Below are 57,671 nucleotides of genomic sequence, written 5' to 3'. Positions count from 1 at the left end.
TAATGACGGAGCGGCGGGTGTCCTCCGCGTTGGTGGTAAGTGCCTCGGAAAAGCTGGTGGGGATCGTCACAGACCGGGATATTCGCAGCCGTCTGGTTGCCGAGGGCGGCAGCAGTGATCAGTCTGTGCAGAGCATCATGACGCCCGCACCGCTCACCCTGACACCGGAACACACCCTGTTTGATGCAACCCTGTTGATGAGTCAGCGCGGCATTCATCACTTGCCCATTGCGCATCAGGGCAAGGCGCTGGGCATGATTACCGCCTCGGATGTGTTTCTGGCCCGGGAGGAAGACCCGGTGTTCTTTGTTCAGCATTTGGGGCGGCAACAAGATGTCTCGGGCTTGCGGCAAATGCTTGGCGGCTTACCTCGCTTGTTTGTTCATTGGGTCCGGGGCGGGCTGCCCGCCGAGCACATTGGCCGGTTGAGCAATATGGTCAGCGAGGCCACAACCCGGCGCTTGATCGAATTGGGTATAGAGCGCCTTGGGCCGCCTCCCGGCGCGTTTTGCTGGCTGAGTTTTGGCTCCCAGGCCAGGGGTGAGCAGCTGCTCGGTGGCGACCAGGATAACGGTCTGGTGATAGATGATGCAGTGGCCGAGACAGATCTGCCCTGGTTCGCTTCGCTGGCCCAGTGGGTCTGCGAGGGGCTAGACGCCTGCGGTTATGTGTTTTGCCCCGGCGAGGTGATGGCGAGCAATCCCCAATGGTGTCAGCGCTTGAGCCAATGGCAGGCAACGGTGGACCAGTGGATGACCACACCTACACCGGCGGCGGTGATGCGGGTGAGTATTTTCTTTGACCTGCGCGGCATTTGGGGTGACACCTCCCTCAGCCGTGCGGTCCAGCACCATATGCTGACCCATGCCAAATCCAACAGTATTTTTCAGGCGGCACTGGCGCGCAACGTACTGGAAAGCTCACCGCCGCTGGGATTGCTGCGACGGTTTGTGGTTGAGCGCAATGGCGAGCATCGTGATCAGTTCAACCTGAAAAAACGCGGTGTCCTCCCGTTTGTCGAAGTGGTTCGCCTGCGGGCGCTGAGCGCCGGGTTGACCGCTCTGGGTACGCTGGATCGCTTGGCCGCACTTAAAGCGTTCGGGCATATGCACCCCGCTGATGCCGACGGTCTGGCGGAGGCCTACCGGGTAATTTCCCGCCTGCGCATTGAGCTGCAGGCCGACCAGGTGAGCGGCGGCGAAAACGTCCACAATTATTGTGACCCCAGCAGGCTTTCGCGATTATCGCGCCACAACCTGCGTGGCGCGTTTGGGGTAATCCACGATGCCCAGGCCTCGGTGCGGCTCCATTATTTGCAAGGGCTGGCATGAATTTGGACGCCATGGCCCAGCGCGCAGGGATTGCCTTTGCGCGCTGGCGCTATGCCGGTCGAGCCGATAGCGCTCTGCGGATGCTGTGGCAGGCTTCACCGCTCAGCGGGAAAAGGAGCCGTGACTTTTTGGCCGTGGATCTGGAGACCACAGGCTTACGCCCGGCTGACGACGAGGTTCTCAGTATCGCCTGGGTACCGGTGAGGGCTGGGGCGGCCTATCCGGGTGAAGGCCGACATCTACTGGTTAAGCCCCGGCAAAGCGTGGGTGATAGCGCGGCTTTTCATGCGCTGCGTGACTGTGACTTGGTGGGGGCAATCAACCTGGAGGCCGCATTGGCTGCGTTTTTCGAGGTGGCGGCGGGGCGGGTGCTGGTATTTCACGGCGGGCAGCTGGATTTGGCCTTTTTGAATGCCGGTTGCCGGCGCCAATTCGGTGCGCCGTTGTTAATGCCTCATATAGATACGCTGGTTTGGCAGCGCCGCCGCTTGAACCGCCGCCAGCAGCCGATTGCACCGGGGGAGCTGCGGCTGGGCGCCTGCCGCCGCGCCTTCCATCTACCTGACTATCCACCTCACAACGCTGCCGTTGATGCGCTGGCTACCGCTGAGTTATTGCTGGCACTGCTCGCCTCCCAGGCCTGATTGTATCTCGTTATACTGAACTCTCATCTCCATCGGGGCTATTGAAACTCTGATCAATGTGATTAACTGGGGCTTGGTTATATAACGATACAAATAATATTAAATGGGACATCCGCCATCGCGCCGGGTCCCCGGAGAGTTCTCATGACGCAACGGGTTACCTACACCAACTGCAATATCTGTATTTCTGGCTGCGGCCTGAAAGTCACCAGTGAAGATAATCAGGTCATCAAAATTGAGCCCGACAAGGAGTCGCCAGCCTGGCGGGACTTTTGTGTGAAGGGCGGCCAGGCCTACAAGGCACTGACCCATCCGGCGCGAATCACCCAGCCAATGAAGCGGGTGGGTGATCGCTATGTGCCGGTGCCTTACAAACAGGCGGTCAAGGAAATTGCCGCCCAGTTGAATGACATTATTGATCGCCACGGTGCCAACGCGGTGGGCTCCTACACCGGCAATCCGGGGGCGAGTAACTTTGGCGGCTTTGTCTTTTTGAGTTTATTGCTCGATGCCATCGGCACTGACAGCCGTTATTTTGTCGGCTCGCTGGATGAAAATGCCCTCCACTATGTGTGTGAGGAGATGTACAACCTGCCCTGGACGATTCTGCAGGCCGATATTGAAAACACCGATTGTCTGCTGTTGGTGGGCGCAAATCCGGCGATTAGCGAATTTGCCTGGCTGTTCTCGGTCACCGAGGGCTGGAAAAAGGCTGAGGCCATGCGCGCCCGGGGCGGCAAAATCTTTGTGGTAGACCCCCGCCGCACCGAATCGGCCAGCAAAGCCGATCAGCATATTGCTCCGCTGCCCAATACCGACTGGGCGCTGCTATTGGCAGTGCTGCATGTCATTGCCAAAAACCGCTGGTATGACCCGGCCGCCGCGGCAGACTGTGACCGCTTTGATGAGCTTATAGCTTTATTGGCCGGTCAGGATTTGATCGAGCTGGGGCGGCGCTGTGATGTGCCGGTGAGCGCGATTGAAAAACTCGCACGGGAGTTCAGTAAAGGCAGTGGTATTTGCCTGGCCCACACTGGTGTGGGCCAGAGCAGCACCGGGTCGGTGGGAGTTTGGTTGTCCCATTTGCTGAATCTGATCACCGGCAATCTCCGTCGTCGCGGCGGCCTGTATCATATTCGCGGCGCTCTGGACCTGGTGGCCAATGGCAGCGAATTTTTCCCCAAGGCTCATCGGGTGAGCCGGGTAAACAAGGCGCCTTCGGTGGCAGGCTTCCTGCCGGTAACGGAGTTGCAAACGGAGCTGACCACGCCGGGCGAAGGTCAACTGAAAGCGTTCATCATTCAAGGCGGCAACCCGGTAATCAGCGGTCCCGAGGGCGACAAGCTCGATCAGGCGTTGGCCGGGCTTGAGTGCCTGATTGCCGTCGACAGCTTTCAGCGGGAGAGCCACCGCCATGCCCATTGGCTGATGCCGGTGCCCAGCTTCCTGGAGCTCAACGAGGTGTCAGCCCTTATTCAGGAGCTGAGTGCCTCAACGCGAGTACAGATGCAGCGACCGGTAGTTGATAAACCCGCCGGGGTGCCCTACGAATGGGAGTTCTTCCGGGACTTGGCCCTGGCAATGAACAAGCCTTTCCTGATGGGCAAGCCCATACTGAACTGGTTGGTGAAGGGGCTTTCTTTGAAAGCGAAAATCACCGGCAACCCCTATGATGGCTTTAGCCCGAAGACCGTCGTGCAGACCATGTACAAGAAGGCGGGGCGGGTGGCTTACCGGGATATCGAAAGAAGCCCCCACGGTCTTGCCCTGAATGAGCAGCCGGATTACGACTACTTTCTGGATAACCTCGATACCGAGTCCGGCAAGGTGCAGGTCATGCCCGACGCGCTGATGGGGCATTTGCAATCACTGTTGGCCAGCCCTGTGGAGCGGGCTGATCGGGCGGTCTACCCACTGCAAATGATCAGTCGCCGGCGCAAACAGATGATGAATTCTTGGATGGTGCAGGGCTCGGTACAGTCGATGAAGAACCCGGAAGGCGATGTGATTGAGGTATGTGACGAGGATGCCCGTGAGCTTGGCTTAAACGATGGCGAGTGGGTCACTGTCAGTTCGGCGGTAAACGCCTTACGGGCGCGCCTGAAAGTGAGTGACCGCTTGCGACCCGGTGTGGCGGTGATGGTTCATGGCTGGGGCGGTAATACCTATAACCCGCGTCAGGCCAACAGCGAAGCGGTGGGCGGCGTGAACCGCAACCTGCTGGTGTCCAACAAGGATTATGACCCCCTGACCCGGGTCCCCAAACTCAATGGCACCGGCATTCGCATCGAACGTTTGGAGGCCCAGGGCGCCGCCTGACCGCAAACGTTATTTTTCGAACACGGTGGCCAGTTGGCGGCTGATGAGCGCCAGTTGGCCATCCGGTGCCCACACCAGGGCGTGATTGTGAAAGTAGCCATGACTGGCGCTTTGGCAGCGATAATCTACCAGCCACCAGTCGTCCCTTTGCTGCGCGGGTAAGGCACTGGGACACTCCAGGTACCAGCTTAACGAGCTGCCATTCGACGGTTTGGCCAGCCGGTTTAAACCCGGTATGGGCGGCACATCGGCAATGGCGATCAGACTGAACAGATCAATGGCGCCCGGTTCGCGGAATCGAATCCACATGGCGTAGTCGCTAGTAGCGGCGTTGGCAAAGGGCCAGCCCCCACTGGCGAGGCGCATCTCAAAGTGCTGAGTGAAGTTGGGGGTGATGCCCTCGATCCAGGGAAGGGCAGGGCAATCTTGCACAGCTGCTACTGAGGGCCGGGTGGGGCTCGGTTCGGAAATCGTGCTTGGCCGGTCCTTGCAAAAGGCGGCGGTGGCATTTGCGGTGACGCTATCGCCATCGCGAATTTCGCCGTAACGGTGGCTAACTGACCCACCATCGCGCAGGGGGCGGGAGGCAATATCAAGCCCGCTGGCCGGGGTCGGGCCGACAAAATTGACTGACAATGAGCGCAAACGACGGTCCATTGGCAGGCCTTCGCTCAGTGCTTTAGTTAGCAAGGCTGCGCTCAGACCGCCAAACACCGTGCGGCCCTGCAACCAGCTGGCATCGACCGCACAGTCAAACAGGGTCTCATCGGCGCTGGTTTGCTCGCGCGGTTTAACGCTGGCAATGATCTGTTCAAATCCCATCATGGACATGACTCTCTTAGGCTCACTTCGATAATCGTCCAGCAGCTTATCGGTATATGTGTTCGCTGTAAACAATAGCTCGCCTGGCTCGTTTACGTAGATAGTTCGTCATCGCCGCGATCGGGTTCGCACCGGGAATGATGCCTGGGGTAATATGGGCGCCGCAAAGCAGAGAGGTTATTTCATGGCTGTGAATTTGGATGAATTACTCCGCTTCAATCAAGTGATGACCAGCACCAACGAGGGTGATCATTTCTTGACGGTGGGGATCAAAATTGACGATCTCGCCGACAAGTACGTGCGTGGGAGCATGGACTACAGCCCGGCGATTATCGGCGATCCGGAAACGGGGATTATTCACGGCGGGCCGATCACGAGTCTGCTTGATACTACTGCCGGATTTGCCGCCGGAACCCAGCTCGAGAGTTTGGGCTTTACCCCCACCATTGATCTGCGCATCGACTACATGCGTCCCGCCACGCCGGGAGAGCAGGTGATTGCCGAGGCGGAAGTGTACCGATCGACCGAATTTGTCTTTTTTACCCGGGCTGTGGCCCACCACGGCGACCCGGAACGTCCCATTGCCCACGCCACCGGAAATTTCTTCAATCTTGGACCTGGCGCTTTCAACGGGGTGAGAGAGGTTTTTGAGCTGGCGGAGAGCGGCAAGCGCCCGCGCCCGGCTTATCTGGATACCGTCGCCGAGTTTGACCCGAACACAGTGGACTTGTGTAAGGACCAAGTCTTGATGGACTTTGTTCAGCGGATACCTTATGTCAATACCCTCGGCATGTTGGTATTGGCCGAACCCGGCTGTTATCAGTTGCCGCCCAAGCAGTCCAATATCGGTAATCCCAGCTTTCCTGCCCTGCATGGCGGCGCCATTGCCGGTTTTATGGAGATGTCGGCCATCGTGTCGGTGCTGCGTCGTACCGGTACATCACGTGTGCCCAGGGTGATTGATATCAGCGTGGATTACCTGCGGGCCGGTGGTTTCAAAAATACCTACGTTCGCTGTAAGGTCAACTACCTCGGCCAGCGGATGGTTAATGTCAGCGTGACTGCCTGGCAGGACCGAGAGGAAAAACCCATTGCCAATGCCCGCGCCCAGTTTCTGCTGAAAGACTAATGTCCGCCGCGACAAACGATACCACCGTTAAGCGCGCCATCGTTATTGGCGGCGGCCCGGCCGGGCTGATGGCAGCGGAGCAATTGCTCGCCGCCGGAATCGAAGTGACGCTTTATGAGGCGATGCCGTCGGTGGGGCGCAAATTGCTCCGCGCTGGGATCGGCGGTCTCAATATTAGTCATGCGGAACCGATGGCTGCCTTTCGCGGGCGTTTCGGCGCCGCCAGTACGGCGACAGAGAGGTGGTTAGACACCTTCGGCCGCGATCACCTTCTCGATTGGTGCGCTGCGCTGGGAGTAGAAACCTTTGTCGGCAGTTCGGGCCGAATTTTCCCCACAGAGAAAAAGGCCGCGCCTTTGCTGCGCCGCTGGTTGCAGCGGCTGCGCGCTCAGGGCCTTACCATTCTGACCCGCCATCGCTGGGGGGGCTGGACCAGTGCGGGCGAGCTGTTGTTGGCGGGACCCGAGGGCCAGTTTAGTGACCGGGCCGATGCGGTAATTCTGGCCTGTGGTGGCGGCAGCTGGGCGAAGCTGGGGTCAGATGGTAAGTGGTTACCGACGCTGGCTGAAAAGGGGGTTGAATGCACGCCATTGCAAGCGGCGAATTGCGGATTCAACTATTCCTGGCCGGCACTCATGGCCGACTATTTTGGTCGGCCTTTGAAGAATATTAGCCTGAGCATGTCGCTTGCCGATGGGCGAACATGGCAGCGCCGGGGCGATGCGCTGGTTTCCCACTACGGCCTGGAGGGCAGTCTGATGTACGCGGCATCGGCGGGCATTCGCGACATCATCAACCAGAATGGTGCCTGCACAATCCACTGGGATTTATTTCCTGATCGCAGTTCTGAGGAGTTACGCCAGGCCCTGCTCAAGCGCGCAAGCCGGGACTCCATCGGCAATGTGCTGCGCAAACAGTGGCGACTGAGCGGCGCCAAATTGGGTCTACTAAAGGCGCTGACCGACAAAGCGCAGATGGCCGATTTGGCCAGCCTGTCTGAGCGCGTTAAAGCCTTGCCACAAACCTTGAATAGCCCTAGACCGATCGATGAGGCGATTAGCACTGGTGGCGGGGTGCGCTTGGATGCCGTCGATGCCAGGCTGATGTTGAAGGCCTTACCCGGCGTATTTTGCGCGGGCGAGATGCTGGATTGGGAGGCCCCCACCGGCGGATATTTGCTCACGGCCTGCTTTGCCAGCGGTGTAGTAGCGGGGCGGGGTGCCGCGGCATTTGTATCACAGAGCTAAACCCGGGGTGGCAAGAGAGTAAAGCCAACTAGCGGTACCTGCTTTTATTCGCTCGGGTGCGGAGTCCGGCCTGTGCGAGCGATTACCCCCGAACACCACCTGCCGACTTCACCTTCATGCGCTCGGAAGGCTTGGGCGAGTTCCCTTCAAGCAACTGCTGCAGCTCCCGCTTTGCTTGGTTGATATAACTAGGCTCGGCCGGCTGCAGTGGCTCGCAGGCGAGTTTGGCGAAGTCGTCCTGGTAGAGCACTTGGCGGCTGAGCGTTCCGCTAACACCGTTGGAGGATTTCCAGCGATAGTAGCCCTTGCCTTGCTGATGGTAGGTCAGTGTAAGGCTGCGACTTTCGCCATTGGCACAGGGGAAGAAGTAAATAATCTCGCTGGCCACTGATGCCAGCCCTGTTGCTTCGCTGGTGGTTTCGTCCAGCAGTTCTGCCGCACCACCCTGCTGCATGCAGACGATTTGGGTTGAGCCGACCCGTCGGAGAGGCATTTCAGCGGGGAGCTCGGCCGCCAAGGAAAATTCGGCAGTTTGCATTTCGCCGTTATTGCAGCGGACTTGAAACGACATATCCTGAAGCGTTACCCGCTGTTTGCTGGGGTTGGCGACCCACAGCTCAACGCTGCTGAGACCGTCTATCGGTGCGAGCTTGGCCTGAATCTGCAGGCCCTCCGGCATGGCAGCATCGACTGGTACCGGGCCGCGCTGACAATGTTGGTACGTGGATTGACATTGGGCTGGGTTACCTGTCTGTTGGACGCATTTTACGAATTGGTCCCGGCAGGCATCGGCGTGACTGGAGAGAGCAAAGGCAAACAGCAGAGTGGCAAGCAGAAGTGGCATCGCGGCGTTCTTATTTTGTGGATGATGCCAGTGATTTTGCTGGCTCGGTGGTCTGAGGTCAAACGCCGACGCCCTGACGGCTTTTAAGGATGGTTTGCTTACGGATACAAGCCCGATTTTGTAGATCACAAACCGGCAAGCTTAAAGAAAATGAGGTTTATCAGAAGTGATTCCGATAGAACATATTCTTTGTTTTTGAAAGAGATGCATACCTCGTTAATTTTTTGTACCTCGCCTAATGGGTGGGAAAGAGTTTTCATAACGCGGTTTTTGCGTGATTTGCTGTAAAGACTTTTAAAGATTTCATCGCTTTTTATCAGTAGGTAGTTTTCGTTTTCGAAAAAATCTGGTGAGTAAGCAGAGATTTTACTGCTTTTGAATTCGCGAGCCGATTTATCATCTGCTATAGCATTTGCCATCTGAAGCATTGATGCCGGTAAATTCAAGGAAAAGAAAATTTCAGGTTTTCCACAGCGCCGCAATTCTCTGCTCATTCCTAAGTATCTAGCCTGGGCTAAAAAATGTTTACGCTCTGTTTGGTCGGTTGGAATGATGGTTTGCGTGCTATTGCACAGAAACGGCAACTCTTCTTGGAGTTCTTTCTCTAACCAGGCCCGTGGACTGTAAATGCCCTCACTTTCGGAATAACAGGTCCCAATGTTTCCTGCACCAGAGACACTAGGCGAAAGCTGACCCTGGAATACATTGTTAAATTTGCTTCGAATGGGTATGAGGAGGTAATGGTCGGACGTAACGAATAGGCAGCTAAGTCCTAGATGGTTTTCAGGAATTGCGACCTTGAGCGAGTTTAATTTTGGGCCCGGTTCCAAAACTTCTCGGTAAGTAAGTCCATCTGATATTGGAACTTCAGGTAGCATGTTGGTGGCAAGATACGAGTAGTAGCTTGAGCGCCTGAACGTGAGCCTAGGAGCGCTTTTTTCTATGCAAATACGTTGTAGCGACAGTGTTAAGCCATTGTAATCAAATTTCTCTGAAGCGTTGAACCGCTTTAAAATTCTGTCGAGGCCGTTTTCTGTTATATACCAAGGAAGCTGGTATGTGTCTTCAGTCAACTCGAATTCTACATCGCAAATTCCGGGTAGGTCTTTGAGGTCAGGTAAGTGCTCCAGAACACTTTGAGAAAGAATTAGATCTTTCCGGTCCTCGATGTCTAATTGACTTCGCTTCGGGATATGTAGGTGCTTGGTTAGATTAATTGTAGGCACATAGGTGGTAGTGCCCCGCGATGTAAGAAAAAGCCATCTCGGAAGTTCTTCGGAGTATGTTCGCAAGAAAAATGCAGTGTCATGAGAATAACGTGATGTTTCGGTGCGCAGCGATGACGAGAACAAAAAAAGTAGTGCTAGTTGAATAATTAAGAACTGAGTGACGTTGACCATTAGAGACAGGCTTAATACACCGCCGTTACTATGCACTTCGCTGTGAAAGCCGTAGGTGCCTACTAGAAAATGTAGCGCCACAATGACTAATAGTAAGATTCTCCTGCTTGGTCTGGAGAAGTAGATGGCGAGATACTGTGTTACAGGCATGCGCGGACCCGTTGAATAAATTCAGTTATAAATTAATTGATTTGACTTTGAAAGGCGCGCTACAGCGCCGCCTTTACACAAGCTAGCACACCGTAGTCATACTCGCCGTCGAGAAATTCATATACCGGTTTGAGTCGGCCGTCTTCGCTGTGCTCAAAGGCAAAGCGAATCTCTTTGAGCGCGGCGTCATTCAGCTCGACCACATCGTCCAGTTCAAGCTCACCCTCGGCTATCGCATTGGCGAGGTGGCGGTATACCGTGCTGATGGTCAGGTCCCGGCGGTGGGCAATCTCCAATGGTGTTAACCCTTGGCAGAGCAGGGCAATGCTGTCTGCGGCGGAATCAGTGGGACCTGCGGGCGCACTGCCCTGGTGGGCGCGGATGACGTCCAGGAAGGCATCGCCGTAGGCGTCGAGCTTGCGTTGCCCCACGCCGGATACCCGACTGAATTGCTCCAGGGTTTGAGGCTCCCGTTCGAGCATATCCATCAGGGTGGCATCGTGGAAAATCACATAGGCGGGCACACCCTGCTCGTCGGCCAGCTCTTTGCGCTTTTGGCGCAGAGCCTCCCACAAGGGGGCATTGCTGACATTGCTGCTAAAGGTGGCGCGGCGGCTCTGACGGGTTTTGCTGACCTTGGCCATTTTGCGCAAGGTCAAGGTGGTCTCGCCCTTCAGCACGGGCCGGGCCTGCTCGGTGAGACGCACACTGCCGTGCCCCTCCACATCGACTTGCAGCAGGCCTTGGGCGATCAGTTGGCGGTACAGGGTGCGCCACTCACTGTTACCCAGCTCTTTGCCGATGCCGTAGGTGGAAAGTTGCTGGTGGCCAAATTGGCTGATGCGATCATCGTCTTTGCCCAGTAGGACATCGACCAGGTAATTGACGCCGAAGCGCTGGCCGGTGCGGTAAACACAAGACAGGGCTTTTTGGGCTGCCACGGTGGCATCCCATGTCTCAGGGGGTGTCAGGCAGTTGTCGCAATTCCCGCAGGGACCATTGCCGGGGGCATCAAAATAGGCGAGCAGGGCCTGGCGGCGGCAGTCGTGGAGTTCACATAGGCCGAGCATGGCGTCGAGTTTGTGGCGTTCAACCCGCTTGTAGGCCTCGTTTGCCTCCGAGTTTTCCTGCATCTGCTTGAGCGTAATGACGTCCTGCAGGCCGTAGAGCATCCAGGCGTCGGCGGGCAGACCGTCGCGCCCCGCGCGGCCAGTTTCCTGGTAGTAGGCCTCAATGCTTTTGGGCAGATTCAGGTGGGCGACAAAGCGCACGTCGGGTTTGTCGATCCCCATACCAAAGGCGATGGTGGCAACAATAATGATGCCGTCTTCCCGTAAAAAGCGGGCCTGATTTTGTTGGCGCTGGGCCTGGCTGAGCCCGGCATGGTAGGGCAGGGCGGCCAGGCCCTTATCGCTGAGCCAGGCGGCGGTGTCGTCCACCCGCTTGCGCGACAGGCAGTAGACAATCCCCGCTTCGCCTTCATGTTCATTGCGGATAAAGCGCAGCAGTTGCTCCCGGGCGTTCCCCTGATTCTCGGCAATGCGGTAGCGGATATTGGGCCGGTCAAAGCCGCTGTTGAACACCTCGGCCTCTTCCAGGGCCAGGCGTTGGATGATCTCGACCTGGGTGCGACGGTCGGCGGTGGCGGTGAGGGCGATCCGGGGGATGTCCGGGAAGCGCTCGTGCAGGATGGAAAGTTGGATGTACTCCGGGCGAAAGTCGTGGCCCCATTGGGATACGCAGTGGGCCTCATCGATGGCGAACAGAGCCAGGGTACTGCGCGCGAGCAGGTCCAGCATTCTCGGCATCATCAGCCGCTCCGGGGCGACATAGAGCAAGTCCAGCTGCCCGTCGGCCAGCGCCCGTTCGACCGCAAAGGCCTCGCTGCCGCTAAGGCTGGAATTCAGGCAGGCGGCGCGAATGCCGTTCTGGCGCAGGGCATCCACCTGGTCTTGCATCAGGGCGATCAGGGGGGAAACCACCACCGCACAGCCCTCGCGCAGCAGCGCGGGAATCTGAAAGCACAAAGATTTGCCGCCGCCGGTCGGCATGAGCACCAGGGCGTCGCCGCCGCTGGCGACCTGGCGAATGATCTGCTGTTGGTGGCCGCGAAATTCGCTGTAGCCGTAGCTTTGCTGCAGAATTTCCAGCGCGGCCTGATCGATTTCCGAGGGGCTGTTTTGGACGGGCATTACCACATTAAATCGTCGGGAATCTGGTAGTCGGCGTAGGGGTCGTCTTCGTCCACCTGGTTGGCCTGGGGGGCATTGAGCACCAGTACGGCGTCGGGGTCGCGCTGCTGGATTTTTTCCGCCACCCGGGCGGGGACCAATTCATACTGCTCGGCGAGTTTGACGATGGCCAGCACGCCATTGGTGAGCTGCTTTTGCTGCAAGGCGTCGACGTAGAGCTTTTTGATCTTCTTGCCATCGGTGAAGTTGTAGGCCACCTCGCCCTGGTTTCGCGCTACCCGGTTAGTTTGGATGAGCTGCACAATCTGAGCCTGAATGGCTTTCTTTTCGGCTTCCAGGTTGCGCTGCCGGGCCAGCGCCCGATCTCGCTCGGCCTTTTCTGCCATGGCCTTTTGGGCGGCCAGTTTGCCTTCATCAACTTTGGGCTTGCCCTTGTTCTGTTTTGCGGCCTTGCGCTGTTCTTGCTTGAGCTTTTTGGCCTTTTTCTCATCGACGATACCGGCTTTGAGCAGCTGGTCTTGTAGGGATGCCATGATTGTTGTCCGGGACAGGGTGATTGCGATGTGGTGGGGGAGCATTTTAGGGGATAGTCCGTCCCGCTTGAAGTGCTGAGGGCGATCTCGCGCCGGCCCAAGGCACTTACCGGAAATTCTGTGATCTGAGTGAGGAGCGGTAAATCAGTATCCAGCCACTCAGGACGTCGTCGCGCATTACATGGATTGGCCAAACAGAACACATTGCCAGGTCGGCACAGTTATCGGCGGGTTGATCCTGGTGCTGCTGACGGGTTGTGCGTCAGTGATAGAGCCAGACTCGCTTGAGGAGCCACCTTTTCCTGCCTTGTCGGTGTCCTTCTCCCCTAGCGATCCGGCCTTGCTGAAGGATTGCCTGAACTATAGCGACCGCCATGCAGTGGACCACTGCAGTTTGAATATGCTGGATTTGAGTCATTTTTGGCGGGGGCTCAATGCGACGGGGCAGTTCAAATCGGTGTTGTATGACGCCCAAGACGCCGACTACCAGCTATCGGTGACTACCGCCTACTATTCCCAAGAGGGATTTCGCGATATTGCGATGTCCTATCTCGCGGGTCTGACCTTCACTCTTTACCCGCTGAGCACCCATCACGATGTCAAAGCCGTTATGACCCTCTCCTGGCGCGACAAAGTGTTGCGTCGTTACGAGTACGATATGGCGTTTGATCGCAAGGTGCGGCTCTACTATCCCGGCGATGACACCCAGGATTTTGTCGACGATTTACTGGCCCGCTTTATGAACGACGCCGAGCGCGACGGCATTTTTTCGCAGTCTTATTTATATCGGGTAATGAACGCGAGTAACTACCAGTCGTTGATCGCAGAAGGTAAGCAACTCGGTCCCTGGGCGCTGATTGATAAAGTCCAGGCAACCAGCCCCTATCGGGGTCTCACGCTGCGCTACGAGTACCGAGACAATCCTGCTGATCAGTACGAGGTGCGAATATATCCGGTGGCCAGAACTGACTGGAATGATCTGGAGCAGGCTCTGCTTGAAGAGGAGCAGCGAATTCGCCATCAGCAGGCCGATGAGGTGCTGAGCCAGTTATTGGGCTCGATAGATTACGGCAATTCGATTTTTCTGTTGTTTGAGCCCCTTGCGTCACCAGAGGCGGCCGCGCCGCTGATGAAGGGCTTGTTGTTTCGCGGTGAGATCACCACCGGTCTGGGGCAGCGGCTGTCGCGAGACACCTACCTGTTTCTGAAACAGGACAAAATCATGCAAATTAAGGTGACCTGCGCAGAACCGGATTGTGCGGCTCGGGGCAGGCAGTTTGCCCGCACGGCAGTGCGCCAACTGGCCGTGCCCGCCGAGTCCGACTTTATGGCAGAAGTGCGCCGGCAACACCGGCGCATTCCGATCAAGCCCTGAGGCGGGCCGGCGCGGATAAGCGCGCTGCCGGATTACTGGATACGGTCCCGGCGATACACGCGGCCTTTGTTTCGGGGGACGTTCTGGGGGACGTGTTTTACTTCTTCAAAGGCGGCAATTTCGGTGTCGGCCTGGAGGGTGTTACCGAGGTAAGGCCGGTACTTATCCAGGCGGCGTTCGCCCTCCTGTTGACTCAGCTGAACGGCCGGGCGGCTGAGCACCTCTTTCTCATAGGACAGCGCGGTGAGAAAGGGCGGCTTGGCATGGGCTTGGGTAGCCATGAGGACACCGGTGGCAATAAGGCCGAGATTCTTTAGCTGTTTCATAACCGATCCTATAGTCAGCGTTGCTGAGGTCGTTGCTTAGTTGGTGTGCGCACTGAAATGGTGCGATATCTCAATGTTGATGCGTTAGTTTAGTGCGATTTTTCCGAAAAATCGCTCAAGTTGGTAATAGATTTTACTTATCACCCCTGGCGTCAAATTTGCAGTATTCACTGGGTAATTCAGCTGTTAGGCCCGCCAATGGCGGGAGAGAGGCGAAATGTGACCAGTGTGAATCGGCGGTTGGGTGGTCTGGGACGACAAAACTTTGGCACGCCTGTGGTGCTTTGCTTGTGGGTGCTGTGCTGTTTGAGTGCGCTGACGGCGACTGCGGTTGAGATTCCCCTCCACGAAAAAGACACGGATGTGCTCTATCTACATGCCGGGCTTGGCGGCGATGCACCCACTGAGTTTCTGTTTGATACGGGCTCGGGCTATCTGGTGATCACCGAGGGGCAGATGGATACGCTGCTGCGCCAAGGCCAAGCCGAATACCAGCGTCAAATTCACGCCAAATTGGCCTCCGGCCAGCTGCGCCGGGTGGCAATTTATTCGATCGCTAGCCTGGACCTGGGGGCTGGCTGCGTATTGCACAACGTAGAAGCGGCAGTGCTGCCGGGTGCGCGGCGCAACATCCTGGGCATGAATGTGTTGAAAATGGTGGATAGCTTCAGTGTGTCCTTCAACCCGTCGCGTTTGGTGCTGAGCGGTTGCCAGCGGCAAACGATCGAAAAAGTCGCCAGTCTTTAGCCTTCACCCGCCAGCGATGAACTTTTGGCTGGTTTTGGCTGTGAGCACGTCCGGCAAACCTGCCGGGCCTGGGCGCTACAACCTGGCTTGCTGCTGGTGTGTCGCCGTAATAACACTACTGCGTGGTGGGGTTTCGGTGTTAGCGCACACAGCAACGCAGTAATACGTATTGGCAGTCCTGTAGAGATTGTCCATTCTCCCTGAGAATATAACTATTTTACTATGCTGCGACGTGTGCGGCATGATTACTCAGGGGTTAATCGATATTATGGCCAGCGCATCTCCCTCTCGAGAGCAGTTGCTTCAAACTCTCTCAGCCATCGGCCAGTCTCAGGCTGTGATTGAATTCGACCCGTCTGGAAATATCCTCTCCGCCAATGCGAACTTTCTGGCCGTGACCGGCTACCGGGCTGAGGCTCTGATTGGCAAGCATCATCGCCTGTTTGTTGACCCGGAATACGCGGCCTCGACTGAGTATCAGGCGTTTTGGGCGAGCCTCGCCCGGGGGCAGGAACAGTCTGGCGAGTTTCGCAGGGTGAACTGTCAAGGCGAGACATTTTGGATTCAGGCGTCTTATTGTCCGGTCAAGAACAAGGCAGGGCAGGTAACGCGAATTATCAAGGTGGCATCAGATATCACCGCGCAAAAGCGTCAGAACCTGGATTTTCTCGGCCAGATCGAAGGAATCAACGCGAGTCAGGCGGTCATTCAGTTTGATCCACAAGGACAAATTCTCTCCGCCAATGATAATTTTCTCGATGCCATGGGGTATCGGATAGAGGAAATCAAAGGCCAGCATCACTCCATGTTTGTTGACCCGGATGAGCGCTATTCCCAGGAGTATGTGCAGTTCTGGAATTTGCTGGCCAGTGGCCGGGCTCAGGTGGGGGAGTTTCGCCGTCGCAACAAAGCGGGCGAGGATGTATGGATACAGGCGTCTTACACTCCCATTAAAGGACTGAACGGCGAGGTGGTGAAGGTGGTGAAGTACGCCAGCGACATCACTGAACAGAAGCGAATCTATGCTGACTTTAAGGGCCAAATCGACGGCATTAACCAATCTCAGGCGGTGATTCAGTTTAACGTAGACGGCACGATTCTGTCGGCCAATGATAATTTCCTCGCCGCCCTCGGCTATGAGCGCGAGGAGGTGGTTGGTCGACACCACCGCATGTTTGTTGAAGAGGCCTACGGGCGCTCAGCAGCGTACAAGCAGTTTTGGCAATCCCTGGCCCGGGGCGAGGCGCAAGTGGGCGAGTTCAAACGGGTGAATAAGTCGGGCGGTGAGGTCTGGATTCGGGCCTCCTATACACCGGTCAAGGATCATAGCGGCAAGGTTTTCAAGATTGTTAAGTATGCCTCGGATATCACCCAGCAGAAGCTGACCAATGCCGATTACAAAGGCCAGATTGAAGGGATCAGCGCCAGTCAGGCAGTCATTCAGTTTGAGGTTGACGGCACCATTCTCCAGGCCAATGACAACTTCCTCTCAGCCATGGGCTATCGAGCCGACGAAGTGATTGGTCAACACCATGCGATGTTTGTTGACCCCGCCTACGGCCAGTCCCAGGCGTATCGGCAATTCTGGTTGGATTTGGCTGAGGGTATTCCCCAGCTGGGTGAATTCAAGCGTTTCGCCAAGGGCGGCGCCGAGGTGTGGATTCAAGCCTCGTATACGCCGATCAAGGACATGTCGGGCCGGGTGTTTAAAATTGTTAAGTACGCGACAGATGTGACCGAGCAAAAGCTGCGCAATGCCGATTATCAGGGCCAAATAGAGGGCATCAGTGCCAGTCAGGCGGTCATCCAATTCGAAGTTGATGGCACCATTTTAAGCGCCAATGATAACTTCCTCGGCGCGATGGGCTACAACGCCTCCGAGGTGCTTGGCCGTCATCACCGGGTGTTTGTCGATAAGGCCTACGGTCAGTCAGAGGAGTATCGCGATTTTTGGGCGGCACTGGCTCGGGGTGAGGCTCAAATCGGAGAATTCAAACGTTTCGGCAAAGGGGGGCGGGAGATTTGGATTCAGGCTTCCTACACCCCCATCAAAGACCTGAGTGGTCGGGTATTCAAGGTGGTGAAATACGCCAGTGATATTACCCAACGCAAGCAGGCGGTGGTTCAGGTGTCGCGCCTTATTGAGGCGGCTCAGGACGGCTTTCTTGATGACCGTGCCCGGGTGGATGGCTTTGATGGTGACAACAAAGCGCTGCTCGACAATATCAATGCCATGCTCGATGCGATCACCGGGCCGATCAATGAGGTTGCCGATGTGATGCAGGCGGTGGCGGAGAATGTAATGCACCGTCAGGTGAGGGGCGCCTACAACGGCCGCTTTGGCGAGCTGAAGAGTTATGTGAATTCGGCGGTCTCCCAATTGCGGGAGTCGCTGAGCCAGGTCAATGTGGCTTCCGAGCAGGTGTCATCGGCAGCGGGCATGATCGCTGCCACCAGCCACTCGGTGGCGCTGGGCGCGTCGGAGCAGGCGGCATCACTGGAGCAAACCGGCAGAGCCCTGGTGCATTTGTCGGAGCAGACCAGGGCCAATGTGGAAAGCACTCGGGCCGCTCGGGAGCTGGTCAGCAACACCCGTGACGTGGCCCATGCCGGCAGCGACACCATGGGCAAAATGCTGGAGGCCATGGATCGCATCAAAGTAGCGGCCAAAGATACTCAGGATATTATCAACGACATTAACGAGATTGCCTTCCAGACCAATCTGCTGGCGCTTAATGCCGCGGTGGAAGCGGCGCGAGCCGGGGAGGCCGGGCGCAGTTTTGCCGTGGTTGCCGAAGAGGTGCGCAACTTGGCGCTGCGGGCCAAAAACGCCGCCAACAAAACCCAGACCTTAATCGCCCAGAGCGCCGAGTCGGCTGAGGACGGCGGCGCGCTGTCCAGTGAGGTGAGTCGGCGTCTGGAGGATATTATGACGGCGATTACCAAGGTTACCGGCATCGTCACCGAGATCAACACCGCCAGTGAGTCCCAGGCCAAGGGGATCGATGAGATTAATATGGCGGTGCGCAACATGGATAAAGTGGTACAGCGGGCGGCGGCGGATTCTGAGGAATCGTCCAGCGCCTCTGAAGAGTTAGCGGCCCAGGCCAAGGAGCTGAATGCGTTGGTGGCCTGTTTTGATCTTGGGGATGACGACCCCCAGGCAGTGGTGGCAAATAGCGGTATGGCGGCTGTTAAAGACACCCTCAGATCAATGGCGCGATAGTGTTGCGATAGCAGGACCTGGTTGGGGTGTGTTCTGCCGTAACGGGCCTCCTCAGGAGGCCTTAAAAAGGGCGCCTTCGGGCGCCCTTTTTTCTGTTATGTGCTCTGGCTAAATAGCGTGTTACCGAAGAGATCGGCTAAGGCGCTGAGTCGGCAGCCATCTAAATGGCAGCGCTGCCCTGCAAAAAGGCAGACTCGATCACGTCACCCAAATTCCCCCGAGCCACCCGGCCCCGGCGTTCGGCGTCTATCATGCCCAAAATAATGGTGACCAGCAGCTCGGTAAGGGCGGGGGCGGGCAGATCGATCCGGAAAACCCCTTCTTTTTGTCCTCGCAGAAAAAACGCATCCATTGCGGCATTCCACACCTGGACCGGGGCGGCCTCGTTTTCCAGGTCCGGTTCCCAGTAATGAATCAGAAAGCTGGTGAACTCTCGGTGGTGCAGATGGTTGTCGATCAGGTTGCGCAGGGCGGTGCGAATTGGCGCGGATTCGAGATTGGCACCACAGATAACCCGGTCTACTGCCCGGGTGCTGGCCTCTTCCAAGCGCTCTTGCAACTGTTCCCGTGTTCGGCAAAAACGATAAAGGGTGGCCTTGCTCACCCCCACCGCATTGGCTAGTTCCTGCAGATTGGCGCGGGGTTTCTCGACAAATGCAGCGGCAAGCTGGCGGACAAAGGCTTCATCGGCGCAGACCGGTTCAGCGGTCATAGATTTCTCTCCTCCTATATGAATCCTTAGTCACACTTTTGGATCGGTTTGGATTCATGATGTTGTTATAGGGCCAGTATACCTGAAGTATGAAATTAACAAAATTTAAATGAATCTAAATTGATTCATTTAAATTTATATGGAATTATATGGAGTGTAAAGGAATTGAAAGAAGGTGGATTGAGCCATGAAAACCCGTTTTCCCGTTGTAATGCTTGCCGTTTCGCTATCGCTGGTGGCGGCGTTAAGTGCTTGTGGTAACGACCAAGTGGCTGCGCAGGGGGCAACGCCGCCGACGCCGGTGGATACCATGACGGTTCACCCCCGCAGTCTGGCCCTGTCCAGAGACCTACCCGGCCGTATTGAGCCCGTCAGAGTTGCCGAGGTCCGCGCCCGGGTGGCGGGGATTGTGCTGAGCAGAGCATTCCGTGAAGGGGCGATGGTGGAGGCTGGTCAGGTTCTGTTTCGGATTGACCCGGCTCCCTTTGAGGCGGCGGTGCAGCGCTATCAGGCGGAACTTGCCCAGGCCGAGGCGGCGCTGTTCGACGCCGAATCGGTTGTGCGCCGCTACCAGCCATTGGTGGAGATCGAGGCCGTTAGCCAGCAAGATTTCGATACCGCCCAGACCACCTTGAAACGCGCCAAGGCAGCGAAGCTGGCGGCTCAGGCCAACCTGAAAACCGCTGAGTTGGACCTGGAGCATGCCACGGTTACTGCGCCCATCTCCGGGCGTATTGGTGCTGCATTGGTGACTGAGGGCGCCCTGGTGGGGCTGGATCAGGCGACGCCGCTGGCCGTGATTCAGCAGATGGACCCGATTTACGCCGATATCAAACAATCCGCTGCAGTCGCGACCAAGCTGCGTGCGCAACTGGCCAATCAGGGCCTCAACGGCGAAGGGGCACCCATGTCGCTCAAGTTGGATGGCAGTGATGAAACCCGAGAGGGCAGGTTACTGTTCTCGGATGTGACGGTGGATCGCAGCACGGGCGAACTGACCCTGCGCGGCGAATTCCCCAATCCAGATGGTTTGTTACTGCCTGGCATGTATGTTCGGGTGCAGGTGGTCCAGGGCGAGGATCCTGCCGCCATTCTTATTCCCCAGCGGGCGGTTCAGCGGTCCAGTGACGGCAAGCCCTATGTATTGGTTGTCGACGAGAATCAGGTAGCCACCTCCCGTGAGGTCACCACGGGGGATATGTATGGCGCTGAATGGCACATTACCGGCGGTCTGGAAGACGGCGACCAAATCGTTGTCGACGGCGGTAGCAAGGTGCGCGCGGGTGACAAGGTCGCGGTGAACCCGGTTCAAACGGTCACGGTAGCGACCAGCGCCGGGCGTTGAGTGTCGAGCCTGCCCCCTGAGTTAATGCCCGCGAGTTAGAGGTTACGCGCATGTCCCGTTTTTTCATTCAGCGACCGAATTTTGCTCTGGTCGTTGCCATATTTATTTCCCTGGCGGGCCTGCTCGCGATCCCCTCGCTGCCGATGTCCCAGTTTCCGGTAGTGGCGCCGCCCCAGGTGTCGATTTCTGCCACCTATCCCGGCGCGTCGGCGACCACGGTGATGGAGTCGGTTACCAACGTCATTGAGGAAGAGCTGAACGGCACCAAGGGCCTGCTGTACTACGAGTCGTCCAGTAACTCGACGGGTAGCAGCGAAATTACAGTGACCTTTGAGCCAGGCACTGATCCGGATTTGGCCCAGGTCGATGTGCAAAACCGCATCAAGAAGGCGGAGGCGCGTCTGCCCTCGGAGGTGATGCAGCAGGGCCTACAGGTAGAACAGGCCAATTCCAACTTCTTGTTGATCTACGCCCTGAATTACAAGGGTGACGATACCGGCAAGTCGTTGGTCCGGCTGGCTGAATATGCGGTGCGTAACGTTAACAATGAAATTCGGCGCTTGCCCGGTGTGGGTAAATTGCAGTTCTTTAGCGCCGAAGCGGCGATGCGGGTGTGGATAGACCCGCAGAAGTTGCTCGGCTACGGGTTGTCGATCTCGGATGTGAATGCCGCCATTGCTGCGCAGAATGTTCAGGTCCCGGCGGGAAGTTTTGGTAGCCGCCCAGGAGACAGCAATCAGGAGTTGACAGCAACCATTGCTGTTAAAGGCACGCTGGATACCCCGGAGGAGTTTGGACGGATTGTCTTGCGTGCAAATGCCGATGGTTCCCGCGTTACCCTGGCCGATGTTGCCCGTTTGGAGATTGGCCGCCAGTCCTATAATTTTGAAACACGCCGAAATAGCAAACAGTCAGTATCAGGCGCGATTCAGCTAAGTTCAGATGCCAACGCGCTGGAGACTGCCAAGGCGGTTAGGCAGCGCCTGCAAGAACTCTCCAAGACCTTTCCGGAAGATATCGAATACTCCATCCCATATGACACCTCATTGTTTGTTGATGTGGCGATTTCCAAGGTGATTCACACCCTGGTCGAAGCGGTGGTGCTCGTCTTCCTGGTGATGTTTTTATTCCTGCAGAATTTCCGCTACACCCTGGTGCCCACCATCGTGGTGCCGGTGTGTTTGCTGGGGACGTTTGCGGTGATGTACGCGTTGGGATTCTCGGTCAATATGATGACCATGTTCGGCATGGTGTTGGCCATCGGGATTCTGGTGGACGACGCCATTGTGGTGGTAGAGAACGTCGAGCGGATCATGGCGGAAGAAGGGCTGTCACCTCGCGATGCGACCGTTAAGGCAATGGGTGAAGTCTCGGGGGCTATTGTCGGAATTACCCTGGTACTGACGGCGGTGTTTTTGCCGCTGGCCTTTATGGCAGGCTCAGTAGGGGTCATTTACCAACAGTTCTCGCTGTCGCTGGCGGTGTCCATTTTGTTCTCCGGCTTCCTTGCCTTGTCGCTGACGCCGGCATTGTGCACGCTGCTGCTCAAGCCCATTGCCAAGGGCGAGGAGCATCATCGCGGCGGCTTTTTTGGCTGGTTTAATCGCCACTTCGATAAGTTGACCGCTAATTTCACCCGTTTGAACTCGCGGTTGGTGAAGCGGACCGGCCGGGCGATGTTGATCTACGTTGGCCTGATTGGTTTGCTGGCCTTTGCTTATCTACGGGTTCCTGAGTCCTTTGTGCCCACCGAAGACCGTGGCTTCTTTATGATCAACGTGCAGCTGCCAGCCGGGGCCAGCTTCAACCGCACGGAACAGTTGGCTGCGCAAATCGAAGACCACTTGCTCAAGAATGAGAATGTCGATCAGATCGCCTTCATTATGGGGTTCAGCTTTTCCGGTACAGGCCAGAATGCCGCACTCAGCTACGTCACCCTGAAAGACTGGGACGAGCGCGATGCCTCCGGCTCGGCGGCGGCGCTGGTGGCGGATGTTAATCAAACCTTTGGTGCAACCACCAAAGGGTCGGTGATGGCGGTGGAGCCGCCGGCGATCAATGGCTTGGGCAACTCTGGCGGCTTCTCCCTGCGCTTGCAGGATCGCGGCGGCCTTGGTCGGGAGGCCTTTACCGCGGCTAAAAACCAACTATTAATGGCGGCGAATCAGTCGCCGGTCATCGCCTACGCCATGATGGAAGGGCTCAATGACGCACCTCAGCTGCGCTTGAATATTGATCGACAAAAGGCCGAAGCCCTGGGGGTTGGCTTTGGGTCGATCAGTACCGCGGTGTCCAGCGCATTCGGTTCTGCGACGGTGGGTGACTTTGCCAATGATGGCCGCTTGCAAAGAGTGGTGGTTCAGGCCGACGGTCGCTTTCGGGCCACACCTGAAGAGATTCTTGCGTTAACTATTCCCAACGTCAGTGGTAATCAGGTACCGATGAGTAGCTTTGCGAGCCTGGAATGGGAGGCGGGTCCCGTGCAGATTTCCCGCTATAACGGCTACTCCGCTTTCAAAATTTCCGGTGCATCAGCCCCCGGTTATACCTCGGGGCAGGCGATGGCCGAAATCGAAAAGCTGGTGGCAGAGCTGCCCGCCGGCATTGGTTATGAATGGACGGGGCTGTCTTATCAAGAAAGGGTTGCCGGCAACCAGGCGCCGTTTCTGTTTTCGCTGGCGATATTGGTGGTCTTCCTCCTGTTGGTCGCCCTGTACGAGAGCTGGAGTATTCCCACGGCGGTCATGCTGGTGGTCCCCATCGGTGCCCTGGGTGCTGTATTGGCGGTGACGGTGTTGGGCCTGGCGAACGATGTGTATTTTAAAGTCGGGCTGATCACCATTATTGGTCTGGCCGCCAAGAACGCCATCCTGATCGTTGAATTCGCAAAAAGCTTGCGTGAGCAGGGTATGTCGACGGTTGCTGCGGCGGTTGAGGCGGCGCGGCTGCGTTTTCGGCCCATCATCATGACCTCGTTGGCCTTCATTCTCGGGGTGCTGCCCCTGGCAACGGCAACCGGTGCCGGTGCGGCGAGCCAGCGGGCGATCGGTACCGGTGTGGTGGGTGGGATGCTCAGTGCCACCGTGCTGGGGGTGATTTTTGTACCCATCTTCTTTGTCTGGGTGATCAAGCACTTTTCCCGGGCCGAACCTCAAGTGAACGGGGCGAGCGAAAACAAGGAGGCGCAAGCATGAGCTTCACCTTTGTGACCTTTGACCGGGTTGCGCGTCGCCGATTGATGCCGGTTATTGCTTTGCTCACGGCCGGCGTTTTGACCGGGTGTTCATTGGCGCCTGAATACCAGCAGCCGGCCGCGCCGGTGCCGGCCGCGTGGACCCAGGTTGCCGACCAGCCGTTTACGGATGCCCCATTGCTTGCCTGGCAGGGTTTTGTGACGGACCCCGCGCTGAAAGAATTGATTGCGCTGGGTTTGGCCAATAGCCGTGATTTTCGTCAAACCTTGCTGAATGTGCAGGCGGTGAAGGCCCAGTACGGTATTAGCCGGGCCGACCGTTTCCCGAATATTGCATTGCAGGGCAGCGGTAGCCGTCAGCGAGTGCCGGCGGATTTGAATCAGACCGGCGAGTCGGTGGTGAGCAGCACCTACCAGGCGGGAGTCGGGCTGACCAGCTTTGAGCTGGACCTGTTTGACCGGGTGGGCAGCTTGTCTGAGACCGCGCTACAGGATTACCTGGCCACGGAAACGGCAGCGCAAAGCACGCGGATTGCTCTGATCGCAGAGATTATCCAAACCTACCTCAGCCGTGATAGCGCCCTGCGGCGTTACGCGCTAACTCAGAAAACCCTGGAATCCCGGGAAATTTCCCTGGCGCTCATCAACCGTCAGCGCGAGGCAGGCACCACCACGGCCCTGGATTGGCAGGAGGCTGTTGGGCTGGTTGAGCAAGCCCGGGCTGACGCAGAATTGTTGGATCGGGAAGTTCGCCAGACCAATAATGCTCTGGCCTTGCTGGTGGGCGTGTCGGGCCTGGCCTTGCCTGAGGTTCCCTCATCCACTGTCGCGTTGACCGTGCAATCTCTGCAGCCGGGGCTGCCCTCATCGCTGTTGACCCGGCGCCCGGATATTCGCGCAGCGGAGCATACCTTGCTGGCCAAAAACGCGAATATTGGCGCCGCTCGAGCGGCGTTTTTTCCCTCAATTTCGCTAACGGGTTTTTACGGCAGCAGCAGTGCGGACCTTTCAGATCTGTTTACTGGCGGTCAGCGCAGCTGGTCATTTGCGCCTCAGATTTCCTTGCCGATTTTCAGCGGTGGGCGCAATAAGGCAAACCTGGCGCTGGCGGAATTGCGTCGGGACATCGCGGTGGCCCAGTACGAGCTGGCGATTCAAAAGGCCTTTGCCGAAGTCTCTGATGCGCTGGTCGCGGTTGAGACCCTGGCGCGAGAAGAAACGGCCCGCCGTAATCTGTCGGATAGCAGCCAGCAGGCAGTGAAACTGTCTGAAGCCCGTTACCGGGCGGGTGTGGACAACCACCTGCGGTTTCTGGATGCCCAGCGCCGGGCGTTCACCAACGAGATTTCCTTGATCGAAACCAGCACTCAGCGCCAGCAAGCGCTGGTGAATCTTTTCAAAGCCCTCGGTGGCGGCTGGGGAGGGGTAGAGAGTTAGTCGCCCAGTTCTTCAAGGTCCCCGGCCTTGGTGGCCAGGTCGCCCAGCTGGCGGATCTGAATCGCCTCAACCCCATGCTGGGACAGGGCGTCGGAGATCACCACGACCTTGTCCTGGGCGTTGAACTCATCCCGCTGCATCATAATCCGCGCGGCGGTACCCAGGGTCTTTTCGGGGTCTGAGCTGAAGTTGATGCGATAGCTGAGCACATTGCGGTTCATCACCAGCAAGCGCCGGGTGCGGCTGTCATTGGTGAATGCGCAAATGATCGGTCCCTGTGGGTGACAGTTGGTCACCAGGTTCGCCATTAATCCGCGCCTCGTCGGCACAACAATGGCTTTCGCACTGATGGATTCTGCCAACTTGACGGCGGCGGCTGCGATCTCTTGTTTGTCATTGTCCATCACCAGGTCGTCGCTAAAGCGCAAACCCCGGGTGCGTTCGATAGCGCGCGCGATGCGGTCGAGCACCTCAACGCATTTGATGGGATATTTGCCGACGGTAGTCTCGCCGGACAGCATGATGCAGTCGGCTTCCTCGTACACGGCATTGGCAACGTCGGTGACCTCTGCCCGGGTGGGGGTGGGATTTTCAATCATCGATTCCAGCATGTGGGTGGCGACAATTGCCCGGCGACCATATTTGGCGCAGGTGGCGATAATGCGTCGCTGCACTATCGGCAATTCCTCCAGCGGGATTTCGACCCCGAGATCGCCCCGGGCAACCATGACCCCGTGAGCCTCTTTGACGATTTCCTCGAGGTTTCTGACGCCTTCCTGGTCTTCTATCTTGGCGATAATTTTGATTTTGTCGGCCTTGTCGCCGAGCAGTTCTTTCAGTTCGCGAATGTCATCGGGGCTGCGCACAAAGGATAGGGCGATAAAGTCCACCGCCTGTTCGATCGCAAAGGCTATATCCCGGCGGTCCTTTTCGGTAATGGCGGGCAGGTTGACCCGGATGCCGGGCAGGTTTACGTGGCGCTTGCTTTTGAGCACGCCGCCGTCAATCACCCGGCACTGCATGGTGCGCTCTTCCTTGCTTAGCACCTCCAGATTGATCAAGCCGTTGTCGACGGTGATTTTGTCGCCGATGGTGACGTCGTTGATCAGGTCTTCGTAATTGATATGAATCGAGCTGGACTCCACGTCCGCTTCACCCCGGGCCACGACCGAAATGATGTCACCTGGGCGCAGATTCAGCTCGTTTTTCAGGTCGCCGGTGCGAATTTCCGGACCCTGGGTGTCGATCAGAACGGCAACCGGGTGGTGCAGTTTCTTATTGAGGGTACGGATGGATTTGATGATCTGAGCGCAGCGGTCATGTTGGCCGTGGGACATATTCAAACGCACCACATTCATTCCGGCCAGGGCGAGCTTGTGCAGCATCTCGTAGTTGTCGCTGACCGGGCCGATGGTGCAAATGATTTTTGTCTTGCGCATAGCTGAAACCGCTTTCTCAAAGAGTGTGGTGCAAGCATATACCCCTGGCGCGTGAATTCCATCCGGTGTGTTTTAGTGCTGCCGGTGATTTTGATTTTTATCACGGCTGGTGAAACAAAAAGGGCGCCTAGTGGCGCCCTTTTTGTGATCGTAATCCGGAGTGGATTAAACGATTTTCTTCATCGCAGTCATGTAGCTGCGCAGTTTACGGCCAACCACTTCAACCGGGTGGTTGCGGATTTCAGCGTTCACCGCGATCAGCTCGGCGTTATCCACGCCATTGTCCTTCACGTTGATGCCTTTGCCGATGACGTCGGTGGAGACTTTGCTCATGAAGTCTTTCAGCAGTGGCCGGCAAGCGTGGTCAAACAGGTAGCAACCGTACTCGGCCGTGTCGGAGATGACCACGTTCATTTCGTACAGCTTGCGGCGGGCGATGGTGTTGGCGATCAGCGGCGTCTCGTGCAGTGACTCGTAGTAGGCTGACTCGGGCTTCATACCTGCAGCAACCATGCACTCAAAGGCCAGCTCAACCCCGGCTTTAACCATGGCGACCAGCAGAATGCCGTGGTCGTAGTACTCTTGCTCAGGGATGTCCGCATCGGTAGACGGCGTCTTTTCAAAGGCTGTCTCAGCAGTCGCCGCGCGCCAACCCAGCAGGTTTTTGTCGTCGTTGGCCCAGTCTTCCATCATGGTCTTGGAGAAGTGACCGCTGATGATGTCGTCCTGGTGCTTCTCGTACAGCGGACGCATGATGTCTTTCAGCTCATCGGCCAGGTCGAAGGCGCGAATTTTAGCGGGGTTGCTCAGGCGATCCATCATGTTGGTGATGCCGCCGTATTTCAGACCTTCAGTCACGGTTTCCCAACCGTACTGGATCAGCTTGGAGGCGTAGCCGGGCTCGATGCCTTCTTCGACCATTTTGTCGAAGCACAGGATGGCGCCAGTTTGCAGCATGCCACACAGGATGGTCTGCTCGCCCATCAGGTCAGATTTTACTTCGGCGATGGGAGACGACTCGAGTACACCGGCGCGATCGCCGCCAGTGCCGGAGGCCAATGCCTTGGCAATGGCCAGGCCTTCGCCTTTGGGGTCGTTTTCACGGTGAACGGCGATCAGTGTGGGTACACCGAAGCCGCGCTTGTATTCCTCGCGCACTTCAGTCCCGGGACATTTGGGGCACATCATCACCACGGTGATGTCCTTGCGGATTTGCATGCCTTCTTCAACCAGGTTGAAGCCGTGGGCGTAATCCAGGCAGGCGCCGTCTTTCATCAGCGGCATAACGGCGTTAACCACGGAGGTGTGCTGCTTGTCTGGTGTCAGGTTCATGACCACGTCGGCGGTGGGAATCAGCTCCTCGTAAGTGCCTACGGTGAAGCCGTTTTCAGAGGCATTCTTAAAGCTTTGGCGTTTCTGCTCGATGGCCTCAGCGCGCAGGGCGTAGGCGACGTCGAGGCCAGAGTCACGCAGGTTGAGACCCTGGTTCAAGCCCTGAGAGCCACAGCCGATGATGACGATCTTTTTGCCTTTCAAGTATTCACAGCCGTCGGCGAATTCGCTGCGATCCATAAAGCGGCATTTGCCCAGCTCTTCCAGCTGCAGGCGCAGCGGCAGGCTGTTGAAGTAATTCTGTCCCATGGTGGACTCCTATTTCAGTAAAGAGGAAAAACAAAGCTGGCGGGGAGAAGGTTTCCCACAGTGGCGCGCACTTTAACAGTCTAGCGATGTTGCGTAAAATGAAATATAAGTGATGCAGTGTTGCGTCTACTGGGATGCTGGGTGCTGGACGGGAGGGGGCCTGCCCCACGAGTGCAGCGGGTGCTTTGGGTGCGGGAGACGCAACACAGCGATCGGGATTTTAAACCTTAATGAATCTTGTGCGTCGCTCACATGATCAAAGTGAGCTGGCAGGCACAATGTGGAAGTCCTCTTTGCGTCTCCCGTTAAGCGTCTCCCGCCCGAGTCCTGGTTTAGGCTACTGCGAGTCCTGGTTTAGGCTACTGATTGTATGAACATCAAAGAACTCGAAATTTTCATCCATCTTGCCCAATCCCTGCACTTTGGTCGCACGGGTGAGGCCATGCACCTCAGTGCCTCGGCGGTCAGTCGCGCTTTGCAGCGCCTCGAGCAGGAGGTTGGTACCTCGCTGTTTGAACGGGACAATCGGGCAGTTCAGCTCAATGCGGCGGGCCGGGAGTTTTTGCGCTACGCCGAGCAGGCGGTGATTAATTGGCAGACGGTAGTGGGGCGCTTGGGCTTTCAGGGGGAGGCTCTGAAGGGCGAGATCAGCGTCTTCTGCTCAGTAACGGCGTCCTATGGCGTATTGAACAATGTGCTGGAAGTTTTCCGGCAACGTTACCCGTCAATAGAGCTGAAGCTGCACACCGGCGATCAGGCCGATGCGATAGACCGCATTGCGGAGGGCGGAGAAGATATCGGTATTACCGCTAAGCCCCGGCAACTGTCGACAAGGCTCAGCTATCAGGGGCTGACGCGCTCAAGCCTGCGCTTGTTGGTTCCCAACGTCCCCTGTGCGGTGAATGAGCAGATCAGTCGCGCCAATGAGCAGTTAAGCCCCGAACTCCTGTCATCTTTGCCCTTTATTCTGCCTGAGCGGGGTGTGGCCCGGAATTTGGTGGACCAATGGTTTCGGCAGCAACAAATCAAGCCCAGTGTGTACGCGCAGGTCAGTGGCCACGAGGCCATTGTCAGTACGGTGGGTCTGGGTTTGGGGGTTGGTGTGGTGCCCGAGCTGGTGTTGGCGACCAGCTTTTTGCGTGAGAGGGTTCGCGTCATGCCAGTTGAGCCGGCGCTTCCATTGATGGAAGTGGGGGTGGTGGTACTGCAACAGCGCCTCACAAACCCTTTGGTGAAAGCGTTTTGGGATTGTGCGCGGTCATCGTACAGCCCGACAATTTAATTTATGATGTGGTTTTAGCCGTCTTGGACGTTCAGGGAAAATTATGACAGATCCGCAAAAGCCGTCCGGCGAAAATAGTGGGCCCAAGGGCGAAAGGCCGTCCGAGGCCAGCAAGCTCTCTCGCATTCAGTTTGATAAGGAGGCCCTGGCGCTGATCGATGATCACGAGGAAGAGATCTCGGTTAATGGCAAGACTGAGCGCAAGAGTGGTGTTTATCTGCTGCCCAATCTGTTTACCACTGCGGCATTGTTTTCCGGCTTCTTTGCCATTATTTCTGCGATGCACGGCAATTTCGAAAATGCGGCCATGGCGATTTTTGCTGCCATGGTGTTCGACGGACTTGATGGCCGTGTTGCCCGTCTCATGAACGCCCAGAGTAAGTTTGGCGCGGAATTCGACAGTCTGGCCGATATGGTGTCCTTCGGTGTGGCGCCGGCGCTGGTGGTGTTTAGTTGGGCCTTGGGGGATCTGGGTAAGTTTGGTTGGGCCGTGTCCTTCATTTATGTGTCCTGTGCTGCCCTGCGGTTGGCGCGTTTTAATACCCAGATAGATACAGCAGACAAGAATTACTTTACTGGTCTGGCGAGCCCGTCAGCGGCGGCAGTCATGGCCGGAGTAGTTTGGGTGTGCGCTGAGGAGGGCTTGGTCGAGTACGATCTGCCCAGCGAGCTGGCAGTGATCTCGGGCTTGCTGATGGCCTTTGTCGGTATGCTGATGATTGTGAATATTCGCTACAACAGTTTCAAAGGGATCGACCTTCGTGGCCGCGTACCCTTTGTGGTGATGATCGTCATCGTGCTGGTGTTCGGCTTGGTTTCCCTCGATCCCGCCAGGGTCTTGTTGTGCGCTGCACTGATCTATGCCTTGTCCGGACCCGTAATGGCGGGATATCGGCGCTTTGTTAAGCAGCGGGCCTCGGAGCTCAAGGAAAAATAAAAACTCGTTGTAACATGGCAGCGCCCCAGTCATCCAAGAAGTAGCCGGTCAGGAGCCGGCAACGTCCAGCGGAGAGGGTCGACATGTTAATAAAGCAAGCACCGGATATTCCCAGCAGTGAGATAACCCCGGAGGCGGTCTACTTGCGGCGCCGCGAATTTATGCTTGGCGCCGGTGTCGCGATGGCGGCCGCGGGCTTGGGGCTGGGAGCCTCTTCTCCCGTCTCGGCCAGTGCGGCAGAGAACCTGGATTACACGCCGGTTAACCCTCTTCCCGATAACCCTTTTTATACCAACGAAGTGCAGCCGAGCTTTGCCGAGGCCGCCTCGTACAATAATTTTTACGAGTTCGGCATGGATAAGTCGGACCCGGCCAAATATGCCAAGGCGATGATCGTGGACCCTTGGTCGATCGAGGTGACCGGAGAGGCAGAAAACACCGGGGTCTTTCCGCTGGAAGATATTCTCAAGCAGGTCAGCATTGAGGAGCGGATTTACCGACTGCGCTGCGTGGAGGCCTGGTCGATGGTGATCCCGTGGTTGGGCTTTCCGTTGGCGGATTTGCTCAAGTGGTTCAAACCGACTTCAGGCGCGCGCTATGTCAAGTTCACCACCTTACTGCGCAGGGAAGAGATGCGTGGTCAGCGCAGCTCACTGAGTGTGATTGATTGGCCCTATGTAGAGGGGCTGCGGATGGATGAGGCTATGCATCCGCTGACATTCATGAGTGTTGGTATGTACGGCAAAACGCTGCCCAACCAGAATGGCGCGCCGATCCGGCTGGTGGTGCCCTGGAAGTATGGCTTTAAGAGTATCAAATCGATAGTCAGTATCCACTTCACCAGTGTTCGTCCTAAAACCAGCTGGGAGCAAATCGCGCCGGATGAATATGGCTTCTATGCCAATGTGAACCCTGGTGTCAGTCATCCGCGCTGGAGTCAGCGTTACGAGCGGCGACTGCCCGGGAGTTTGCTGAAGCCTAATCGCATCAAGACCCAATTGTTTAACGGCTATGGTGAGCAGGTGGCGAGCCTTTATGAAGGCATGAATCTTCGTAAGTACTATTGATGGGGGGTGTTAGCCTGTTTCAGCGCAAGGCGGCGCTGTTTATTGCCTGTCTGTTACCGCTGGCGTGGTTGGCTTATCTCATCTTCGATGACCGGCTCGGTGTTGATCCGGTGAAGGTGCTGGTGCATTTCACCGGGGATTGGTCCATTTACCTCTTGATGCTGACTTTTAGCCTCAGTCCATTGCGCCAATGGTGTGGCATGCCGACCCTGCTGCGGTACCGGCGGATGCTAGGTTTGTACGCCTGGTTTTACACTTCGTTGCATTTTTTGCTGGTGCTGACCTACATCTTTGGTTGGGACTGGTCGGTCACCAAGGAAGAGCTCTCCGAGCGGCCCTATGTGATAGTCGGCTTTCTCGCCTGGCTGCTGATGGTGCCGATGGCGGCGACTTCCAATCATTTTTCGGTACGCCGCCTACGGGCAAACTGGCGCCGGCTCCACCGGTTGATGTATCCCGTGATGGTGCTTGGCTGGTTGCATATTGCCTGGCAAGTCCGCTCCAGTTACCGGGATACGCTCCTCTATGGCGTCATCATTCTGATCCTTTTTTTGCCCCGCCTGAAAATTCTTTTAAAAACCCGTTGACTCTGAGTTGGTCGTCTCTATAATGCGCCTCCTCAACTGCTGAGGCAGACGCGCTAGGGCGAAGGTTCTAGGGCAAATTGCTAAGGTGGTTGAGCTAGCAAAAAAGTTTAAAAATACTTGTTGCTAGGCGGGACGAAGTCTGTATAATACGCGTCCTCGCTTCGGGAGAAACCTGAAGCAAATCAAAACCCTGGCGGTTTTGAGTTGTTTAAAAAGAAGAGATTAGATAATTCGTGTGGGCGCTTGTTGATGGGTATTTGCGACATAAATATTCAGAAGCAAGTGACTCGTAAATTCATGAATTTGAATACGATTCTGAGCTTCTGAGCCGAGATTTTGGATAGTAAAGCAGGTTTTGCGTAACTATCCCATCATGCGAAAGCTGATGTAAAAGATTGAACTGAAGAGTTTGATCATGGCTCAGATTGAACGCTGGCGGCAGGCCTAACACATGCAAGTCGAACGCGAAAGGTCTTCGGACTGAGTAGAGTGGCGGACGGGTGAGTAACGCGTGGGAATCTACCTGGTAGCGGGGGATAACTCGGGGAAACTCGAGCTAATACCGCATACGCCCTACGGGGGAAAGGAGGGGATCTTCGGACCTTCCACTATCAGATGAGCCCGCGTCAGATTAGCTTGTTGGTGAGGTAAAGGCTCACCAAGGCGACGATCTGTAGCTGGTCTGAGAGGATGATCAGCCACACTGGGACTGAGACACGGCCCAGACTCCTACGGGAGGCAGCAGTGGGGAATATTGCGCAATGGGGGAAACCCTGACGCAGCCATGCCGCGTGTGTGAAGAAGGCCTTCGGGTTGTAAAGCACTTTAAGCAAGGAGGAAAGGTTGTCGGTTAATACCCGGCAGCTGTGACGTTACTTGCAGAATAAGCACCGGCTAACTCCGTGCCAGCAGCCGCGGTAATACGGAGGGTGCAAGCGTTAATCGGAATTACTGGGCGTAAAGCGCGCGTAGGCGGCTTCGTCAGTCAGATGTGAAAGCCCCGGGCTCAACCTGGGAACTGCATTTGATACTGCGGAGCTAGAGTATGGTAGAGGTGAGTGGAATTTCCTGTGTAGCGGTGAAATGCGTAGATATAGGAAGGAACATCAGTGGCGAAGGCGACTCACTGGACCAATACTGACGCTGAGGTGCGAAAGCGTGGGGAGCAAACAGGATTAGATACCCTGGTAGTCCACGCCGTAAACGATGTCAACTAGCCGTTGGGGAACTTGATTCTTTAGTGGCGCAGCTAACGCACTAAGTTGACCGCCTGGGGAGTACGGCCGCAAGGTTAAAACTCAAATGAATTGACGGGGGCCCGCACAAGCGGTGGAGCATGTGGTTTAATTCGATGCAACGCGAAGAACCTTACCAGGTCTTGACATCCTAGGAACTTGGCAGAGATGCCTTGGTGCCTTCGGGAGCCTAGAGACAGGTGCTGCATGGCTGTCGTCAGCTCGTGTCGTGAGATGTTGGGTTAAGTCCCGTAACGAGCGCAACCCTTGTCCTTAGTTGCCAGCACATTATGGTGGGAACTCTAAGGAGACTGCCGGTGACAAACCGGAGGAAGGTGGGGACGACGTCAAGTCATCATGGCCCTTACGACCTGGGCTACACACGTGCTACAATGGGCAGTACAGAGGGCTGCAATATCGCGAGATGGAGCCAATCCCTTAAAACTGTTCGTAGTCCGGATTGGAGTCTGCAACTCGACTCCATGAAGTCGGAATCGCTAGTAATCGCGAATCAGAATGTCGCGGTGAATACGTTCCCGGGCCTTGTACACACCGCCCGTCACACCATGGGAGTGGATTGCACCAGAAGTGGATAGTCTAACCGCAAGGGGGACGTTCACCACGGTGTGGTTCATGACTGGGGTGAAGTCGTAACAAGGTAGCCCTAGGGGAACCTGGGGCTGGATCACCTCCTTAACTTGAGCGCAACGAAGTTGGCAAGTGCTCACACGAATTGTCTAATCTCCATTGGTTGAAAGCGATACCTGAATCGTCGCGTTAGCGGCGTGTTCGACCCGACTATTGGGGCTATAGCTCAGCTGGGAGAGCGCCTGCCTTGCACGCAGGAGGTCAGCGGTTCGATCCCGCTTAGCTCCACCATGCTGCAAGTGCTCGCGGACCTAAACAGGCTACTACCCGAGTTTGTTTGTGAGTAAGAATTTGGGTCTGTAGCTCAGGTGGTTAGAGCGCACCCCTGATAAGGGTGAGGTCGGAGGTTCAAGTCCTCCCAGACCCACCAAAATGGCTCTGCTCGGCGTTGCCGAACTGCTCATGTGCTAATCGCACACTACGCAGTCCGGCGCCTTGATCAGCGACATTTTGGTTCATGGTTCGAACGCAGTGGTAATTAAATCCCGTATCGCTTTTAAAGACTAGAAATAAGCCTTCTTGATGAAGTATGTAGTATCGAGTGGGTTTGTTTCTGGTTTTTGCAATCAGATGTTCTTTAACAAGGTAATTAAGCTGAAACAAAACACTGTTTTCTCAAGTGTTGTAATAATCCGGCGAAAACCTGATCACGCAGCAAGTCGCGTGTGATCAGTAGCAGTTTCTTGATGATATGGCGATGGCGAGTCTATTTGCTTATATGGTCAAGCGACTAAGCGCATACGGTGGATGCCTTGGCAACTAGAGGCGATGAAGGACGTTGGAGCCTGCGAAAAGCGTGGGGGAGTCGGCAACCAGACTTTGATCCCGCGATGTCCGAATGGGGAAACCCACCTAGCATAAGCTAGGTATCTCTTGACTGAATACATAGGTCTTGAGAAGCGAACCAGGAGAACTGAAACATCTAAGTACCCTGAGGAAAAGAAATCAACCGAGATTCTCTTAGTAGCGGCGAGCGAACGGGGATCAGCCTGCAAGTGATAGCTTGTGTGTTAGTGGAACGGTCTGGAAAGTCCGGCGATACAGGGTGATAGCCCCGTACACGAAAACACGCTTGTGGTACTAAGCTTGCGATAAGTAGGTCGGGACACGTGTTATCTTGACTGAAGATGGGGGGACCATCCTCCAAGGCTAAATACTACTAGTTGACCGATAGTGAACCAGTACCGTGAGGGAAAGGCGAAAAGAACCCCGGAGAGGGGAGTGAAATAGAACCTGAAACCGTATGCGTACAAGCAGTAGGAGCAGACTTGTTCTGTGACTGCGTACCTTTTGTATAATGGGTCAGCGACTTAATGTATGTAGCAAGCTTAACCGTTTAGGGGAGGCGTAGGGAAACCGAGTCTTAATAGGGCGATTTAGTTGCATGCATTAGACCCGAAACCCGGTGATCTATCCATGGCCAGGTTGAAGATGCCGTAACAGGCATTGGAGGACCGAACTCACAAATGTTGAAAAATTTGGAGATGAGCTGTGGATCGGAGTGAAAGGCTAATCAAACCGGGAGATAGCTGGTTCTCCTCGAAATCTATTTAGGTAGAGCGTCGTGTCTTACCCTGGGGGGTAGAGCACTGTTTGGGCTAGGGGGTCATCCCGACTTACCAAACCCATGCAAACTCCGAATACCCAGGAGTACAATCACGGCAGACAGACGGCGGGTGCTAACGTCCGTCGTCAAGAGGGAAACAACCCAGACCGCCAGCTAAGGTCCCAAATCTACGTTAAGTGGGAAACGATGTGGGAAGGCTCAGACAGCTAGGAGGTTGGCTTAGAAGCAGCCATCCTTTAAAGAAAGCGTAATAGCTCACTAGTCGAGTCGGCCTGCGCGGAAGATGTAACGGGGCTAAACGTAGAACCGAAGCTGCGGACGCGCTTTGCGCGTGGTAGAGGAGCGTTCTGTACGCCTGCGAAGGTGTGTCGAGAGGCATGCTGGAGGTATCAGAAGTGCGAATGCTGACATGAGTAACGACAAGGGGGGTGAAAAACCTCCCCGCCGGAAGACCAAGGTTTCCTGCCCCATGTTAATCAGGGCAGGGTTAGTCGGCCCCTAAGGCGAGGCAGAAATGCGTAGTCGATGGGAAACGGGTTAATATTCCCGTACTTGTTATAACTGCGATGGAGGGACGGAGTAGGCTAGGCGAGCACGGCGTTGGTTGTCCGTGTTTAAGCTAGTAGGCTGGGGGATTAGGCAAATCCGGTTCCCTAAGGCTGAGAGGTGATGACGAGTCCTCTTTTGGACGAAGTCGTTGATGCCATGCTTCCAAGAAAATCTTCTAAGCTTCAGGTTATAACAAACCGTACCCCAAACCGACACAGGTGGTCAGGTAGAGAATACCAAGGCGCTTGAGAGAACTCGGGTGAAGGAACTAGGCAAAATGGTACCGTAACTTCGGGAGAAGGTACGCCGGCTTTGGTGATGGGACTTGCTCCCTAAGCTGAGGCTGGCCGAAGTGACCAGGTGGCTGCGACTGTTTATCAAAAACATAGCACTGTGCAAACACGAAAGTGGACGTATACGGTGTGACGCCTGCCCGGTGCCGGAAGGTTAATTGATGGGGTTAGCGTAAGCGAAGCTCTTGATCGAAGCCCCGGTAAACGGCGGCCGTAACTATAACGGTCCTAAGGTAGCGAAATTCCTTGTCGGGTAAGTTCCGACCTGCACGAATGGCGTAACGATGGCCACGCTGTCTCCACCCGAGACTCAGTGAAATTGAAATTGCGGTTAAGATGCCGTATACCCGCGGCTAGACGGAAAGACCCCGTGAACCTTTACTATAGCTTCACAGTGGACTCTGATATTACTTGTGTAGGATAGCTGGGAGGCTTTGAAACTCAGACGCCAGTTTGAGTGGAGCCAATCTTGAAATACCAGCCTGGTACTATTGGGGTTCTAACTCAGGTCCATGATCTGGATCGAGGACATTGTGTGGTGGGTAGTTTGACTGGGGCGGTCTCCTCCCAAAGTGTAACGGAGGAGCACGAAGGTGCGCTAATCACGGTCGGAAATCGTGAGGTTAGTGTAATGGCACAAGCGCGCTTAACTGCGAGACTGACAAGTCGAGCAGATACGAAAGTAGGTCATAGTGATCCGGTGGTTCTGTATGGAAGGGCCATCGCTCAACGGATAAAAGGTACTCCGGGGATAACAGGCTGATACCGCCCAAGAGTTCACATCGACGGCGGTGTTTGGCACCTCGATGTCGGCTCATCACATCCTGGGGCTGAAGCCGGTCCCAAGGGTATGGCTGTTCGCCATTTAAAGTGGTACGCGAGCTGGGTTCAGAACGTCGTGAGACAGTTCGGTCCCTATCTGCCGTGGGCGTTGGAGATTTGAGGAAAGCTGCTTCTAGTACGAGAGGACCGAAGTGGACGAACCTCTGGTGTTCGGGTTGTCACGCCAGTGGCATTGCCCGGTAGCTATGTTCGGACGGGATAACCGCTGAAAGCATCTAAGCGGGAAGCCTCTTCCAAGATAAGATCTCCCTGGGAACTTGATTCCCCTAAAGAGCCGTTCAAGACCAGGACGTTGATAGGCAGGGTGTGTAAGCGTTGTAAGGCGTTGAGCTAACCTGTACTAATTGCTCGTGAGGCTTGACCATATAATCAAGTGGTCTTGCCATCGTAGAAAATCAAGAAACTGCAGCGGATTGTTGCAACGGTCGGAGTCAGATCCGGCAGCCTGAAAAGGCAACTGAGAAAACAGTATTCAGCTTAGTTACCACCCTATTTGGTCGTGCCGAGAGCATGTCAACGCGACAGTGAGACTCAACGCATACCAAGCCAGTTTGCCTGGCGACCATAGAGACACGGAACCACCTGACCCCATCCCGAACTCAGAAGTGAAACGTGTCATCGCCGATGGTAGTGTGGGGTTTCCCCATGTGAGAGTAGGTCATCGCCAGGCTTCTAAATAAAACACCCCGGTCAGCGCAGCTGTCCGGGGTTTTTTATTTAGGATCGCGAGGAATCTCTGTTCCGTTAAGCAGCTCGCAGAGCTGCCATGTGACAAGCGATGCACCGAAGGTGCCAGCTTGGTGTGCCGCAGCGTAGCGGAGGCATCCCAAAGGGATTGCGTACCCACAGCACTCGCTATCGCTCGCGGGGCAGGCTCAGCACTGCTCGCAACACAATGTAGGTCATCGCCAGGCTTTAATTAAAAACCCGAGGTTCGTTAGAGCCTCGGGTTTTTTCATGGGTCTCTGGAAGTGGAGTCCACTAGGCTCTGCCCTACGGTGAGGGCTCGCGCCATCCTTGGCGCTCGGGGATACGCCCCGCTTCCGCTGCGCTACAGCGCCCAAATCAGCTCCTGCTGATTTGTCGCCAGGCTTCTAAACTAAAATGCCCTGATCAGTAATGGTCAGGGCATTTTTTATGTGGATTTTAAAGCGCTGGGCAACTGGCGCTGAGAGCCTGCCCCGCGAAGCGCTTTGGGTACCGACGGCAATGGCTCGCGCCACCCCTGGCGCTCGGTCCTGCGGACCGTCTTCGCTGCGCTACGACGCCCAAATCACTCGCTGCGCTCATGGGGCAGGCCCTCGCCAGTACCGAAGGCGGCCCCCTTCTAAATAAATGGCCACAGCACTCCCTGCGGTCGCGGTTCACACTGCCGCCCCTCAGTCGTATATATCTAAGCCCTAAGCTAAAAAAGTGCCCTCAAACCCAATTTGCCCCCGCCCCATCTACAGTAAAGCCAAAAATTTTGCCTCGATTGTAGTTGATCTAACGAATTAGCTTGTTATTAAATCTCAGTATCCAAAAAGTGAGAAATAATAAGGAGCGTATATGGCTGTTGTTAGGCTGAGCGAACACCAACTAATCCGCTGTGTTTTGACTTCATCAACGTGGCAGCAGATGGATAGGCAGAGCTTTATCGCGTTGTCTCAGCGAAATCGCCGGTACCGGGCGGACAAGGGGATTACCGGCTTGATGCTCTACGAAGATGGGAATGTATTCCAGATTCTCGAGGGCGCAGCAGAGGCAATTGATAATGCCTGCCGGCACATTCATCACGACTATGTTTATAAAAATGTACTGAAGTTATCGCAGCGACAGGTCAGTCGGCGAGAGTTTCATGGGTTGCGCGCAGCCTATGGGATTTGTGGAAGGGAAGCGTTCACCTGTGTGGATAGCAATCAACCGTATTTTCTGGGTATGGAGGAGTTCAAAGCCCTTAAATCCAGCCATCTGCACGGCTTGCTAAAGCAATTTTTGGCTGGGAAGTGGCGCCTGCAGACTTCTGATCGTCCCAAAAATATCATTCAGTTCAAGAGCTTGTGAATTCTAGTGCGCTGTTGGTCACAAAACGGGAAAATGTGTTATTGATCTAACGAATATGCTATGGTCTACTGTCTAGGTGTTTTTACGTATCCTGGGATGGTCGCCTGGATGGAAAGCCTCAATATCAGCCATGATGGTCCTCTCTTCCACTGCATTTTTACTTGCAGTACGGCGGAGTTGCTGGACGAAGGCCACTTCACTGATTTAGTCGCGCGCCAGCTTGGGGTGGGCGCAGCTGTGACAGGGTTAGTGGTGTATGAAGCTGGTAACGCCTTTCAGGTGCTGGAGGGCCCCAAGGAGCAGTTAGACCAGCTATACCAGGCCGCCTGTCTTGATAGCAGTTTTCGCAAGGTGGTAAAAATTGTTGAAGAGCCAATAGCCGACCGGGATTTTGACGGGATTTCCTCAGCCTATGGCTTGTCGTCAAAGGACCGCATTCCGGGCCAGCGCAATATCACCTACCACTTCAATGAAAGTGATGAATTTGGCCGGGTGTGCGGTGGCCGCGCTCAGCGGCTCGTTAGAGATTTTACCCTGGGAAAATGGCGTCTTCGTGCGGTCAGCTAGCTGCTGCCGCCCAATCCGCGTAGATTTTCTTAAGCATATCCGCGATCGTCAATGGCGCAAAGGGCTTGGGAATAACGTCAATAGCGCCGAGGCTTTTCAACTCCCTGACCTCATCGCTTTGGACCTTTGCGGTGAGAAAAATAACCGGGATATCGTCAAACTCTTTGTTTTCACGAATTCGTTTTAGGGTGGCAGGCCCGTCGAGTCCAGGCATCATCACATCGAGTAAAATCAGCTGTGGTGAAAACTGACGAATGTCTTCAATTGCCGTTTCCCCGGTAGCTCCCATTTTCAGCTGAAGGCCGCCGACCTGCACTAATGCGAGCTCGGCGATGATGCGAATATCGGGCTCATCTTCGACATAATAAACCCGCTTAAGTGAATCCATGCATTGCCCTTTTGTCTGTACTCGGCTGGTTCGGCAGGTCGATGTAGAACTCGGTACCTTTGCCGGAGGCTGACTGAAAACTCAGCTGACCACCATGTTTTTCCACAATGGACTTGGATATGTACAAGCCCAAGCCTGTGCCGCTGATCTCCCGCTTTCCTTCCTGTTTCGCCTGGGTGAATTTTTCAAAAATCCGTGCCTGAAATTCTTCAGGAATACCGCTGCCCTCATCTCGAACGATGATACGAACAGTGTTGCTATCTTGTGTCGCCTTGATCTGGATACTGGACGAGGGGTGTGAAAACTTGGCGGCATTGGAGATAAGGTTGCTTAGCACCTGCATTATCCTGTCGCCATCAATCGGAAGTGTCAGGTCTTCCGGGCAACTTTCGAGAACGAGCGTTACGCCATATTTATCGGCGTAGGCCTGATTGTTGGCGATGGCGCTGCGCAGCAAGGAGGCCACTTTGACGTTTCGAATGTTGAAGGGCATCTCCTCCGATTCGAGCTTGGAAATGTCCAGAATGTCGTTAATCAACAGCAATAATCTATCACTGTTGCGGTGGGCAATATCCAGCAGCATTCTGGCCTGATCGGGAATGTCGCCCACTGCATTGGCAATCATTAATTCGAGAGAGGCTTTGATTGCGGTTAATGGGGTACGTAATTCATGACTGACAGTGGCGATAAACTCATCTTTTACACGTTGCTCGTGCACCCGCTGCATAGCGGAGCGAAGCTGTTCTTCGGTTTCTTTGCGTACTGAGATATCGCGAACAATCCCGGTAAACATGCGTTGACCGTTTACGTCCATTTCGCTGATTGCCAGTTCAAGGGGGAATGTCTGGCCATTTTTTCTTAGGCCGGTGACTTCACGGCCGATGCCGATGATCTTCTTTACGCCAGTGGAGAGGTAGTTGTTTACGTATTGGTCGTGTTCCTCGCGATAGGGATTAGGCATCAACATCGATACATTGTGACCCAGCATTTCGGCCTCTTCGTAGCCGAAAATCTGTTTGGCCGCCGGGTTAATCGTTTCGATAATGCCGTGATCGCTGATGGTGATGACGCCATCTACCATCGTGGCGAGAATTGCCCGTTTTCGTTCCAGTAGGTCGGTGAGCTGATTTTCGGTGGCCTTGCGTTCTGAAATATCTCTAACAATCCCGGTAAACATGCGTTGGCCATCAACAACCATTTCGCTAATGGCAAGCTCTAGCGGGAATGTTGAGCCGTCCTTTCTTCTACCGGTGACTTCGCGGCCGGTGCCGATAATTTTCTTCTGGCCACTGGACAGGTAGTTGCTGATGTATTGGTCGTGAGCCTCATGATAGGGATTCGGCATTAGCATCGCGACGTTTTGCCCCCGTAGCTCTATCTCTTTATAACCAAAGATGCGCTCGGTGGCCGGGTTAACGGTCTCAATGATGCCTTGGTCGCTGATTGTTATGACCCCGTCGACAATAGTGTCGACGATCGCCCGGGTGCGGGCGAGCAGGTCACTAACAGCGTCCTTTTGGCTCATATGGAGATCACTTATAGACAGGTTTTTCGCTGATTTCTAGGTAACTACGGTATTCCCGTAGGGTTTTTATTAGTATTAGGGCATCCACCTAGTGAAAGTTGTGGGCGTCGACTTGAATCTGCAGTAGCGCATTATGCTCTTCCAGTTTATGGGCGACCAGGTGAATGACCGGTACGGCGCTGTGGTGGCTAATTTGTAACTGGCCGCTAACGCGCAATAGCTGGCCGGTGAGTATTTCCCGTCGAAACTGTTGCTGTACTGCAGCCCAAACAATCACATTGCAGTTGCCGCACTCATCCTCAAGGGTAATAAACAGCACTCCGGAAGCCGTTCCCGGACGCTGTCGGCAGGTGACGAGTCCGCTGACGCTAAGCCATTGGCCGTCTTGTTGCGCTATCAATTTATCGGTGGGGACGCTGTCCCGAAGGATTTTATGACTGCGCAGCATTTTTAGCGGGTGCTTGCGTAGCGTTAAGCCAAGATGGCGGTAATCGCTACGAATATCGTCGAACTCGCTGGGAGCGGGTAGCTGAATGTCCTCCTCGTCCGGTTGGCTTGGCAATAGGGGGCGGGCACTCTCTTGGCCCAGTAGTTGCCAAAGGCTTTGGTAACGGTGGCTATCAAAGCAATGAAACGCATCGGCGCGAACCAGGCACTGACGCTCCTTGCTATCAAGATTCAGGTGCATTGAGAGGTCCTGGGGAGAGCGGAACAGGCCATCGTTCCTGGTCTCACACAGCCGCTCGGCTGTGGCTTGGGATAAGCCATTGACCAAACGGAAGCCTAGCCGCAGCGCAGGTGTATGGCTGTCGTACTCCAGGCTGTGATCCCATTGGCTGTGGTTGACGCAAATCGGCCTGACAGCCACTTTATGGCGCTTGGCATCCTGGCAGAGCTGGGAGGGGCTGTAGAACCCCATCGGCAAACTATTGAGCAAGCCGCAGAAAAACTCTGCTGGATAATGGCGTTTTATCCAGGCCGAGGCATAGGCCAGAATGGCAAAGCTGGCGGAGTGGGATTCGGGAAAGCCGTAAGCGCCAAAGCCCTTCATCTGGCTGAATAGGCGTTCGGCAAAGTCCTGTTCGTAGCCATTGCGCAACATGCCCTCAATCAGTTTGTCCCGAAAGCTTTCCAAATGACCATTGCGCCCCCAGCTGGCCATGGCGCGGCGCAGTTGATCGGCCTCACCGCCACTGAAACCCGCGGCAACCATGGCCAGCTTGATCACTTGTTCTTGAAAAATAGGGACGCCAAGAGTGCGCTCCAATACCTCTTGCACCGCGTTGTTTTCATAGCGGACTGCCTCAAGGCCCTGGCGGCGGCGCAAAAAGGGGTGAACCATGCCGCCTTGAATGGGCCCGGGACGGACGATGGCAATCTGAATCACCAGGTCGTAAAAGCAGCGGGGTTGTAGTCGGGGTAGCATGGTCATCTGCGCTCGCGACTCAACCTGGAATACGCCAACACTGTCAGCCTTGCACAGCATGTCATAGGTGCTGCGGTCTCCTTTGGGAATGTCCTCCAGAGCAAAAGGAGCCCCCAGGGTCTGGCTGACGTGCTCGATGCTTTTGCGCAGGGCGCTGAGCATGCCCAGGGCCAGAATGTCGACCTTCATCAGACCGAGGGATTCCAGATCCTCCTTATCCCACTGGATTAATGTGCGATCTGCCATGGCCGCATTTTCCTGGGGTACCAGGCTGGCGATCGGATCCCGGGCGATCACAAAACCACCAACGTGTTGCGACAGATGCCGAGGAAAGCCCAGCAAGGTCTCCACCAGCTCGGCAAACTGGACGGCGAGCTGGCCGCTGATATCCAGCCGGGCTTCCTGCAGGTGCCGGGTAACGTCCTCGCGTTTATCCCACCAGGCAAGGTTTTTGGACAGGCTGGTCAGAAACGTGTCATCCAGCCCCAGGGCTTTGCCGACATCCCGGATGGCACTTTTTCGGCGATAGGTAATGACGGTGGCAGCCAGGGCGGCTCGCTCGCGGCCGTATTTTCGGTAGATATATTGAATGACCTCTTCCCGGCGCTCGTGCTCAAAGTCCACATCGATATCTGGCTCCTCATCCCGCTCGGGTGAAATGAAGCGCTCAAACAGGAGTTGTCCCTGGGATGGGTCGACTTCGGTAATATGCAGGCAGTAGCAGACGGCGGAGTTTGCCGCGGAGCCCCGGCCCTGGCAGAGAATGCGCTGGCTGCGGGCGAACTGCACAATGTCGTATACGGTCAGGAAATAATGCTCGTAACCCAGTTGTTTGATAATGCCCAGCTCTCGCTCTATTTGCTGAAACACCTTATCCGGCACACCTTCCGGCCAGCGCCGACGGGCACCGTCCAGGCTCAGTTCCCGTAAAAACTCACTGGCATTGCGGCCTTTGGGGAGGGCCTCCTCGGGATATTGGTAGCTGATTTCGTCGAGTTCAAAGTGACAGCGCTGGGCCAGGCGGCAGCTCTCCTGCAACAACGCTTCGGGATAATAGCGGCGCAGCTGTGCCAGAGGTTTCAGATAACTCTCGCTGTTTTGCTGCAGGGCCGTACCCAGTTCGGTGACTGGCTGCCCCAGCCGAATGGCGGTAAGAACATCCTGCAGTGGTTTGCGTTGGCGGACATGCATATGCACATTGCCGCAGGCCAATAGCGGCAGGCCGCAGTGGCTGGACAGGCGCTGGTGTTGGAGATAATCCGGCTCCAGTTGTTGTTGGCCCGCGGCACTGAACCCGATCCAGAGGCGCTCGGGGAATGCCTGGTGCAGCTTCCGGGCCGCGTTCAGGGGCAGGCCATCCCGAAAATCCGGCCGCCAGATCAGAAGCCCCTGTTGGCAATGGCGACGGATATCTGCCAGGCCAACGCGGTATTCGCCCTTTCTGCTGCGCAGCCGGGCCTGGCTGATTAACTGACAAAGCTCGGCATAGGCCTGGCGCTGGGGCGCAAGAATAACTAAGGTTAAGCCTTCTTGCAGGCGAAACTCGGCGCCACAGATGAGTTTTATGTTGCGTTTTTTGGCCTCGTTCCAGGCCCTGACAATACCGGCCAAAGAGCATTCATCGGTAATGGCGATGGCCTGGTATCCCAGTTCGTCGGCCTGGGCAACTAACTCCTGAGGATGGGAGGCACCCCGAAGGAAGCTGAAGTTACTCAGGCAGTGCAGTTCGGCGTAGGACATGACTTATCCAAAGAAACCATGCAGATACCAGGCAGGCTGCAGGCAGTCGCGGTATAACCAGCACAGTCGGCCATCTTCATGAAGGGCAATGTAGTAATCCCGCACCTGGCGTTGTTGCCACCACTGACTATCGATTCGTTCAGGCCCCTGTAGCAGATGAACGGTGCCGCGCCAAAACAGTTCCCCTTCACGCTCATACAGTGGCACGGCGGGCTCTAATAGCCAGTTTGGCCGCAACAGCTTGCCTGTCGGTGTCGCGGCCGGGGAAGACTGCAGGTTGCTCAATAACCTGTCAGGCAAATGGTCATGACGGAATTGCTCCGGCAAGTAGGTGTCGGTGGGCAGATACTGCACGCATTGTCCGGGCTCCAGACGCAGTTGCAATTTGTCCAGCAGCTGGGGCAGGGCGGCATCCCGGTCGTGTTGAAGCTTGCTGAACAGCGTGCTTGGTGCGGTTGGCGGAGAGACAAAATGCCGACTGTGTAGACTGATTCCGCATACTGGGCCGCTGAGCTGTCGGCGCTCCAGATCCAGCATCACCAGGGCCATAACAGCCTGCTTATCGAAGTGCGAATGGCTTAGGTGCTGGCGCCACTGCTCCCGGCTGCCGTCCAGGTAATCCAGCTGCCAGTCCAGATCCCGATTAACGCGTTGACGCAGGCGCAAATAGGCTTGCAGTTCGCCGAGCAGGGCGGCAATGGGAAAGCGCAATTGCCGGTGGTTGTTCAGGCCGCTATCAAAGTAGCGGCGACTGCTGAAGTGCTCTGCCGGGCGGAAATGCGCTCTTGGGTCGGGCGCTTCGCCCAGCGCCTTGGCAAGTAGTTCTTCCAATGCCTTGCCGAAGCGGGTTTCCAGGGCTGTTCTCGGCAGCGCTAACACCTTCCCAAGCGTGTGCAGCCCCATTTCTTCCAGGCGTTCCTTATCCTCTTCGGGCAGAGGTAGATATCGCACCGGCAAGTGCGCCAGCGCTGCTTTGAGTGCGGCTTCGTTTAGCTCTCCTTGAGCATTTACCAGGGTCTTCAGCGGTGGGTTCTGGTAACTGAGCAGCTCGGCGGCCAGGGGGGTGTCTGCCAGGGCTGCCCACACCTGAAGTTGGCGCTGGCGGAATGCCCGGATGAAACGCCTATAAAGCCGATTCAGGTCGCGAAAAAGCCGCAGGGAGCGGCTGAGCTCCAGCACAATGGCCTGGTTTGAGCTCAGGCTGACATGGCCACTGAAGCGATAGGCCCACAGCGCGATGTTGTGCAGCATCTGTTGCTCCAGTGCGATCTGTCGGGGGCGACACTCCAGCAGTGCGCACAAGCCCTGGGCAGTCTGGAATGACTGGCCGGGGCTGACGCCATAGTGCGCTGCCTCGGCGTTGGCGAGGATGACCAGGTTCTGCTCAATAACCGCAACCGGTGTGCCGGGGGGCGACGGTGGCAAAGCCGCCAGTGGCAACTGGGGCAGGCGAATGCATAACCACAGCATTAGCTGGCTCCGGTCTGGCTCTTACTGGACGGCGTAATTGTTACTGGGTATGAGGGTAGCGGTGCGAGCAGCGGCAGGCGCCGAGTGTCTCGGGTTGTCTTTGCGCGGTGATGGGCGGTGGGCCACTGTGCGGGTGGGCGCTGTTGGTAATACAGCTCAGCATGGCGGCGCAGGGTTAGCCGCTGACCGGCGGGGCCACCGCGTTGTTTGAGTATTTCGATATCCAGGGCCTGCGGCGCCGGGCGAAGTTGCAGCCGCAGGGGGGCTGGAGAAACCTGCTGTGCGATTTGCTCGGGCCGGAAATGGAGGTGCCAGCTGCGCCCCTCCTGGGCGGCCAGATGCAGGCGCCGCAATTGTTTGTCCGGCAGGCTTTGTGTTGTGAACCAGCTGAGCACCGCGCTGCAGGCACCGCTGCGCAGGCATTCCTCTGCAGCCCAAAGCTGTTCTGACAACTGGCTGGGGCGAATCAGCAGCTGCCGATGGGCGGCCAGCCCCTGCTGTGCCAGTGCCTGGGGCGAGGGCAGGCAGGGCGGGTTGACCCAAACCACGGCGCCCTCCTGGGAGCGCTGGGCAAGGGCTGGCAGCAGCAGCCACAACTCGCCAATACCCAGCTGCTGACTGAGAATTTCTGTTGAGCCAACGACTGGCCAGCCACCCAAGTGCAGGTGAGTGTCGAGTTCGGAAAAGCCCGTGCTGACGCCCTCTGTGCTGGGCGGTAGCACGTGCCTGCCTCGCCAGAGGTGGCGCTTGTCCAGCAATGTGTTGAGGGCGTGGTTGGACACGGAATACATTGGCCTTCAAAATACTGTGTATATATACAGTATTTTGAAGGCCGGCGAATGTCAATCTCGGCGGCGTTATTGGTCCAGTGGAAAGATCAGGGTGGCGCAGAGGCCACCGCTGCTGCGGTTTTCCAGTGTCAGATTGCCGCCGTGGCTGCGGGCGATATTACTGGCGATGGCCAGGCCCAGCCCCTGGCCACCGGTGGCAGCGCTGCGGGAGGGGTCGACGGTAACAAAGGGCTTGAGTACATCTTCCAGTCGCTCGGCTGGAATACCGGGGCCGGTGTCGCACACGCAAATGCGGAGTTCCCGGCCGCTACCTGACAGTGTCAACGTTGCGCTGCCGGCGTATTTGATGGCGTTATCAAGCAGGTTTTGCACAGCCCGTTGTAGTTCGCTGGCATTGCAGAGAAAGCTGAGGTCGCCCTGTATCTCTGCACTAATTTGCCGACCTTCCTCGCACAGCGCATGGACCAGGTTGTCGAGCAGGTAGCTCAGGTTGGTCTTCTGCCGAGGGCCGGTATTATTGCCCAGACGCACCAAGTCGATGATGGATGACACCATCTTTTTCATATCCATGACCACGGCTTCCATTCCTTGCCGCTCAACCTCATCGCTGAGCATCTCTGCCCGGAGCTGGAGTCGGGTCAGACCGGATTTCAGGTCGTGAGAAATCGCCGCGAGCATGTCCTTTTGATCTTGTAAGGTGCGTTGGAGCCGGTGCTGCATAGTATTAAATGCTGCGGCTGCGAGGCGGATCTCCTCTGGGCCGTGTTCGGGCAACGGCGTTGCTTTCAGGTCTTGTCCAATGGTGGTCGCCGCATTGCCCAATGTTCTAATGGGTGAGGTAAGCCGTGAAATCATCAGCCCGCCAAAAATAAGGCTGATGAGACTTACCAGTCCTAAATAGAGCAAAACCCTGTCTTGAAGGAGTGAAGTGGCATGGGGCAGTAGGGCGTGAAAGGATGCGTTTCCCTGATCGGCAAATTGCAGATTGATCAGCAGATCAAGGGCATTGCTGTTCGACGGTGTGTGAAAAAAGGGTTTCAGCGTGGCAACACTTCGCGCACAGACGTCGATTTGATACTGGCGCTGGGAGAAGGCTTTCTTAAAGTGTTTAAGCATTTCATCGGCAAACGCACTTTTCTGGCAGGCGACATAATCGAGGGGCACGACTTCGGGGTAGGCGGTCAGAAACTGCGTTTGCGCGGTTTGCAGAATGCGAATGCGCTCATCGTCAGCAAAGGTGTTGGCCAGTTCAATAACGCCGATGATACGTTGGGCGAGGTCCGCTGCCTCGGTGAGAAGTACACTTTCCTCCCGATGGCGTTCGTATATAAACAGCGTCAGCAAGTGAGAGCTAATCAGCAGGGCGACAAGAAGCAGTAAACTCTGGGCCTTCAGCGTGCCGGGAAAAAAGCGTTTCACACAACTTCTACAGCATAGGTAAACAGGTAGCCTGCACCCCAGGCCGTTTTGATGATTTCCGGGTGTTTGGCGTTGTCGCGGAGTTTGCGCCGCAGCCGACTGACATGGGAGTCGACACTCCGGTCAAACGCGGTGCTGTTGCGACCCTTGGTCAGACCGAGCAAGCGGTCACGCGAGAGCGGGATTTGCGGGTTCTGTACAAAGGCGAGCAGAAGATCACACTCACTAGAAGATAGGGGGATAACCGTAAAGTCGGCGTCGATCAGCTCCATGCGCGTTGGCTTGAAGCGCCAGCCTCCAAAGCAGTAAACCCCTTGGGCGCGATGGTGATAATGCTGGTTAACTCTGCGCAGCACGGTTTTTACCCGCGCGACCAGCTCTCGACGACCAAAGGGTTTAACAATGTAGTCGTCAGCCCCCAGCTCAAGGCCCACGACTCGGTCGATTTCCTCATCTTTGGCGCTTAGAATGATGACCGGTGGCATTTCGGGGTCTGCGCGTAATTGGCGGCACAATTCGAAGCCGTCCTGGCCCGGTAGCATCACGTCGAGCAGGATAAGCTCTGGTTGGAATTGTGACAGGCGGGCAAACATTTCCTCGCCACTTTTTGCCGTGGCGCAGTGGTAGCCCTCCTTGGTCAGCAGCTCTGACACCAGCTGGAGAATGTCGTCATTGTCATCGACGAGCAGCAGCCGCGACTTTGTATTGTGGTCCATGTTGTCCACGTCAGACCTTACTCAATAACAGATGAAAAGATAGTTTGACGAATTTCGCCACACAATGACAAGTCTTGGTATGCCTTGGCCCCGATTTGCGACACCCGGCGACAATGCTGCATACTTTTTTACAATTTCGGCATTACTTTTCACATATTCAATGTCAAAGTGTGGGTCATCCGCTTGTCGGGGGTGAATCGATGCTTATAAAAAACATCAAACCGTGCTTAGTTTCATCAATTGCGATAGCCACTTGTATTAGCTCGGCACATGCGCTTGAGAGTATGACTGCCAAACAATTAGGGCAAGAGTGCGGTCAGATTGCAGGGGGTTCTGTGACGGCCGAAGGGTCGATCTGCTCTGCGTATCTGCAGGGCTATATCTCGGCGAATCCCTATGTTCGCATCGTTGACGGCAGTGAGCCCAGTTTTGCTGAAAGGGCAATTCGAACCCGGGCTCCTGGTGGTTCTTCCAGTGTAGAGGCGATGCGACTGGGTCGTTATTGTCTGCCGAATGACTTGAGCACAGTGGCGCTCGCGGAAAAAGTCGCTTCGGAAACTGCCTATCGGGAAGGTGCCTCCGCGGGTGCACTACTAAAGCGCGTGCTGGAATCTAACTACGCCTGCTAATGCTCTTGGACGAAGTCCGGTGTGATGGAAAGCGCAACATTTGGACACATTTGTTAAGCGAACAAATTAATTATGCGGCACACAATCAGTATTTCACTACTGCTGGCGTTTATCTGGCTGGCAAATTCCGGTCACTACACGGGCCTTCTGTTGTCCTTCGGCGTGTTGTCGGTGGCGCTGGTGGTGTGGGTTTGTCACCGGATGGATGTGGTTGATCACGAGTCTCAGCCTATTCACCTGACCCGGCGGCTTCCCGGCTACTATGCCTGGCTGGCATGGCAGATATTGCTCAGTAATATCGATGTGGCCAAGCGGGTCTGGCGAGGCTGCGGGTCTATTGAACCGACCACCAAGGTCTTGCCGGTCAAACAGACCACCGATATCGGTCGCGTGATCTACGCGAATTCCATCAACCTGACACCGGGTACCGTTTCTATCGAGTTGGGTGACGATACCGTCCTGGTTCATGCGCTGGTGCCAGCAAATATTGCTGAGCTCGAAAGTGGGGAAATGAGCCGCAGAACCTGTGGGTTAGAAAAATGATGCTTGCCGCCACTGCTATTACCCTACTTGTTGTTATGGCCATGGCTATTGCTCGGGCCATCGCCGGTCCTACCGTGTTTGACCGGGTGCTTGCCGTCAACCTGTTTGGCACCAAGACCGTGTTGTTAATTGCCGTGCTGGGCTTCTTGTTCGGTCGGCCCGAGTTCCTCGATATCGCGCTGGTTTATGCGTTGATGAATTTCATCAGTGTTATCGCCTTGTTGCGCTACTTCGAACATGTCGAAAAGCTGGAGCAGGGTGGGTCTTCCCAATGAGTGATGTGATCCCCTTTATTAGCACTGCGCTGTTGTGCTTCGGCTGTTTTTTTATTTTTACCGGTGCACTGGGTGTGCTGCGCTTCCCCGATACATTGTCCCGTATGCACGCTGCAGGTGTGACCGAAACACTGGCAACCACGGCGCTGCTGGTGGGACTAATGCTGCTCGCGGGCTGGAGCCTGGTGCTGCTCAAATTGTGCATGATCTTATTGTTTTTGCTGTTCACCAGCCCCACTGCCAGTTACGCCCTTGCCAAAGCGACATGGCGGCATCAGCAGAAGTCTGAGAAATGAGGGTGACAGGGAGGGTAGTGTCATAGAACTGTTTATCAACATCAGTCTACTGAGTTTGCTGTTGGCCACAGCGATCGGCATTGTGCTGAGTCGCGATCTGTTGGCCGTGGTCATGCTGACCGGTATTTACGGCTTTCTCTCCGCCAGCTTTTTTGTCTTGATGGATGCGGTGGATGTGGCCTTCACCGAGGCGGCGGTGGGGTCGGGGATCTCCCCGCTGTTAATGTTGCTTACCATCGCGCTGGTGGGACGCTATGAAGCGGTGCCGGCTGCCAATAAGGCCTTGCCAGCGCTGATATTGGTGGTGATCACCGGCGCATTGCTGATCATGGGCACCTTGGATATGCCGGCCTTTGGCGATGCCAATGCGCCAGCCCATACCCACGTGGCGCCGCGCTATATTGAAGTGTCTGGCGAGGAAATCGGCATCCCCAATATTGTCACCTCGGTTCTGGCCAGTTATCGCGGCTTTGATACCTTTGGTGAGGTGTTGGTTATTTTCACTGCCGGTGTCGGTGTTCTGTCTTTGCTGACGTTGCGGCCACTGCCTGCCAATCCATCTGTTGATGGGGCTCATGGCCACAGAGTGTTGCGGATCGTGAGCAAGATACTGATTCCGCCGATTTTGATTTTTGCCCTTTATGTGCAGTTTCACGGCGATTACGGCCCGGGTGGTGGGTTCCAGGCCGGGGTCATTTTTGCTGCGGCGATCATTCTGTACACCATGTTTTTTGGGGTTGACCTGGCGCGCCGGGTAGTGAGCTCGTCCGTGCTCAGAATTCTGGCTGCAACGGGCGCGCTGTTGTACGGCTCGGTGGGGGTTGTCTCGATGCTTAATGGCGGCAACTTTCTCGATTATTCGGTGCTGGCCGAGTCAGCCACTGCCGGGCAGCACATTGGCATCATTGTCATTGAGCTGGGTGTGGGTATTACGGTGGCCGCGGTAATGATGTTGATTTTCTATTGTTTCGTCAGTCAGGTCAGACCAGCACCGGAGGGCGAGAAATGAGTTTGATTTTCTCGCACTACAATTACTGGGTGGTGATTGCCCTGATGATGATTGGCTTCTTTGTCGTCATCGCCCAGGGCAACCTGGTCAAAAAACTGGTGGGTTTGAATATTTTTCAGACCTCGGTTTTCATTCTTTACATTAGTGTCGGCAAGGTCTCGGGCGGTAGTGCACCGATTCTCAGTGATTCGGTCACGGCGTACTCCAACCCCTTGCCCCACGTGCTCATCCTCACCGCCATTGTCGTCGGCATTGCGACTACCGCTTTGGGACTTGCGCTGGTGATTCGAATTAAAAAGGCCTATGGCACTGTAGAAGAGCCGGAAATTCAGCAACAGGATCACTCGTGCTAAACCACTTACCCATACTCCAGGTTATTGTCCCCCTGCTGGGCGCTCCTGCCTGTTTGATTCTCGGCAGGGCCAAGTTGGCATGGGTTTTTGCCCTGCTGGTCAGTACGGCAGCGTTCCTCATTTCTTGCCAGTTACTCAGTGAAGTCTACGCGCAAGGGCCGCTAAGCTATGAGCTTGGCGGTTGGGCTGCGCCCTGGGGAATTGAATACCGCATCGACCTGCTCAACGGCTGGCTGCTGTTTATTGTCAGTCTTAGTAGCACGGTCAGCCTGGTGGCTGCACAAACCAGCATCAGCAATGAAATTCCCGGCGAGAAGCAGCTGTTTTTCTACGTTGCATGGTTACTGTGCTTAGCCGGGCTGCTGGGGATTTTGGCCACGGGCGATGCCTTCAACGTGTTCGTGTTCCTCGAGGTGTCGTCCCTGTCGACCTACACCCTGATTTCATTGGGTAAGCAGCGCCAGGCACTGTGGTCGGCCTTCCGTTACCTGATCATGGGTACTATTGGTGCGACCTTCATTTTGATCGGTATCGGCTTCATGTACATGATGACCGGTACGCTGAATATGGCTGACCTATCCGAGCGCCTGCCGGCCGCCAGCAGCTCCTACACCGTGTTTGCTGCCTACGCATTTGTCGTGGTGGGTATCGGTCTTAAGTTGGCGATGTTCCCGCTGCATTTCTGGCTGCCGAACGCCTATACCTTTGCGCCTTCGATCGTCACTGCATTTTTGGCGGCCAGCTCCACTAAGGTGGCAATTTATCTGCTGATTCGCTTTACCTATTCGGTATTCGACAGCGACCTGCGCAGTGCCGGTCTGCCGTTGCCGGAAATTCTGATTGCGCTGGGGATGATCGCGGTGTTTGCCGGGTCGACGGTGGCGATCTACCAGAGCAATATCAAGCGCGCCATCGCCTACTCCAGCGTAGGGCAGATCGGCTACATGATTGTCGGTTTGGGGATCGGCGGTCTGCTGGGCCTACAGGCCACACTTCTCCATCTATTCAATCACGCATTAATGAAGGCAGCACTGTTTCTGTCCCTCGCGGCGATGGCCTTCCGTTTGGGGAGCACCCAGTTAAAAGATTTGTATGGCCTCGGTCAACGCATGCCGATTACCGCCTTCAGTTTTGTTGTGGGTGGGCTTAGCTTGATTGGTGTGCCTTTGACCGTGGGCTTTATCAGCAAGTGGTACCTGGTATCTGCGGCGGTTGCCGACGGCCGTTGGCCACTGGCGTTGCTGGTGGTGTTGGGGTCGCTGCTGGCCATTGCCTACATCTGGCGGGTGGTGGAAGCCATGTATTTCAAACCCTCAGAAGAGGGCAGCCCGAAAGGTGAAGCGCCGCTGATGATGTTGTTGCCGCTGTGGGTGCTGATTGCCGCCAACTTATACTTTGGCATTGATACCCGCATCCCTCTGGCCATCACGGCTGATGCCGCCCGCAGCTTGCTGGAGGTGGTGCAATGATGGGACCACAAGGCTTGATTAATCTGGCCATTGTATTGCCGCTGCTGGCTGCAATGGGGGTCGCGGCTATTGGGCGCTTCCCCAATTTGCGCGAGGCCTGCTCTATCCTGGTCGGCTTGTTGCTGCTGTTGGTAAATATTGCCATTTTCCGCCAGTGGCAGGGCGGCGTTAGTCTCGACGTCCAATGGCTCGAGATATTGCCCGGTCTGGGTCTTGCGTTCGAGGTTGAGGCCCTGGGGCTGATCTTTGCTTTGGTGGCGAGCTGCCTCTGGCCGGTTACGATCGTTTACGCCATCGGCTACATGCGGGGCCACGGTGAGCAAAACCAGACCCGCTTCTTTGCCTGTTTTGCCGTTGCTATCTCTGCGGTGATGGCAATTGCGTTCGCTGCCAACCTCTTCACCTTATTCGTGTTTTACGAGGTGTTGTCGCTGTGCACCTATCCGCTGGTGACTCACGCCGGCACCGACAAAGCCCGTCGCGGTGGGCGGATTTATCTGGGTATTCTGATGGGTACCTCCATCGCCTTCTTGTTGCCCGCCATGATCATCACCTGGGTTGTCAGCGGCACACTGGACTTCCAGCTGGGCGGCATTTTGCCTGACTCCCTGTCTGGCCCGGTGCTGGCCATGTTGCTGGTGCTATTTGTCTTTGGTGTGGCCAAGGCGGCGATGATGCCCTTTCACCGCTGGTTGCCCGCTGCGATGGTAGCGCCCACGCCGGTTAGTGCCTTGCTGCATGCCGTGGCGGTGGTAAAGGCCGGGGTATTCAGCCTGATTAAAATTCTGGTGTTTATCGTCGGTATCGAGCGGCTGCAAAGCATCCCGATGGCTGACTATCTGCTATACCTTGCCGGCGCTGGCATTCTGCTCGCCTCGCTGGTGGCCATGCGTCAAGACAATCTCAAGGCGCGGCTGGCTTACTCAACGGTGAGTCAGTTGGGTTACATAAGCTTAGGCGCCCTGCTGGCAGTGCAAGCCGGTGTGGTCGGTAGTGCCGTGCATATTGCCATGCACGCGGTTGGCAAAATCACGCTGTTCTTCTGCGCGGGTGCGATCCTGGTGGCAGCGCATAAGAGCGAGATCAGTCAGATGCGGGGACTTGGCCGCCAGATGCCTTTCACCATGGCGGCCTTTTTTATCGGCGCGCTCAGTATTATCGGGCTGCCGCCAACGGGGGGAACCTGGAGCAAATGGCTGCTGTTGAGCGCCACGCTGGACGCCGGTGAGCTGGCAATGATGGGCGTGCTGCTAATCAGCTCGTTGCTGAATATTGTTTATCTGTTGCCCATTCCGCTGCGGGCCTTCTTTCCCGCCGACGGCCGGGCCGACGAATCTTGGCAAATTAAAGAGGCGCCGCTGCCTTCGTTGATTGCGATTGGAATAACAAGCGTCGCCTGTGTGGCATTGTTTATCTGGCCGGATTTTCTCGTTGCGCTGGCCAATGGCATTTTTAGTGAGGGCCCAAGTCAATGAGCCAGTCGCAGGATTTTTTTGATAAGCCCGAAACCGTTAAGTGGATATTGCGTGGCCTGTACATTCTCTGCGCGTTGTTGGTGATTCTGGATTTTGTTGTGCACCGACATACTGAGCATCCCTGGGAGGGCATGGTTGGTTTCTACCCCATCTACGGCTTCGTAGGGTGCGTGGTGTTGGTCCTGGTGGCTAAGTTGATGCGCCGCGGTCTGATGCGTAGCGAAGATTATTATCAAGCCGGTGACAAGGAGGTCGGCCGTGCTGATCACTGATTTACCGCCTTTTCTGCTGTTCTATCTCGGCGGGCTGTTAGCCGCGCTGAGCCGGGGTAAATTGCGCGCCGGTTTAATGTTGGCCACGATTGCCCTGAGTGCGTTGAACCTGTGGATGCTGCCGGATGGTTTCTCCGTCCAGGCCGAGTTGATGGGCATGGCGCTGGAACCGGTCAGGCTGGATAACCTTAACTTCCTGTTTGGCTATCTGTTCCATATCGCCGCGCTGATCGGCGTGATTTACTCACTGCATGTGAAGGACACGCTCCAGCAGTCAGCCTCCATGTTCTACGCTGGCAGTGCGCTTGGCGCTGTATTTGCCGGCGATTTGCTGACCTTGTTTGTGTTTTGGGAAATGCTGGCGCTCACCTCGGTGTTCCTGGTGTGGGCCCGACGCAGTGAACAGGCTTACAGCTCAGGCATGCGCTATCTGGTCATTCAGGTGATTTCCGGCTTGTTACTGTTGGCCGGTATTCTGCTTCACTACCAGAAAAATGGGTCACTTGCGTTCAACTTCATTGGCCTGGAAGGGCTCTCGGCCTGGTTGATCTTTATCGGCTTCGGGGTGAAATGTGCCTTCCCGGCTCTGCATACCTGGCTTACCGATGCGTATCCGGAATCGACCCCTAGCGGTACGGTATTCCTGAGTGCATTCACCACCAAGGTGGCGATTTATGCTATGGCTCGGGCTTTTCCTGGCACGGAGCTGTTGGTTTACATCGGCGCCAGCATGGCCTGCTTCCCGATCTTCTATGCGGTAATTGAAAACGACCTGCGCCGGGTACTGGCTTACAGCCTGATCAACCAGCTGGGCTTCATGATTGTCGGCATCGGTATTGGTACCGAGCTGGCGATCAATGGCGCCGTGGCCCACGCCTTCAACGATGTCATCTTCAAGGGCCTGTTGTTTATGTCGATGGGGGCGGTGTTGTATCGCACCGGGCGTATCAACGGGTCTGAATTGGGCGGTCTGTACAAGTCGATGCCCAAGACCACCATACTGTGTATTGTTGGTGCCGCATCCATCTCAGCTTTCCCGCTGTTCAGTGGTTTTGTCAGCAAATCGATGATTATGTCTGCTGCGTTGAAAGAGCACTTTAATGTGGTGTGGTTGCTGTTGCTGTTTGCATCAGCCGGCGTATTCCACCACGCAGGTATCAAGATTCCGTATTTTGCGTTCTTCGCCCACGACTCCGGTATTCGTTGCAAAGAAGCCCCAACCAATATGCTGATTGCGATGGGTATTGCCGCCACCTTATGTATCGGCATTGGCTGCTTCCCTGAGCTGCTGTATCGCAACTTGCCCTTTGCTACGGATTACAGCGCCTATGACGTGACTCACGTGCTCACGCAAACCCAATTGCTGTTCTTCTCAGCGCTGGCCTTTGTGTGGCTGAACCTGAAGGGCATGTATCCACCGGAGCTGCCGTCAACCAACCTCGATGCAGACTGGTTCTATCGCCGGCCAATTCCGCGCCTGGTGGGTGGTATCACGGCGGCATTTTGGGCCGTTGATGGCGCGATGCGTCGCACAGTAATGTCGGTGCTGACAACCTTTGAGGGCCGCCTGGCGAAACTGAACCAGGATAACGGTCTGCTTTCCCGGGGCATTTCCACCAGCGCGATGGTGGCCTGGATGTGTGTGTTGTTGGCCGCAATGCTGCTGTTGAAGTTTATCTAAGCGGCTTTGCCGCTTGCGTGGACTGCAATACCCACTCTGGTGTTGCAGTCACTGTCCCTCTTTCCGGTTTTTCTTCGTTTTCTCCGGCAATTCCCATTTGAGCGGTTGTCTCGGCCAGCGCGCCCCTAGGGCTTTCGCGGTAAATAGCGTTAGAGACAACTTTCGCCTAAAGGCGCGTTTATATTTTCCATTGGTCGAGCTGATGCAGCCATTTGTACCGCACCAGCAGTGTAAATAATGTCGGCAGTGTGGACGAAGTAATGTCACCAATAACCACCGTTGCCATAGAACGCTGCACCTAGGCGCCGGTACTTAAGGCTATGTGTACAAAGCCGAGGCTGACTACCAGAGCGGTTATCGGCACCGGGCGGAGCAGGGCTGGGTCATTGCAACTTCAGTGGCACAATGTCGCGCTCTACTGACAATCGGCGTTCGCAAGCAAGCTACTGAGTTTTGCCGATTCCCGCTGCGCTAAACAGTGCCCCGGCGAATTCCATAATATGAAAAATGCGATTCTGTTCATG

Annotated in this window: 44 protein-coding genes, 2 tRNA genes, 3 rRNA genes and 1 pseudogene (2 of these 50 only partly in view); 32 read left to right on the top strand and 18 right to left on the bottom strand. The window is 55.9% G+C overall.

The genetic code is table 11. From position 1 onward, the window contains the following. The 3 genes from NCG89_RS04330 to NCG89_RS04320 form a co-directional block, all read left to right on the top strand. Positions 1 to 1,331: the 3' portion of a DUF294 nucleotidyltransferase-like domain-containing protein gene (locus NCG89_RS04330; RefSeq protein ID WP_251089336.1), read on the top strand. Its footprint begins 511 nt before the window's first position; only the last 1,331 of its 1,842 coding nucleotides appear in the window; its start codon lies off the left edge, out of view; it ends in the stop codon at positions 1,329 to 1,331. Continuing rightward, positions 1,328 to 1,975: a 3'-5' exonuclease gene (locus NCG89_RS04325; RefSeq protein ID WP_251088541.1), complete on the top strand. Its 648-nt coding sequence runs from the start codon at positions 1,328 to 1,330 to the stop codon at positions 1,973 to 1,975. The genes NCG89_RS04330 and NCG89_RS04325 overlap by 4 nt, the downstream gene beginning before the upstream one ends. 144 nt (positions 1,976 to 2,119) lie before the next feature. Beyond that, on the top strand, positions 2,120 to 4,294 hold the full coding sequence (locus NCG89_RS04320; RefSeq protein ID WP_251088540.1) for a molybdopterin-containing oxidoreductase family protein: 2,175 nt from the start codon (positions 2,120 to 2,122) through the stop codon (positions 4,292 to 4,294). Positions 4,295 to 4,303: 9 nt separating this feature from the next. Here NCG89_RS04320 and NCG89_RS04315 read toward each other — a convergent pair whose 3' ends face one another. After that, the gene (locus NCG89_RS04315; protein ID WP_251088539.1) at positions 4,304 to 5,119 is read right to left on the bottom strand and encodes an acyl-CoA thioesterase; all 816 of its coding nucleotides are present in this window, start codon (positions 5,117 to 5,119) and stop codon (positions 4,304 to 4,306) included. 181 nt (positions 5,120 to 5,300) lie between these two features. Here NCG89_RS04315 and NCG89_RS04310 point away from each other — a divergent pair, with 181 nt between their 5' ends. Next, positions 5,301 to 6,245 (top strand): PaaI family thioesterase, encoded by a 945-nt coding sequence (locus tag NCG89_RS04310; protein ID WP_251088538.1) that lies wholly within the window; start codon positions 5,301 to 5,303, stop codon positions 6,243 to 6,245. After that, the gene (locus tag NCG89_RS04305; RefSeq protein WP_251088537.1) at positions 6,245 to 7,492 is read left to right on the top strand and encodes a BaiN/RdsA family NAD(P)/FAD-dependent oxidoreductase; all 1,248 of its coding nucleotides are present in this window, start codon (positions 6,245 to 6,247) and stop codon (positions 7,490 to 7,492) included. Before NCG89_RS04310 ends, NCG89_RS04305 begins: the two co-directional genes overlap by 1 nt. 82 nt (positions 7,493 to 7,574) lie before the next feature. Here the strand turns inward: NCG89_RS04305 and NCG89_RS04300 are convergent, their stop codons facing one another. From NCG89_RS04300 to NCG89_RS04280, 4 genes are all read right to left on the bottom strand, one after another. Then, the gene (locus NCG89_RS04300; protein ID WP_251088536.1) at positions 7,575 to 8,336 is read right to left on the bottom strand and encodes a hypothetical protein; all 762 of its coding nucleotides are present in this window, start codon (positions 8,334 to 8,336) and stop codon (positions 7,575 to 7,577) included. A 125-nt stretch (positions 8,337 to 8,461) separates the two neighbouring features. Further along, a complete protein-coding gene (locus NCG89_RS04295) occupies positions 8,462 to 9,886 on the bottom strand; it encodes a hypothetical protein (protein WP_251088535.1) in 1,425 nt (474 codons plus the stop codon). A gap of 59 nt (positions 9,887 to 9,945) precedes the next feature. After that, positions 9,946 to 12,078: a DNA helicase RecQ gene (gene recQ / locus NCG89_RS04285; protein WP_349631925.1), complete on the bottom strand. Its 2,133-nt coding sequence runs from the start codon at positions 12,076 to 12,078 to the stop codon at positions 9,946 to 9,948. Then, positions 12,078 to 12,611, bottom strand: coding sequence for a DUF2058 domain-containing protein (locus NCG89_RS04280; protein WP_251088534.1), 534 nt, complete (start codon positions 12,609 to 12,611; stop codon positions 12,078 to 12,080). Before NCG89_RS04280 ends, recQ begins: the two co-directional genes overlap by 1 nt. A 181-nt stretch (positions 12,612 to 12,792) precedes the next feature. Here NCG89_RS04280 and NCG89_RS04275 point away from each other — a divergent pair, with 181 nt between their 5' ends. Continuing rightward, a complete protein-coding gene (locus tag NCG89_RS04275; RefSeq protein WP_251088533.1) occupies positions 12,793 to 13,986 on the top strand; it encodes a hypothetical protein in 1,194 nt (397 codons plus the stop codon). Between the two features lie 32 nt (positions 13,987 to 14,018). Here the strand turns inward: NCG89_RS04275 and NCG89_RS04270 are convergent, their stop codons facing one another. Further along, positions 14,019 to 14,312 carry a hypothetical protein gene (locus NCG89_RS04270; RefSeq protein ID WP_251088532.1) on the bottom strand — a complete coding sequence of 98 codons (294 nt, stop codon included), beginning with the start codon at positions 14,310 to 14,312 and terminating at the stop codon, positions 14,019 to 14,021. Positions 14,313 to 14,531: 219 nt separating this feature from the next. Between NCG89_RS04270 and NCG89_RS04265 the strand changes: the two genes are divergently transcribed. Both NCG89_RS04265 and NCG89_RS04260 read left to right on the top strand, forming a co-directional pair. Next, the gene (locus tag NCG89_RS04265) at positions 14,532 to 15,059 is read left to right on the top strand and encodes a retropepsin-like aspartic protease (protein WP_251088531.1); all 528 of its coding nucleotides are present in this window, start codon (positions 14,532 to 14,534) and stop codon (positions 15,057 to 15,059) included. A gap of 268 nt (positions 15,060 to 15,327) precedes the next feature. Then, the gene (locus NCG89_RS04260) at positions 15,328 to 18,285 is read left to right on the top strand and encodes a methyl-accepting chemotaxis protein (protein WP_251088530.1); all 2,958 of its coding nucleotides are present in this window, start codon (positions 15,328 to 15,330) and stop codon (positions 18,283 to 18,285) included. Positions 18,286 to 18,445: 160 nt separating this feature from the next. Here the strand turns inward: NCG89_RS04260 and NCG89_RS04255 are convergent, their stop codons facing one another. Further along, positions 18,446 to 18,997 (bottom strand): TetR/AcrR family transcriptional regulator, encoded by a 552-nt coding sequence (locus NCG89_RS04255; protein ID WP_251088529.1) that lies wholly within the window; start codon positions 18,995 to 18,997, stop codon positions 18,446 to 18,448. Positions 18,998 to 19,184: 187 nt separating this feature from the next. Between NCG89_RS04255 and NCG89_RS04250 the strand changes: the two genes are divergently transcribed. Genes NCG89_RS04250 through NCG89_RS04240 form a run of 3 tightly spaced genes read left to right on the top strand, consistent with a single transcriptional unit; the run spans position 19,185 to position 24,972 of the window. Further along, complete coding sequence (locus NCG89_RS04250) at positions 19,185 to 20,342, top strand: efflux RND transporter periplasmic adaptor subunit (protein WP_285236391.1); 1,158 nt, start codon at positions 19,185 to 19,187, stop codon at positions 20,340 to 20,342. A gap of 50 nt (positions 20,343 to 20,392) precedes the next feature. After that, a complete protein-coding gene (locus NCG89_RS04245; protein ID WP_251088528.1) occupies positions 20,393 to 23,536 on the top strand; it encodes an efflux RND transporter permease subunit in 3,144 nt (1,047 codons plus the stop codon). Then, a complete protein-coding gene (locus tag NCG89_RS04240) occupies positions 23,533 to 24,972 on the top strand; it encodes an efflux transporter outer membrane subunit (RefSeq protein ID WP_285236390.1) in 1,440 nt (479 codons plus the stop codon). Before NCG89_RS04245 ends, NCG89_RS04240 begins: the two co-directional genes overlap by 4 nt. Here the strand turns inward: NCG89_RS04240 and pyk are convergent. Together pyk and ilvC are read right to left on the bottom strand one after the other, a co-directional pair. Beyond that, the gene (gene pyk / locus NCG89_RS04235; protein ID WP_251088527.1) at positions 24,969 to 26,411 is read right to left on the bottom strand and encodes a pyruvate kinase; all 1,443 of its coding nucleotides are present in this window, start codon (positions 26,409 to 26,411) and stop codon (positions 24,969 to 24,971) included. The two genes, NCG89_RS04240 and pyk, sit on opposite strands and share 4 nt — an antisense overlap. A gap of 165 nt (positions 26,412 to 26,576) precedes the next feature. Further along, entirely contained in the window at positions 26,577 to 28,052 is a 1,476-nt protein-coding gene (gene ilvC, locus NCG89_RS04230; protein ID WP_251088526.1) for a ketol-acid reductoisomerase, read from the bottom strand. 370 nt (positions 28,053 to 28,422) lie between these two features. Between ilvC and ilvY the strand changes: the two genes are divergently transcribed. The 11 genes from ilvY (at position 28,423) to NCG89_RS04175 (ending at position 39,670) form a co-directional block, all read left to right on the top strand. After that, positions 28,423 to 29,334 (top strand): HTH-type transcriptional activator IlvY, encoded by a 912-nt coding sequence (ilvY, locus tag NCG89_RS04225; protein WP_251088525.1) that lies wholly within the window; start codon positions 28,423 to 28,425, stop codon positions 29,332 to 29,334. Between the two features lie 43 nt (positions 29,335 to 29,377). Beyond that, positions 29,378 to 30,271 carry a CDP-diacylglycerol--serine O-phosphatidyltransferase gene (gene pssA / locus NCG89_RS04220; protein WP_251088524.1) on the top strand — a complete coding sequence of 298 codons (894 nt, stop codon included), beginning with the start codon at positions 29,378 to 29,380 and terminating at the stop codon, positions 30,269 to 30,271. A gap of 83 nt (positions 30,272 to 30,354) precedes the next feature. Beyond that, entirely contained in the window at positions 30,355 to 31,338 is a 984-nt protein-coding gene (gene msrP, locus NCG89_RS04215) for a protein-methionine-sulfoxide reductase catalytic subunit MsrP (RefSeq protein ID WP_251088523.1), read from the top strand. Then, positions 31,338 to 31,925, top strand: a complete 588-nt coding sequence (gene msrQ / locus NCG89_RS04210) for a protein-methionine-sulfoxide reductase heme-binding subunit MsrQ (protein ID WP_251088522.1) — start codon at positions 31,338 to 31,340, stop codon at positions 31,923 to 31,925. Before msrP ends, msrQ begins: the two co-directional genes overlap by 1 nt. A gap of 397 nt (positions 31,926 to 32,322) precedes the next feature. Then, positions 32,323 to 33,856, top strand: a 16S ribosomal RNA gene (locus NCG89_RS04205). Between the two features lie 107 nt (positions 33,857 to 33,963). After that, a tRNA-Ala gene (locus NCG89_RS04200) sits at positions 33,964 to 34,039 on the top strand. 62 nt (positions 34,040 to 34,101) lie between these two features. Next, a tRNA-Ile gene (locus NCG89_RS04195) sits at positions 34,102 to 34,178 on the top strand. A gap of 350 nt (positions 34,179 to 34,528) precedes the next feature. Then, positions 34,529 to 37,425, top strand: a 23S ribosomal RNA gene (locus NCG89_RS04190). Positions 37,426 to 37,614: 189 nt separating this feature from the next. After that, positions 37,615 to 37,730 (top strand): 5S ribosomal RNA (gene rrf / locus NCG89_RS04185). The 16S, 23S and 5S rRNA genes sit together here with 2 tRNA genes alongside, the layout of an rRNA operon. A 947-nt stretch (positions 37,731 to 38,677) precedes the next feature. After that, positions 38,678 to 39,103, top strand: a complete 426-nt coding sequence (locus tag NCG89_RS04180; RefSeq protein WP_251088521.1) for a BLUF domain-containing protein — start codon at positions 38,678 to 38,680, stop codon at positions 39,101 to 39,103. 60 nt (positions 39,104 to 39,163) lie between these two features. Then, entirely contained in the window at positions 39,164 to 39,670 is a 507-nt protein-coding gene (locus tag NCG89_RS04175) for a BLUF domain-containing protein (protein WP_251088520.1), read from the top strand. Here NCG89_RS04175 and NCG89_RS04170 read toward each other — a convergent pair. From NCG89_RS04170 to NCG89_RS04140, 7 genes are all read right to left on the bottom strand, one after another. After that, positions 39,663 to 40,058 carry a response regulator gene (locus tag NCG89_RS04170; protein WP_251088519.1) on the bottom strand — a complete coding sequence of 132 codons (396 nt, stop codon included), beginning with the start codon at positions 40,056 to 40,058 and terminating at the stop codon, positions 39,663 to 39,665. The two genes, NCG89_RS04175 and NCG89_RS04170, sit on opposite strands and share 8 nt — an antisense overlap. After that, positions 40,045 to 41,583: a sensor histidine kinase gene (locus NCG89_RS04165; RefSeq protein ID WP_251088518.1), complete on the bottom strand. Its 1,539-nt coding sequence runs from the start codon at positions 41,581 to 41,583 to the stop codon at positions 40,045 to 40,047. Before NCG89_RS04165 ends, NCG89_RS04170 begins: the two co-directional genes overlap by 14 nt. Before the next feature lie 88 nt (positions 41,584 to 41,671). Further along, positions 41,672 to 44,749, bottom strand: coding sequence for an error-prone DNA polymerase (locus tag NCG89_RS04160; protein ID WP_251088517.1), 3,078 nt, complete (start codon positions 44,747 to 44,749; stop codon positions 41,672 to 41,674). A gap of 3 nt (positions 44,750 to 44,752) precedes the next feature. After that, positions 44,753 to 46,219: a Y-family DNA polymerase gene (locus NCG89_RS04155; RefSeq protein ID WP_251088516.1), complete on the bottom strand. Its 1,467-nt coding sequence runs from the start codon at positions 46,217 to 46,219 to the stop codon at positions 44,753 to 44,755. Then, positions 46,219 to 47,001 (bottom strand): translesion DNA synthesis-associated protein ImuA, encoded by a 783-nt coding sequence (gene imuA / locus NCG89_RS04150; protein ID WP_251088515.1) that lies wholly within the window; start codon positions 46,999 to 47,001, stop codon positions 46,219 to 46,221. The genes NCG89_RS04155 and imuA overlap by 1 nt, the downstream gene beginning before the upstream one ends. 75 nt (positions 47,002 to 47,076) lie before the next feature. Further along, positions 47,077 to 48,429: an ATP-binding protein gene (locus tag NCG89_RS04145; RefSeq protein WP_251088514.1), complete on the bottom strand. Its 1,353-nt coding sequence runs from the start codon at positions 48,427 to 48,429 to the stop codon at positions 47,077 to 47,079. Further along, positions 48,426 to 49,145 carry a response regulator transcription factor gene (locus tag NCG89_RS04140; RefSeq protein ID WP_251088513.1) on the bottom strand — a complete coding sequence of 240 codons (720 nt, stop codon included), beginning with the start codon at positions 49,143 to 49,145 and terminating at the stop codon, positions 48,426 to 48,428. Before NCG89_RS04140 ends, NCG89_RS04145 begins: the two co-directional genes overlap by 4 nt. A gap of 335 nt (positions 49,146 to 49,480) precedes the next feature. On the opposite strand from NCG89_RS04140, the gene NCG89_RS04135 reads away from it, so the two are divergent. The 10 genes from NCG89_RS04135 to NCG89_RS04090 all read left to right on the top strand — a co-directional run bounded on the left by NCG89_RS04135 (position 49,481) and on the right by NCG89_RS04090 (position 57,147). Next, positions 49,481 to 49,774 (top strand): hypothetical protein, encoded by a 294-nt coding sequence (locus NCG89_RS04135; RefSeq protein WP_251088512.1) that lies wholly within the window; start codon positions 49,481 to 49,483, stop codon positions 49,772 to 49,774. 72 nt (positions 49,775 to 49,846) lie between these two features. Next, entirely contained in the window at positions 49,847 to 50,317 is a 471-nt protein-coding gene (locus NCG89_RS04130; RefSeq protein WP_251088511.1) for a Na+/H+ antiporter subunit E, read from the top strand. Then, the gene (locus NCG89_RS04125) at positions 50,314 to 50,592 is read left to right on the top strand and encodes an MrpF/PhaF family protein (protein ID WP_251088510.1); all 279 of its coding nucleotides are present in this window, start codon (positions 50,314 to 50,316) and stop codon (positions 50,590 to 50,592) included. The genes NCG89_RS04130 and NCG89_RS04125 overlap by 4 nt, the downstream gene beginning before the upstream one ends. Continuing rightward, a complete protein-coding gene (gene mnhG, locus NCG89_RS04120) occupies positions 50,589 to 50,888 on the top strand; it encodes a monovalent cation/H(+) antiporter subunit G (protein ID WP_251088509.1) in 300 nt (99 codons plus the stop codon). The genes NCG89_RS04125 and mnhG overlap by 4 nt, the downstream gene beginning before the upstream one ends. 61 nt (positions 50,889 to 50,949) lie before the next feature. Next, complete coding sequence (locus NCG89_RS04115) at positions 50,950 to 51,897, top strand: Na(+)/H(+) antiporter subunit B (RefSeq protein WP_251088508.1); 948 nt, start codon at positions 50,950 to 50,952, stop codon at positions 51,895 to 51,897. Beyond that, complete coding sequence (locus tag NCG89_RS04110) at positions 51,894 to 52,250, top strand: cation:proton antiporter subunit C (protein ID WP_251088507.1); 357 nt, start codon at positions 51,894 to 51,896, stop codon at positions 52,248 to 52,250. Before NCG89_RS04115 ends, NCG89_RS04110 begins: the two co-directional genes overlap by 4 nt. Next, complete coding sequence (locus tag NCG89_RS04105; protein ID WP_251088506.1) at positions 52,244 to 53,719, top strand: monovalent cation/H+ antiporter subunit D family protein; 1,476 nt, start codon at positions 52,244 to 52,246, stop codon at positions 53,717 to 53,719. Before NCG89_RS04110 ends, NCG89_RS04105 begins: the two co-directional genes overlap by 7 nt. Next, positions 53,716 to 55,194 (top strand): proton-conducting transporter transmembrane domain-containing protein, encoded by a 1,479-nt coding sequence (locus tag NCG89_RS04100; protein WP_251088505.1) that lies wholly within the window; start codon positions 53,716 to 53,718, stop codon positions 55,192 to 55,194. Before NCG89_RS04105 ends, NCG89_RS04100 begins: the two co-directional genes overlap by 4 nt. Next, complete coding sequence (locus NCG89_RS04095; RefSeq protein WP_251088504.1) at positions 55,191 to 55,466, top strand: hypothetical protein; 276 nt, start codon at positions 55,191 to 55,193, stop codon at positions 55,464 to 55,466. The genes NCG89_RS04100 and NCG89_RS04095 overlap by 4 nt, the downstream gene beginning before the upstream one ends. After that, on the top strand, positions 55,453 to 57,147 hold the full coding sequence (locus NCG89_RS04090; protein ID WP_251088503.1) for a Na(+)/H(+) antiporter subunit D: 1,695 nt from the start codon (positions 55,453 to 55,455) through the stop codon (positions 57,145 to 57,147). The genes NCG89_RS04095 and NCG89_RS04090 overlap by 14 nt, the downstream gene beginning before the upstream one ends. A 178-nt stretch (positions 57,148 to 57,325) precedes the next feature. Here the strand turns inward: NCG89_RS04090 and NCG89_RS16915 are convergent. Further along, positions 57,326 to 57,520, bottom strand: a pseudogene (locus NCG89_RS16915) (efflux RND transporter permease subunit); the annotation flags it as partial. Between the two features lie 70 nt (positions 57,521 to 57,590). Further along, positions 57,591 to 57,671: the 3' end of an alkaline phosphatase family protein gene (locus NCG89_RS04085; protein WP_251088502.1), read on the bottom strand. 1,506 nt of this gene lie beyond the right edge of the window; the window shows 81 of its 1,587 coding nt (coding positions 1,507–1,587); its start codon lies beyond the right edge, outside the window; its stop codon occupies positions 57,591 to 57,593.

The sequence above is a fragment of the Spongiibacter taiwanensis genome (assembly GCF_023702635.1).
In the GTDB taxonomy this organism is placed as follows: Bacteria; Pseudomonadota; Gammaproteobacteria; order Pseudomonadales; family Spongiibacteraceae; genus Spongiibacter; species Spongiibacter taiwanensis.
This window is presented reverse-complemented; position numbering and strand designations above follow the sequence as displayed.

Bases quoted from the DNA above. Each gene is read 5' to 3' on its own strand.
- NCG89_RS04325 (WP_251088541.1), top strand. From the start codon at position 1,328: ATGAATTTGGACGCCATGGCCCAGCGCGCAGGGATTGCCTTTGCGCGC.
- NCG89_RS04320 (WP_251088540.1), top strand. From the start codon at position 2,120: ATGACGCAACGGGTTACCTACACCAACTGCAATATCTGTATTTCTGGC.
- NCG89_RS04315 (WP_251088539.1), bottom strand. From the start codon at position 5,119: ATGATGGGATTTGAACAGATCATTGCCAGCGTTAAACCGCGCGAGCAA.
- NCG89_RS04310 (WP_251088538.1), top strand. From the start codon at position 5,301: ATGGCTGTGAATTTGGATGAATTACTCCGCTTCAATCAAGTGATGACC.
- NCG89_RS04305 (WP_251088537.1), top strand. From the start codon at position 6,245: ATGTCCGCCGCGACAAACGATACCACCGTTAAGCGCGCCATCGTTATT.
- NCG89_RS04300 (WP_251088536.1), bottom strand. From the start codon at position 8,336: ATGCCACTTCTGCTTGCCACTCTGCTGTTTGCCTTTGCTCTCTCCAGT.
- NCG89_RS04295 (WP_251088535.1), bottom strand. From the start codon at position 9,886: ATGCCTGTAACACAGTATCTCGCCATCTACTTCTCCAGACCAAGCAGG.
- recQ (WP_349631925.1), bottom strand. From the start codon at position 12,078: ATGCCCGTCCAAAACAGCCCCTCGGAAATCGATCAGGCCGCGCTGGAA.
- NCG89_RS04280 (WP_251088534.1), bottom strand. From the start codon at position 12,611: ATGGCATCCCTACAAGACCAGCTGCTCAAAGCCGGTATCGTCGATGAG.
- NCG89_RS04275 (WP_251088533.1), top strand. From the start codon at position 12,793: ATGGATTGGCCAAACAGAACACATTGCCAGGTCGGCACAGTTATCGGC.
- NCG89_RS04270 (WP_251088532.1), bottom strand. From the start codon at position 14,312: ATGAAACAGCTAAAGAATCTCGGCCTTATTGCCACCGGTGTCCTCATG.
- NCG89_RS04260 (WP_251088530.1), top strand. From the start codon at position 15,328: ATGGCCAGCGCATCTCCCTCTCGAGAGCAGTTGCTTCAAACTCTCTCA.
- NCG89_RS04255 (WP_251088529.1), bottom strand. From the start codon at position 18,997: ATGACCGCTGAACCGGTCTGCGCCGATGAAGCCTTTGTCCGCCAGCTT.
- NCG89_RS04250 (WP_285236391.1), top strand. From the start codon at position 19,185: ATGAAAACCCGTTTTCCCGTTGTAATGCTTGCCGTTTCGCTATCGCTG.
- NCG89_RS04245 (WP_251088528.1), top strand. From the start codon at position 20,393: ATGTCCCGTTTTTTCATTCAGCGACCGAATTTTGCTCTGGTCGTTGCC.
- NCG89_RS04240 (WP_285236390.1), top strand. From the start codon at position 23,533: ATGAGCTTCACCTTTGTGACCTTTGACCGGGTTGCGCGTCGCCGATTG.
- pyk (WP_251088527.1), bottom strand. From the start codon at position 26,411: ATGCGCAAGACAAAAATCATTTGCACCATCGGCCCGGTCAGCGACAAC.
- ilvC (WP_251088526.1), bottom strand. From the start codon at position 28,052: ATGGGACAGAATTACTTCAACAGCCTGCCGCTGCGCCTGCAGCTGGAA.
- ilvY (WP_251088525.1), top strand. From the start codon at position 28,423: ATGAACATCAAAGAACTCGAAATTTTCATCCATCTTGCCCAATCCCTG.
- pssA (WP_251088524.1), top strand. From the start codon at position 29,378: ATGACAGATCCGCAAAAGCCGTCCGGCGAAAATAGTGGGCCCAAGGGC.
- msrP (WP_251088523.1), top strand. From the start codon at position 30,355: ATGTTAATAAAGCAAGCACCGGATATTCCCAGCAGTGAGATAACCCCG.
- msrQ (WP_251088522.1), top strand. From the start codon at position 31,338: ATGGGGGGTGTTAGCCTGTTTCAGCGCAAGGCGGCGCTGTTTATTGCC.
- NCG89_RS04180 (WP_251088521.1), top strand. From the start codon at position 38,678: ATGGATAGGCAGAGCTTTATCGCGTTGTCTCAGCGAAATCGCCGGTAC.
- NCG89_RS04175 (WP_251088520.1), top strand. From the start codon at position 39,164: ATGGTCTACTGTCTAGGTGTTTTTACGTATCCTGGGATGGTCGCCTGG.
- NCG89_RS04170 (WP_251088519.1), bottom strand. From the start codon at position 40,058: ATGGATTCACTTAAGCGGGTTTATTATGTCGAAGATGAGCCCGATATT.
- NCG89_RS04165 (WP_251088518.1), bottom strand. From the start codon at position 41,583: ATGAGCCAAAAGGACGCTGTTAGTGACCTGCTCGCCCGCACCCGGGCG.
- NCG89_RS04160 (WP_251088517.1), bottom strand. From the start codon at position 44,749: ATGTCCTACGCCGAACTGCACTGCCTGAGTAACTTCAGCTTCCTTCGG.
- NCG89_RS04155 (WP_251088516.1), bottom strand. From the start codon at position 46,219: ATGCTGTGGTTATGCATTCGCCTGCCCCAGTTGCCACTGGCGGCTTTG.
- NCG89_RS04140 (WP_251088513.1), bottom strand. From the start codon at position 49,145: ATGGACCACAATACAAAGTCGCGGCTGCTGCTCGTCGATGACAATGAC.
- NCG89_RS04130 (WP_251088511.1), top strand. From the start codon at position 49,847: ATGCGGCACACAATCAGTATTTCACTACTGCTGGCGTTTATCTGGCTG.
- NCG89_RS04125 (WP_251088510.1), top strand. From the start codon at position 50,314: ATGATGCTTGCCGCCACTGCTATTACCCTACTTGTTGTTATGGCCATG.
- mnhG (WP_251088509.1), top strand. From the start codon at position 50,589: ATGAGTGATGTGATCCCCTTTATTAGCACTGCGCTGTTGTGCTTCGGC.
- NCG89_RS04110 (WP_251088507.1), top strand. From the start codon at position 51,894: ATGAGTTTGATTTTCTCGCACTACAATTACTGGGTGGTGATTGCCCTG.
- NCG89_RS04100 (WP_251088505.1), top strand. From the start codon at position 53,716: ATGATGGGACCACAAGGCTTGATTAATCTGGCCATTGTATTGCCGCTG.
- NCG89_RS04095 (WP_251088504.1), top strand. From the start codon at position 55,191: ATGAGCCAGTCGCAGGATTTTTTTGATAAGCCCGAAACCGTTAAGTGG.